Here is a 53,980-nt window from a genome sequence, read left to right as displayed (position 1 = left end):
TACCGCTTCTGGTATCCGTAAGCCGACAGCACACATTTTGGTAGAAGTAGAGGGTAAATAATTATGGGTCATAAAGTTAATCCTATCGGACTTCGTCTCGGTATCAACCGCAACTGGGAATCTCGTTGGTTCCCTAACTTTAAAACAGCTGCGGTTTCTTTGGGCGAAGACCATAAAATCCGTACCTATTTGAAAAAAGAACTCTACTATGCTGGTGTGAGCAACATCGTGATCGAGCGTACTGCGAAACGTCTTCGCGTTACGATCATCGCGGCTCGTCCTGGTATCATCATCGGTAAGAAAGGTTCTGACATTGAAAAAATCAAAGAATCTCTTCAAACCCTTATCGGTAAACCGGTAGCAGTTAACATTAAAGAAGAGAAAAAAGCACAAGCATCTGCACAACTCGTTGCAGAGAACGTTGCTACTCAACTTGAAAAACGTGTTGCTTTCCGCCGCGCGATGAAAAAAGTTATGCAAAATGCACAACGTGCAGGAGCTAAAGGTATTAAAGTTTCAGTTGCAGGTCGTCTTGGCGGTGCTGAGATCGCTCGTACTGAGTGGTACCTTGAAGGTCGCGTACCGTTGCATACGCTTCGTGCAAAAATCGATTACGGTTTTGCTGAAGCACACACCACTTACGGTGTAATCGGTATCAAAGTTTGGATTTTCAAAGGTGAGGTTCTCACTAAAGGAATTCAACCAGAAGCTAAAGAATCTAAAGAAGAGCGTGGGGACGATCAACAACGTCGTCCACGACGAAAGGCTAACTAATCATGTTGATGCCTAAACGTACGAAATATCGTAAAATGATGAAAGGGCGTAACCGCGGTTACGCCACAAATGCTAACAAACTTGATTTCGGTTCTATCGGATTCAAAGCAACGGAAGCGGGACGTATTAACTCTCGTCAAATCGAAGCGGCTCGTATTGCAGCAAACCGTCATATCAAACGTCAAGGTAAAATCTGGATCCGTGTGTTCCCGGCTAAACCATTGACTGCCAAACCACTTGAAGTGCGTATGGGTAAAGGTAAAGGTTCTGTTGACCAATGGGTAATGAACATCAAACCAGGCCGTATCATTTTTGAAATGGGTGGTGTTGAAGAGACTCTTGCACGTGAAGCATTAGCGCTTGCGATGCAAAAACTTCCGTTCAAAACCAAAATTGTAACTGCGGAGATGAGCAATGAAATATACTGATTTGAACGACAAAACAGCTGCTGAACTTCAAGGTATGCTCAAAGAGAAAAAAATTGAGCTTTTCACTTTGAAAATTAAGCAAAAAATGATGCAATTGACTAACACGAGCGAACTTCGCACGGCGAAAAAAGACATTGCACGCATTAACACTGCTATGAACGCAGTGAAGTAAGGGCAGAGCTATGACACATAAACGTGAAATTCAAGGTATCGTAGTTACAAAAGCCGGCGAAAAAACAGCAACTATCGTTGTTGAGCGCCGTGTAATGCACCCACGTTACCACAAAACGGTAAAACGTTTCAAAAAATACATGATTCATGATGAGAACAACCAACTTAACATTGGTGATGAAGTGATCGCGATCGAGTGTCGTCCACTTTCAAAAAGCAAATCGTTCCGTCTTAAAACTCTGGTTAAAGGAGTGAATGCATGATTCAAAGTTTTACTCGTCTAGCAGTAGCCGATAACACAGGGGCTAAAGAGATCATGTGTATCAAGGTTCTTGGCGGTTCAAAACGTCGTTATGCAACAGTAGGTGATGTTATCATCGCTTCTGTTAAAAAAGCGGCTCCAACCGGTAAAGTAAAAAAAGGTCAAGTTGTTACTGCAGTTGTTGTACGTACGAAAAAAGAGGTTCACCGTGAAAACGGTTCACTTATCCGTTTCGACGAAAATGCAGCCGTAATCCTTGATAAAAAACGTGAGCCGATCGGTACACGTATTTTCGGACCTGTAAGCCGTGAAGTTCGTTACGCAGGTTTCATGAAAATCGTATCACTTGCTCCAGAGGTTGTATGATGGCAAAATTTAATTTCAAAAAAGGCGACATTGTTGAAGTGATCGCCGGTGACGATAAAGGGACTAAAGCAGAATTGCTTCAAGTTATGCCTAAGAAAAACAAAGTAATCGTTAAGGGTGTTCGCGTTGCTAAAAAAGCGATCAAACCTAGCGAGCAAAATCCACAAGGCGGATTCTTGAATAAAGAAATGCCTGTTGATGCATCAAATGTCCGTAAAGTTGAGGCGTAATCATGGCACGACTAAAAGATAAATACTTGGCGCTCAAACCTGAGCTCCAAACCGCTCTTGGAATTGCAAATGTAATGCAAGTTCCAGCTCTAGAAAAAGTGATCATCTCTGTCGGTTGTGGTTTTGCCATGAAAGACAACAAATTGATCCAAAGTATCCAAGATACAATCAGCAACATCGCTGGTCAACGTGCTTCAGTTGTTGTTGCTCGTAAATCAGTAGCTGGTTTTAAAGTACGTGAAGGGATGCCGGTCGGTGTTAAAGTTACACTACGCGGTGCTCAAATGTACGATTTCATGGATAAATTGATCTCTGTATCTCTTCCACGTGTTAAAGACTTCCGTGGTATTCCACGTAACGGTTTTGACGGTCGCGGAAACTACAACTTCGGTTTGACCGAGCAGTTGATTTTCCCGGAAGTTGATTACGATTCAATTATGCAAATCCACGGGATGAACATCACCGTGGTAACAAGCGCTACAGCCGATAAAGATGCATTCAAACTTCTTGAAATGATCGGTATGCCGTTTGCTAAAGGGAGAGAATAATGGCTAAAAAGTCAATGATCGCTAAGCAACAACGAACTCCAAAGTTCGCTGTTCGCGCGTATACTCGTTGTCAGATCTGTGGTCGTCCACACTCTGTCATCAGTGATTTTGGAATTTGTCGCGTTTGCTTCCGTAAAATGGCAAACGAAGGGTTAATCCCAGGCGTTAGAAAGTCAAGCTGGTAATTCCGGCTCGATACTACTTACGACTAAGATAAGGAAATATAAATGATTAATGATTTGATCGCGGATTCGTTGACTCGTATCCGTAATGCGGCTATGCGTCGTTTAGATTCTACAACATTGGTTCACTCTAAAGTTGTAGAAGCTGTAGTTGCCATTTTGGTGGACAAAGGCTACATCGAGAGCTTTAACGTTGTTGAAGACGGCGTTAAAAAAACCATCAACGTAGTGTTGAAATACGACGAAAAAGGTCGTACGGTTATCAATGAAGTAAAACGTGTCTCTAAACCGGGACGTCGTGTTTACAAAGGTAAAGATGAACTTAAACGTTTCAAAAACGGTTACGGTACCATCATTGTCAGCAGTTCAAAAGGGGTTCTTCCTAACGATAAAGCATTCGAGCTTGGCGTAGGCGGAGAAGTCCTTTGTACAATTTGGTAAGGAGATAAGATGTCACGTATTGGAAAACTTCCTATTTCTATCCCAGCTGAAATTAAAGCGACACTTGATGGAACGGTATTGACGTTTGCGAAAGGTGCAACAACTCAAACCTTGGATACCCTCGGTAACTGTGGTGTGGTACTTGAAGATAACACTTTAACGTTTAGTACAAACTCTGATCAACGTGCTGATCGCGCATTCTGGGGTACTTACCGTGCACTAGCGGCAAACATCATCACAGGTTTGACAACAGGTTTTGAGAAAAAACTAGAGATCAACGGAGTTGGTTATCGTGCTGCGGTACAAGGTAACGTATTGAATCTTCAACTCGGTTTCAGCCATGATATCAACTTTGATATCCCTGCCGGTGTTGATATTTCTGTAGAGAAAAACGTTATCACCATCAAAGGTGTAGATAAACAACAAATTGGACAAATTGCAGCTGTAATCCGTTCATTCCGTCCACCTGAGCCGTACAAAGGTAAAGGTGTTAAATACTCTGATGAGACTATCCTGCGTAAAGCCGGTAAGACATCTAAGAAATAAGGAGCGATGATATGACAGGTAAAACACTTAAAAATAAATCGGCAAAACGCCTTCAGCGTAAACGCCGTATTCGCTCTAAAATTTCAGGATGCGCGTCATTGCCTCGTGTCTCTATCTTCCGTTCAAACCGTTACATCAGCGCGCAAGCGATTAATGATGAATCGGCAGTAACGTTAGCAGCAGTACACTCAAAAACTTTGGGTCTTAAAGCCAATAAAGCGGACGCTGAAAAAGCGGCTGCAGTATTTGCAAAAACCCTAAAAGATGCCGGTATCAATGAAGTTACGTTTGATCGTAACGGATTTTTGTATCACGGTGTCGTAAAAGCGTTTGCCGAAGCACTTCGTGCAAATGAAATCAAGTTTTAAGGCACGATGATGAATCCAATTAACAGAGAAGAATTTTCAGAAGCGATTGTAAACATCGGTCGTGTAACCAAAGTTGTAAAGGGTGGTAGACGTTTTCGTTTTACCGCTCTCGTAGTTGTAGGAAATAAAAAAGGAACCGTAGGTTACGGAGTCGGTAAAGCCAAAGAGGTTCCCGACGCTATCCGTAAAGCGGTTGACGAAGCGTTTAAAAACTTGACAGAAGTGAAGATCAAAGGTACTACCATCGCTCACGATATCGAAGTTAAATACAACGCGAGTCGTATCTTGCTAAAACCTGCATCTGAAGGTACAGGGGTTATCGCCGGTGGCGCTACTCGTCCGGTACTCGAGCTTGCGGGAATCCAAGACATCTTGACGAAGTCTTTGGGTTCTAACAATCCAAACACCGTGGTACGTGCAACAATCGATGCACTATCACGTATCAAAGGATAAGTTATGGCATTAGAAAACCTTACACCTGCTGAGGGTTCAACCCACAGCACAAAACGTCTTGGCCGTGGCCAAGGAAGTGGCCAAGGTAAAACAGCCGGTAAAGGTCACAAAGGTCAAAAAGCACGTAAAGGTTACAATGAAAAGCGTAACTTTGAGGGTGGACAACAGCCACTTGCGCGCCGTTTGCCAAAAATCGGTTTTACATCACGTGTTGTTAAACCAACAATTATCAATGTTGAAAAAACAAAGGTAATTGCTGAACTTGCAGAGATTACAATGGAGAGTATCCGTAGTGTACACCGTTTGAACAAATCGGTCACTAAGGTAAAACTCGTTGGTGCAAGTGCAAAAGATTTAGCATCTAAAATCAAAGACGAAAACGTTACAACAACTGGTAAATAATGAACCAACAACTTGTAAACAAGATCTTAATTACGATCGGTTTTCTCTTTATCTTCCGTCTACTGGCATACGTGCCGGTACCGGGTGTTGACACAGCTGTCATCGCTTCGTTTTTTGATGATCACGCGGCAGATGCGTTAGGTCTATTCAATATGTTCAGCGGAAATGCCGTAGAACGTTTATCTATCATCTCTCTTGGCATTATGCCCTACATCACAGCCTCAATTATTATGGAACTTTTAGCAGCCACTTTTCCGAACTTAGCGCAAATGAAAAAAGAGCGTGACGGTATGGTTAAATACATGCAGATTATCCGCTATGCAACGATTGCCATTACGATTGTACAAGCAATCGGCGTCAGTGTAGGATTGCAGAGTATGACCGGGAAAGACGGCAGCAGTGCTATCTTAGTTGATCACAGCACCTTTATGTTGTTGGCAGTCGTTTCGATGCTGGCAGGCACGATGTTGTTGATGTGGATCGGTGAGCAGATTACTCAAAGCGGTATCGGTAACGGTGTCTCTTTGATTATCTTCGCCGGTATTGTTTCGGCAATCCCGAGCGCGATTTCACAAGCGGTAACGATGGTGAATACCGGAGCGATGGGATTTCTGTCGCTTGTAGGTATTATTGCCCTCATTATTGCGACGATTTTAGTCATAATCTATGTAGAGCTGGGTGAACGCCGTATTCCGGTTACCTATGCCAAAAAGACTATGATGCAAAATCAAAACAAACGGGTTATGAACTATATTCCGGTTAAAGTGAATCTCTCCGGGGTTATCCCGGTAATTTTTGCTTCGGCAATTTTGATGTTCCCGATGACAGTCATGTCATCAAGTACCAATCCGACGGTTCAAGCAATCGCGGACGTACTTAATCCTAATCACTATTTCTTTAACTTTTTGACCTTTGTATTTGTTGTATTCTTTGCATTTTTCTATGCGTCAATCGTATTTAATGCCAAAGATATTGCGGATAATTTAAAACGTCAAGGCGGGTTTATTCCGGGTGTTCGTCCTGGAGAATCAACCAAAGAGTTTTTGAATGATACGGCAGGACGTTTGACCATTACGGGTGCTATTTATCTCGGTCTAGTGGCAACACTGCCGTGGGTAATTGTTAAAGCGATGGGAGTGCCGTTCTTCTTTGGAGGAACAGCCGTTCTTATCGTGGTTCAAGTAGCCCTAGATACAATGCGTCGAATCGAAGCACAAGTTTATATGTCTAAATACCAGACTCTTAGTGCGGTTGGCCTGTAACAATGGCGATCGCGCTTCGAAAAAATGATGAACTAACCAAACTTCGTGCCGCGAATAAAATCGTTGGTGCGACCTTAGAACTTTTAGCTGCTCATACTAAGCCGGGAGTCACATTAAAAGAGTTGGATGCCTTGGGTGAGGAGTATATCCGCACCCAAGGGGCTGTCCCTTCTTTTAAAGGGCTTTACGGATTTCCCAGTGCGGTATGTACTTCCGTCAATGACGTGATTATTCACGGTATACCGACGGATTACGCTCTTCAAGAGGGTGATATCGTCGGGTTTGACGTAGGAACGCAAAAAAACGGTTACTTTGGCGATGCGGCAATCTCTGTCGGTGTCGGTAAAATCTCAGCAGAAGATGAAGCATTAATCGCATGTTCGAAAGATGCTTTGTATTTCGCGATTGAGACGATTCAAGAGGGGATGCGCTTTAAAGAGCTCTCTTATGAAATTGAAAAGTTTATTATCGGGAGAGGTTTTACCCCTTTGCGCGGTTTTTGCGGGCATGGGATCGGTAAGAAGCCGCATGAAGAACCTGAAATACCAAACTATCTTGATGGAGGCAATGCGAAGCAGGGCCCTAAAATCAAAAATGGGATGGTATTTTGTTTGGAGCCGATGATTTGTCAAAAAGAGGGAACATCCAAAATTTTGGCAAATGGCTGGGATGTGGTGAGCACGGATGGGCTGAGAGGCTCTCATTACGAGCATACGGTTGCAATTATCAACGGTAGAGCTGAAATATTATCAATCGCGTAAAGGAATAATATGGCAAAAGATGATGTCATTGAAGTAGACGGAAAGATTATTGAGGCACTACCGAATGCAACGTTTCGTGTTGAGTTGCCCAATGGTCATGTAATTTTGTGTCACATCGCAGGTAAAATGCGTATGCACTATATTAAAATTCTTCCCGGTGATACGGTGAAACTCGAACTGACTCCATACAGCTTGGACAAAGGGCGAATTACCTATCGCTACAAATAAATCTTTTCCCCCCCACGGGGAATGGACTATAACTATTTTTTGATAAGGGACTTTCATTTATGAAAAAATACTTATACTTACTACTATTTCTTTCTTCTACACTTTTAGCAGCAGAACCGGAACAATCATTTTGGGAAACTTATACGGCAGCTCTTCGTGGAGACAAAGTTGCGCAGTTTCAAGTCGGCGTTATTTATGAACGCGGCATAGGGAGAGATGAGAATCAGACACAAGCGGCACAGTGGTTTGAAAAATCAGCACGTCAAGGACACGTCGATGCGCAATACAATATTGCATTGATGTACGCATCGGGACGCGGTGTGAGTGAAGACGAAGGGGTCGCTATGATGTGGCTTGCGCGTGCGGCGAAACAAGGAGATCATGAAGCTCGTAAATTATTGCTGAGTATTATAGACGGGGCGCTGGAAAAAAATTCCAAAAGTCAAACACAGATGAGTGATAGTACCGATACGATTGAGATAACTCCAATAACGATTGTAACCAAAGCTGGCGCTAGCGTGTGTGAGAAGAGTAGCGCGTGTGTAATCTATAAAGCCAATACGGTATTCACGTCGACAAGTAAGCGGGGCAATGTTTATAAAATTAGCGGTATGGTGACAAAAAAAGGGTGGAAACCCTATGTAAAAGAGGGTTGGATTGATGAGAGCAACGTCGAAATTCGACGCTGAATAGAAATTATTTAACGAAACTGCAGCAGTAATCGCTGATTGTTTTAACTTTCAAATGAAAAGCACTATTGGCAGGTATATCAAAACTTTGCGGTCCTGTAATACTAACCCACGCGTCTGAACCCGGAAGCTGAACCTCCATCTCTCCGCTCATAATTTCCATGATCTCAGCATCTGCGGTGTTAAACGTGTATTCACCCGGCAACATAATTCCGAGAGTTTTAATACTACCGTCTGCGAAATGAAGGGTACGGCTTGTAACTTTACCGTCAAAATAGATATTGGCTTTTTTATCAGCAGTGACATTTGCAAATTGTGACATTTGATTCCTTTTATAAATAATGGCCGCATTATAGCGGATTGAGCTCTTGCTTGATCTTTTTAGGGAGATGGGCAAAGGGGAAATCGGTGACGATCTTCGTCTCTTTTCCGTCATTGATATGAACTTCCAAGAGCATGGTGTCACGATTAAAACTGATGAGTGTATAGGTTTGATCATCTTCACTGTACACAAGATTACGCGCCTTTAAATGACTAAAAGGGCTTTTTCGTGGTCTATATCCCATAAATTCCGTTCTCCTGAACTGTTATTTTTTTGCTATCGACGAGTTGTGTCAAAGCACTTTTAAAATTCTTTTTACTAAGGCCGAAAGTACGTTGGATCAAATCGGGGTCACTTTTATAGTTATATGGGAGCATTCCGCCGTTGCCTTTTATCATCGAGAGGATTTTATCGGCGGCACTGGAGGCTTTTGCTTTTCCCACCATTTGGAGGGATAAATCAAGTTTACCATCGGGTCGGAGTATTTTCACAAAGCCGTTTTTGATTTGACCGACACGGACATCTTCAAAAATCTCATTGGCATAGATCATCCCCTCGTATTTATGGTCTACTATCACTTTATATCCCATAGGGGTTTTAGCGATAATCATAAACTCAACGGGAGTATTCGGATAAAAACTTTTTGGCGGCATCTCTAATGCACCGCTGATTTTTTCCGTTCCGACGAGGCGGTTTGTCTGCTCATCGAGAATAACCCGAACGAGTCGTTTTTCGCCGATCGCGAAGGGACGTTTTTGAAGTGCACGGGGGACAAACAGATCTTTCGGTAATCCCCAGTTGACAAAGGCACCGATGCTGCTGGTATCGACTACCTCGACAAAGGCGATTTCATTTACCATTGCTTTAGGTTTTACGGTTGTCGCGACGGGTCGATCTTCGCTGTCGGTGTAGACAAATACATCGATGGTATCACCGATGTGCATGGTGTCTGTAACGTATTGATTGGGCAATAAAATATCACTCTCATCCAATGCACGTAAAAAAAGTCCGGGTGTAGTATCCCGATCGATAACGAGGATATTGATCTCCCCGATTTTTAGTGTTTCATTCATGGGTATAATTATATCGACTATTTGCTTGCGGGAGAAAAGGATGAGAATTGTAATCACAGGGGCAAGCAGCGGTTTAGGAGAAGCGTTAGCGCTTCATTACGCCACGAAAGAGAATCAGCTGATATTGATTGCCCGCAGAGAAGATCGTTTGAATGACGTAGCATCTCGATGTCGAAACAAGGGTGCTGAGGTTGAAACGATTATCGCCGATGTCAATGATTTTGAGCGGATGAGAGAGATCGCAGAGCACTTGGGTGAACAACCGATAGATCGGATTATCCTCAACGCGGGAGTATCGGTCGGTCACGGCGGAGGAATCACACCGTTTGAGGATTTTGAACGGCTCTTTAAAACAAACTTTTTGAGTGTTCATGCTTTATTGGAGCCGATCATTCCAAAACTGATGGAACAAAAATCGGGTGAGATCGTTTTTATCTCCTCACTTGCCTCGTTGTTTACCATGCCGACCTCTATCGCCTACAGCAGTTCCAAACGGGCACTCAACGCTTATGCGGAGGGGTTGCACCATCAGCTTTGCCCGCATGGGATTACGGTGATGACGATCATGCCGGGATTTATCGAATCGGAGATGACGCAGAAAAATCAGTTTGAAATGCCATTCTTTATGTCTACCGAAGAGGGGATTAAACGGATTACAGAGGCGATTGAACGGAAAAAAATCCGGTATGCGTTCCCTTTTAGATTTTACTTAATGATTCGAATTGTCTTGTTATTTCCGCAGTCCTTAAGAGACAAAATTGTACACTTCACTAATTTTAAAAAGGGTGCATAACCCGTACTATCAAGGAAATATCCTATGGTGATCGACAGCGTTTGTACCTATTGTGGTGTGGGATGTGATATTTCCGCTGAGGTTGAGGATAATAAAATCCAAAAAATCTTTGCCAAAGAAGAGGGGGTCGTCTCTCAAGGGCGCTTGTGTATTAAAGGAAAACAGGGGTGGGACTTTGTAACCCATCCCAAACGTCTTCGTAATGCACGTGTTCGCAAATCCTTTTTGGCCAAAAACGCCGTATTGTTTGCGGATTTGGATATGGACTATCTTGAGCCGGTCGATCATGATTTTTACGAGATCAGTTATGAGAGTGCGTATGAACTCGTTGCCCGTAAACTCAGAGCGATTACGGATCAATACGGTGCGCACAGTTTTGCCGCGATCGGCGGGGCACGTACCAGTTGTGAGGGGTCGTATCTGTTTCAACATTTTACCCGTCACGTTGTAGGCTCTCCTCATGTTGACAACTGCGCCCGTGTCTGTCACTCCCCCTCACTCAAAGGGATGCGTACCACGATCGGCGAGGGGGCTATGACCAACCCGTTCGATGATATTTATGAGACTGAGTATATCGTGGTGATGGGGTCTAATACAACTGAAGGACACCCGATTGTCGCCAATCGCATGCTCGATGTGATTAAACAAAAAGATATCGAACTTGCCGTATTAGATGTTCGTCGCATTCAGCTTTCCAAATCGGCGACTAATCATCTAAGTATTCCGTATGAAGCGAATTTGATGATTCTGAACATGATGGCGTATGTTATTCTCTCGGAAGATTTGGTTAATATCGAATTTGTCAATGGACGGACTAAAGGGTATGAAGAGTATAAAAACGCAATTTTGAATGATCCGTATGCTAATCCTGACTATCTGCTCCAAATTCCGGGGTATGAATCATTGGCAGAGGAAGTTCGAATGGTTGCCCGTAAATATGCGACTCGTAAAAGCCTATTTTTCTGGGGATTGGGGATTACGGAACATTTAGATGGATCTTATGCTGTCATGGCGATTACCCATTTGGCAATGTTGACCGGAAATATCGGCAAACGGGGTGCGGGATTGATGCCGCTTCGAGGTCAGAATAACGTGCAGGGAACCTGTGATGTCGGAATGTTGCCGTATTACGCTCCCGATTATCAACCGCCTAAAGAGGTGGGGATGATGACCCCTGATTTGATTAATGCGATGGTGGATGGTAAGATTAAAGCGCTCTATAACATCAGCGAAGACATTGCCCATATCCATCCGAACCAAAACAAAATTCATGCGGCTTTGGGAAATCTCGATCTTTTGGTTGTCAATGAACTCTTTGATAATGAGATTACTAAATTTGCCGACATTATCTTCGGGGTGAAAAGCGCGTATGAGAAGACGGGTGTTTATGTCAATGCGGAACGCCGACTTCACCTGTCTCAACCCCTTATTAACGTTATGATGCCTGATGATTGGGAAGTAATCGCCGAAATATCCAAACGTTACGGTACCGATTTCGGATTTAAAAACTCGCGGGATGTATGGGAGCGGGTGCGAGTCGATGCTCCGATCCGTTTTGGGGGTGCGAGTTATGAAAAACTCGAATCCAATCGCTTGCGCGGCTTGCAATGGCCTGTACAGGAAGAGGACTTACCGGTATTGCACATTGATACATTTCGAACCAAAGATGGATTTGGATCGTTTCACTACCACTCATACTCACCGCGCGGTCAGGTTGCAGAGCTTTTAAAGGGACAAAGCCATGAGGGATATTACCTCACAACAGGGCGTGTTTTGGTCCATTACAATAACAGTGCTCAAACCAATGCATGTGATAAACTCAGCCGTAGTCATAGTGAAGATACGTTGCTTGTGAGTGTTGAAGATGAGGAATTTTTTGAATACAAAGATTTTGTCGTTCTTAAAAGTGAGTATGGACAGAGTGCACCTTTGCGGGTAAAAGTGAGTTCGACCGTCAAAAAAGGGACTCTCTTTACGACCTTTCATCACGCCAAGAGCAATATTAATTTTCTCTTCGGAGATGAATGTGATGAACTGATTAAAACGGCTCGGTTCAAATCGATAAAGGTCGAGGTGATCAAGCCCGACTATTTGGACTGATTGTGCATACCCGCGCTCGTGGCAATATAGCCGAAGAGCGCGGGTGTGAGTATCTCCGAAAAAACGGTTTTCGGATTATCGATCGGAATGTTTATAACCGTTTCGGAGAAATCGATATCATTGCACTGCGTGATGATGTGATCCATTTTGTGGAAGTTAAAAGTGCTCAAACGTATGAGCAGGCTGTCAATAATATTACCCCTTCAAAACTACAAAAACTGCACCGCACTATTCAAACCTATCTCCAGCAAAAACGGCTAAATCTTGATTATTGCATTGATGCTTTGATTGTTTATGATGAGGTGCTAGAGCTGATAGAAAATATTACCCTTTAACATTCGAATGTTTTTTTTTGACTTTTAAACGTCAAATGCTATAATCTTTTAATAATTTTTTATGTTATAGAAGGTTTTAAAATGCAAAGGCCTACACCGACAGATGTTGAAGTAAAGTTTGAAGGCGGTAATATGATTACGGAGACCGATCTTCATGGCAAAATTACATATGTAAACCGTTTGTTTATCCAAATGTCGGGTTATGAAAAAGAGGAATTGATTGGCAAACCGCATTCGCTTATTCGACATCCCGATATGCCGAAATGCTGTTTTAAATCAATGTGGGAGACTGTTGAGCGGGGATATCCATGGGAAGGATATGTAAAAAACTTACGTAAAGACGGGGCATTTTACTGGGTTGTTGTGACCGTAACGCCTAAGTATGATGAGAAAGGAACCTTGTGCGGATTTATTGCGCTAAGAAAGCCGCCGGGAGCATTGACTCTCCAAGAGATGAAAAGCAAATATGTCGAAATGATGGAGCAAGAGGTCTGTCGAAATGAGGGGAGGGAGTACTTTTCTGAAGCTTTAGAGAGAATGCAATAAGCTACCGTTTAACCCTATAATTGATTGAAGGTTAAGGGAGATCAAAAGAAGTCAACAGACGGTTATACCTGAGGAATTCTGTGAGAATAATGTAATAAGTCATTTTAAAGATTGGAGCGTTATAATAGCTTATAACAAACATTGCGTAATCAAGGAAGTACAATGGGTAAATACGTTGAATTAACAGTATCAAATTTTGATGAAGTAACCAAAGAGGGTGTCTCATTGGTCGATTTTTGGGCTCCTTGGTGTGGACCTTGCCGTATGATCGCTCCGGTTATCGAAGAGTTGGCAGGTGAATTTGAAGGAAAAGCAAACATCTGTAAAGTAAATACGGATGAAGAACAAGATATCGCGGTTAAATACGGTATTCGCTCTATCCCTACTATACTTTTCTTCAAAAACGGTGAAGTGGTTGAACAAATGGTTGGTGCGGCTTCAAAACAAGCATTTGCTGATAAACTAAACGCTCTTCTTTAATCATTACTTTTTTAGGAGAGGGATTAAACTCTCCTAAAATCTTCACTAGTATTCCTTTCATTTATTTTAATTATAAATAAACTCTTAATTATTTAGCCCTTAGTTGCTTAAAAGTACCCCTTTATTTATTACACAGTATCATGCTCAAATAATGTTTTATAAACAGGAGACTATTCATGTTAGATTGTGCAATTATCGGAGGAGGACCTGCTGGTTTGACTGCAGGGTTATATACCACACGGGGTGGATTAGATAATGTCACGATGTTTGAAAAAGGGATGCCGGGCGGTCAGATAACGATGAGTTCAGAGATTGAAAACTATCCGGGGGCAACAGCTCATAACTTAAGCGGGATGGATTTTATGAGTCCATGGCCGGAGCAATGTCAGCGTTTCGGATTGAAACATGAAATGTCGGAAGTAACACGGGTATCACGTCGTGAAGACGGAATTTTTATGATCCAAAAATCTGATGGTACATCCGATGAGGCTAAAAGTGTGATTGTCTGCACCGGTTCAGCTCCGAAACGTGCCGGATTTATCGGAGAAGATACGTTTTTCGGCCGCGGCGTGAGTACGTGTGCCACATGCGACGGGTTCTTTTACAAAAATAAAGAGGTAGCGGTTGTCGGCGGCGGTGATACGGCACTTGAAGAGGCACTCTACTTGGCAAAAATCTGTTCCAAAGTCTATCTTATCCATCGTCGAGACACCTTTCGTTCAGCCCCTAATACTATTGCAAGAGTAAAAGGGACGGCGAATATCGAATTGGTGTTGAATGCTATCCCTGAAGAGGTATTTGGGGGTGCAATGGGAGTTGATGGACTTCGCGTAAAACTCGAAGACGGTTCCGTGCGTCAAATTGATGTTCCGGGGGTATTCGTATTTGTCGGTAATAATGTAAACAATCAGGTTTTAATCCAAGAAGACGGAACATTTTTATGTGATATGACCCAGTGGGGCGAAGTAAAAGTCGATTTGAGTATGAAAACATCGGTTTCGGGTCTTTTCGCAGCAGGGGATATGCGCGAATCGGCTCCGAAACAAGTCGTTTGTGCGGCAGGGGACGGTGCCGTTGCCGCACTTCAAGCGATTGGGTATGTGGATGGACATCAATAGCTTTTAAACACTATGAGTGTAAAATGTCATTAGAATAATGCAGTATAGGGATTGTCCACAATGATAAGAGCAGGTGTATTTGGCGCTGGCGGGCGTGTCGGGAAGCTATTGATTGAAGATTTGCGTCATGAAAGTGAGATTTCACTAGGTGCTGTCTATGTCCGTAATGAGCTTAATTTCTCAATTGATCCTTCGGTCTTGGTAACGAACGATATGACAACGTTACTCAAAGGATCGGATGTTATTATCGATTTTTCGTTACCTGAAGCAACGCAGGTGTTGCTCGAAAAAGCGATTGAACATCCTAAACCTTTGGTTATCGGAACAACGGGTCTTGATACCCATCAGATGAATCTCCTTAAAACAGCGAGTGAATCGATGCCGATTTTGTACGCAACGAATATGTCTTTGGGTGTTGCCCTGCTGAATCAACTTGTTCACTTAGCCGCCAAAACACTTGACGGATTTGATATAGAAATCGTCGAACAACATCACCGTCATAAAAAAGATGCCCCTAGCGGTACGGCTCTCACCCTTGCCCACTCGGCGGCAGCGGGACGGAATCTTGATCTTGATGCGGTGCGTGTCAGCGGACGTAACGGAAATATCGGTGAAAGAACCAAAGATGAGATTGCCGTGATGGCATTGCGCGGCGGTGATATCGTCGGTCGTCATACGGTCGGATTTTACAATGAGGGTGAATTCATCGAGCTTCACCATACCGCAACCAGTCGCAATACCTTTTCAAAAGGTGCCATTCGTGCCGCAAAATGGTTGGCCGGAAAACCAAACGGTCTTTACAGCATTCAAGACTGTTTAGAACTAGCATAAGGAAATAAAAAGTGCGTAGCTTAAATGAAAAATGTGCAGTAGTCGGTATTTTCGACCATCCGGAAGCGTCAAAACTGGCTTACTTTTCCCTCCATGCCCTTCAACATAGAGGTCAGGAAGCAGCCGGAATCAGTACCAGCGATGGGGAAAAGCTCTATACGATTAAAGATCGTGGTTTGGTCACACAAGTGTTTGATCCCCAAAAACTCAATACCCTCAAAGGGCATATGGCAATCGGGCATACCCGTTACTCGACGGCCGGAGATGATTCTATCCTTGATGCTCAACCGGTATTTGCTCGCTATGATTTGGGAGAGATGTCGATTGTTCACAACGGTAATCTCACCAATGCCAAAGAGGTTCGTGATGCCCTCATCAAAAAAGGGGCAATTTTCCAAACGTTTATGGATACGGAAAACCTGATTCATCTGATCGCAAAAAGCGATCAGCACCATTTGACAGACCGTATCATCGATGCGGTGAAAAAGATCGAGGGTGCCTACTCGCTTGTTTTCTTAAGCCGCTCTAAAATGTTCGCGATGCGTGATCCTCATGGTTTTCGTCCGCTAAGCCTCGGACGCGTCGGTGATGGTTATGTTGTTGCTTCAGAGACGTGTGCATTTGATCTGATCGGCGCGGAGTATATTCGTGACGTTGAGCCCGGCGAGTTGTTGATTTTTGAAAAAGGGAAAGCCCCGCAATCGATCAAAGTGTTTGAGCCGACTCCGAAACACTGTATTTTTGAATACGTCTATTTTGCCCGACCCGATTCCAATGTGTATACCCAAAACGTTTATGAGATGCGAAAAGCCATGGGGAAAGCGCTTGCCAAAGAGCAGCCTGTTGTTGCCGATATGGTTGTACCGGTTCCTGATGGGGGTGTTCCTGCAGCGATCGGCTATTCGCAAGCGAGCGGCATCCCTTTTGAGATGGCAATTATGCGTAATCACTACATCGGACGTACGTTCATCGAGCCGACGCAAGAGATGCGTGACTTGAAAGTAAAAATGAAACTTTCTCCGATTGAGCGCCTTATTAAAGGGAAACGTCTTATCGTAGTTGACGACTCTATTGTACGTGGAACGACGAGCCGACAAATCGTAAGGATGCTAAAAGCGGCAGGGGCGGCAGAGGTACATATGCGAATATCGAGTCCACCGACAACCGATCCGTGCTACTATGGGGTTGATACTCCCGATAAAGAGAAACTGATTGCGTCGAATATGACGAATGCAGAGATTTGTGCCTTTATCGAAGCCGATTCACTGGGATATTTGAGTAATGAAGCATTACTCGATAGTGTAAACGGCAAAGAAGAGAATTACTGTACTGCCTGTTTTACCGGCAAATACATTATTTAGAGTCCGTTATGCGGGAGCAGATTTTCACGTTTGGGCAATATCTGCACCGTAAATTCGGGGTAAAAGTCTCTAAAGTTCCCGTCTCTATTTCCGGATTTACCTGCCCTAATATTGACGGAACGGTGGCAAAAGGGGGATGTACCTTTTGTGAGAACGACTCTTTTAGTCCAAGTCTTGACCGTGCCCGTGAGCTAAAGGGGTTTTACCTCAATCTGGACTCAACCGCTAATCCCCATTTAGAAAAGCAGCTTCAGCAGTTAGAATGGCAATTCACCTCCCTTTCAAAACGGTTGCAAAAAGAGAATAACGCTGAGAAGTTTATGGTCTATTTTCAAAGCTTTACCAATACGTATGCCCCCCTCGAAACCCTCAAAGCTCTTTATGAAAAAGCGCTCTCTTTTGAGAATGTCGTAGGGCTTAGTATCGGAACCCGTTCAGACTGTATCAGTGATGAGACGTTTGAATACCTCTCAGAGCTCTCACAAAAAACGGAGATTTGGATTGAGTTCGGGATTCAATCCATCTATGATGAGACGCTGGAGAGGATTAATCGCGGGCATAATAGTGCCAATGTCAAAGAGAGTATTCTAAGAGCTAAATCGTATGGACTGAATGTGTGCGGTCATCTCATTTTCGGTCTTCCGGGAGAGAGTAAAGAGATGATGCTGGAGACGACGAAAGAGGCATACGCACTGGGGATTGATTCAGTCAAATACCATCCGCTGTATGTTGTTAAGCGGACAGCTTTGGCGAATGAATATACTCGAGGTGAGTTTGAACCTATAGACGAAGAACTTTATTGCGAGATTCTGAAAGAGGCGTTAGTCCTTAAGCCGTTACATGTGAGTGTGCAGCGTATCAGTGCCGGGATTGATGATGAAAGTTTGATCGCACCGCTATGGTGTAAAGATAAGAACGGACAAATCCGTTCCATTAACAAAGCATTGGAAGCCGTTGGGCTAAAATATTAAGATTGTTTTAGTTGACTTTGGCGGTAACGTCAAAGGATGCCCTTTTAAAGTGAGGGGGATAATCCATCATGATGGTGAATGTTTTAGATTTTCCGGGATTTAAATATTCCGCTATCAGGTGTTCTTCGACAACATTTTGTTTTTTAAAATCAGGATTGTCCCCTTCGTATATTTCTGCGAATACAGAGGGCTGTGTAAACAGAGACTCGTTATTACTTCCGTCTCCACCACCTCGGGAATTTGCTAACCTTATGATTGCAACGACATTGGCAACCGGAAAGTTACCGATATTACGAACTGTCCCTTTTATCACTATTTGTTCCGATTGGTAATAGCGCTCTTCGTCAAGATTAGATATTTCAACGAGATAAACGTTTTCATTGATTGATTTCCAGACAAAAATTCCTATGAGTAAAAGGATGAGGGATATCGTCGTAAAAACAGAAAATTTAGAGTTCGTGCGCATTGAAATCAGAAATCCAACAATAAGCAGTAATCCTAAAACAATGAGTAAAAGATAATGCCAAAGTGTTAGCGGGCTCATCGACATTCTCCTTTTATTGTAATATTGTAGTCTTTAGTATAGCGAAACGGCTCAACAAAAAGTTTAAAGGATGCCGATCCGCCAGGGGCTATACTCTCTTTAAGTTTTAGAGAACCCTTTTTAAAAGGGAGAAGGGGGTAAAGTCGGTCAAGGTATCGGTTATGACTCACTTTATGGACTCCTGCGTAAAGTGTACACTCTTGAAAAGGGCGTTTTGAAGTATTCGTGATCTCCCCTTTTATCAGAAGTGCTTCGGTAAATTCTAATGCTTTTACTTCATGGAGCGCTATTTTATTTTTAAATAGGTATTGATGCAGTTTGATGTACCCAACGACTGAACCTACGGTTAATACTCCAAACGCCAATAGAACCATAAAAATGGCTAGACCCATTTTATTTTTTAGAGCGATAGCCAACACTAACAATAGAATAAAGAGGACAAAGATACCCCCGAACAGGAGGTAGTCATAAATAAGTAAGTGGTTTATAAAATCGATTATTTTTGTTTTCATTGTTCCCGCGAGTTTTTCTCCGCAATCCCACTTATTCCGAAGCGGCGCGCTAATTCTTGTTTAATGCGATCGGGAGAAATATTTTTGTGTCCCAGTGCGACTAAGACGTGATACACTAAATCGGCACATTCGTAAATAATTTCATCTTCGTTGCCGTCTTTGATCGCGAAACTAAACTCTCCCGCCTCTTCGACCACTTTTTTGAGGATAGCGTTGTCCCCTTTTGAGAGGAGTTTAGCGGTCCATGATGTTTCGGGATCGCTATTTTTACGGCTGAGGATTGTATGATACAGTTCGTCAATAATACCGTAGGCTGCCGCTGTATCGATGGTAGGCTCACTAATACTCTCACCGCTTTCGATGTTGGTAAAGAAACACGATTTGCGTCCTGTATGGCAGGCAACACCGTCTTGGCGGACGATTAGTAAAAGGGTGTCGTTATCGCAGTCGAGGAGAAATTGTTCGATATGCTGTAGATGACCGCTGGATTCCCCTTTCTTCCAAAGACGTTTTTTGGAACGGGAATAATAGTGTGCGATACGGGTGGATAAAGAGAGTTCCAACGCTTCCCGGTTCATGTACGCCATCATAAGTACTTCAAGCGTAGTGGAGTCTTGAATAATAACAGGGAGAAGTTCAGATTTTTGCCAATCAATAAGATCGAGATTCATAGTTATACCTTTTAAGGGTTTCTTTTGTGCTCACGAATGAAGACGAAAGAAACTCTCCGGAAGGAGAGCTTTTAGCGTGTAGATGATATTTTTTGTGAATCGCCTGTTTTGGTGTCGAGCCAAATATTTGGAGTAGAGCCTCCCGGTGTGAGGAAAATTTTAGCATCTTTATTTTCTTTAAGTGCTTCGTTAAATTTTCCTTGTACCTTGATTTGTTCCAATTTTAGCAATCCCGGAGTAATCGACTGCCCTACGAGATGATTGGCTTTAGCTTGAGCGGCTGCTTCAATGGTAAGTGCATTTGCGGTACCTTGCGCTTCAGTCTCTTTTTTGAACGCCTCTTGTTTTGCCCGTTCGACATCCTGTTGAGCTTTTTCAACCTCTTGTTTGGCAACCTGAACCCGCTCAATTTGATCTTTTACTTTTTGGGGAAGACCAATCTCGCGTAATTGAATGGATTCAAGATCGGCAGGGCCATTTTTTTGGCGATCAACGCTGGCTCGAATACCCGCTTCAATTTTGAGTGCGATTGCATTACGCATAATCGGAAGCGTTTCTGCATCGTATTGACCGATGACGTTACGAACAACATCACGAGCAACAGGATCGATGATTTTATCTTCCCAACTAAAGCCCCAGTTAGAGATTGTTTGGGCCGCTAGCTGTGCATTTAAACGGTACTGTACAGTCAGCTCGATTGTAACCGGAAGTCCGCGCTTATCCAAAACCGTAATCGCCGGTTTGAGAACGATTCCATCACCCGCCGTCGATGCACGTTCGATTTTGTCGGCATAGTTAATAATACGTACTTTGGTATCGACGATGTAGACTTTTTGGATCAACGGAATCAGGAAATGAAGGCCCGGCATTAATGCCTGATCTTCATATTTACCGTTGGTAGAGAGGATACCGCGTTCCCCCTCCGTGATAATAATGAACGGTTTTGCCAAAACAAGGAGCAAAATAAATCCGCCGACAATCCAAAACATCCCTGCTTTTTGGCCGTTCATATTAAAATCAAATTTTGGCGGTTTAGGAGCATTAAATCCGCTCCCTCGTTGCTCTTCTTTTTTCTTTTTGTTAAAATAGTCGTTCATATCACTTGCCATGCAGGATCCTTAGTTGATGTACGTTAGGTAGTGATCGTAATCGGGATTACGTCCGCATACGATGTCGAAATAAGCCGCTTGAATTTTTTCCGTCAACGGCCCGCGTCCGCCCGCACCGAGTACCCGTGCGTCTACTTCGCGAATCGGGGTGATTTCTGCCGCCGTTCCGGTGAGGAATGCTTCATCGGCCACGTAAATCTCTTCACGGGTGATTTTTCTGCGGGTTACTTTGATCCCCATATTTTCCGCCATCTCGATAACGGTTTTTTGAGTGATCGATACGAGTGAGTTGTCATTCGGTGGGGTGATAAGTTCACCGTCTTTGATAAGAAAGAACGATGCTCCGCTTGCTTCGGCAACGTATCCCTCATCATCGAGGAGCAACGCTTCATCGTATCCTGCTTCTACCGCTTCAAATTTTGCCATTTGAGAGTTGAGGTAGTTACCGACCGCTTTGGCTTTACCCATGTTAGATTTGTTATTCGGACGGCTGAATGATGAAATTTTCAAACGGATTCCACGCTTCATCCCCTCTTCACCGAGGTATGCACCCCATTCCCATGCCGCAACGGAAACTTCTACCGGTGCTTCTTTGTGGTAGACACCCATAACACCGTAACCGAGGTAAACGATCGGGCGGAGATAGACGTTTTCTCCGGTAAAGTCGTTTGCTTTCAAAAGCTCAATCTGTGCTTTGTTAAGTTCTTCAACGGTGTAAGGAACCGTAATAAGGGTCATTTTAGCCGATTCAATCAAACGTTTAGTGTGATCGTTTAGACGAAAAATCGCGTACCCTTTTGGGGTCTTATACGCTTTAGTCCCCTCGATGGCACCGTTACCGTAGTGCAGTGTATGAGAAAGGACGTGAATTTTTGCTTCACTCCACGGGAGCAGTTTGCCGTTCATCCAAATGTATTTGGCTTCATTCATAGGGAAGATCTCCAAAAGAAAAATTGGGAGATTTTAGCGTGAAAGGGGTTTGATGTTTATTAAGCTAATGACAATTCCCGCAACAGCGGGAAAAATTAATGTGTCGGGGTGTTGATCATCCAGATTGAAAATACATCGAGATAGTTCCAAAACGACTGAATATACTCAGGGTTGATCCCCTCATCTTCAAGTTTAGGGAGCAATACGGCATAAAATTCAAGCCATCTTTGGCGTCCATGCTCGTCAATACGGAAAGGGGCATGACGACCGACCATACGAGGCTCCCCTCGTGTTTGGGCGAAATAATCGGGTCCACCGCAGATTTGAATCAAAAAATCGGAGGCGTGTTTTTTGGCAGCTGAAAAATCCTCTTCATCGTTAACGGGGAACAAAAAAGAGATGTCGCTGTTACGGATCATCTCATAATGATCGTCAACCAATTTGCGAAAACGCTCTTCGCCGACTTGGAAAAAGAATCCAGGATGAGGTTTGGTAACAGGCGGGCGAATCCCTAGTGCACCGTCGGTAATTTTAAGCTCCATAAATAATCCTAATGTGTAATTTGTGGACACATTGTAAAGGTTTCTTAGGAAAAAGATGCTTAAAGTTTTATTTTATACATCGTTTTTGTAATAATAAGTATAATTGAAACATATTTTAATGATCTGTAGGATTTTTATTATACCACAACTTGGTGATAGTAATGGGAGAAGGATAATGAGAATTCCAAAAGACGTTCTTGTGGAATGGATGGATGCGGTTAACAATGGAGACGTTGAAGGTTTACTTGCGTTGTATGACGAGCACGCCGTTTTAATCCCAACGTTTTCAAATAAATTGCCGAATACACCTGATAAGCTTCGTGATTATTTTGAAAAACTTGGAAGTCGTGAGGGACTAAGTATAGCGCTACATGAAAAAACATTGCATGTTCAGCCCATTAAAGATGACATTTACACGTTAAGCGGTATTTACAACTGGCGCTTTGATGTCGAGGGGGAGATGCTAAATTTTGAAGCTCGCTTTAGTTATATTTTGGATCTTTCTAAACCAAGACCTATAATGCAACACCATTCTTCTCAAGTGCCGCGTATGTTGTAATACAAAGTATCAATGTGTAACCAAACAGAAACTAAAAAAAGGGATAAAAATGAAGTTTGTATCTATTGTTATGGGTAGTAAAAGTGATTATGAAGTGATGAAATCGTGCGAAGAAACCTTAGAATCTTTTGGAGTACCATATGAACTCATTATCTCTTCAGCGCATCGTTCACCTGAACGAACTAAAAATTATATTGAAGAGGCAGAAAAAAAAGGGGCGCAGGTTTTTATAGCTGCCGCCGGAATGGCAGCGCATTTAGCAGGGGTATTAGCATCTAAAACGACAAAACCCATTATCGGTGTGCCGATGAGTGCATCGGCTCTTAGTGGAATTGATGCTCTTTTATCGACAGTACAAATGCCGGCCGGAATGCCGGTCGCTACCGTTGCTATCGGGAAAGCGGGTGCCATCAACTCAGCGTATTTGGCAATTCAAATTTTAGCACTTGAAAATGAAGAATTGCACCAAAAACTTCTAGAAGACAGAGTTGCTAAAGCACAACAAGTTGAGACAGATTCTTTAGGGATTGAGACGAAACTGTAAAGCTGTAAAGAAGCTTGTCTTTAAAACGTGACACAAAAAGGAAGAGACTATGTTAAATGATTCTTCAGTGGTTGAAGATAATGCCCTTTCAATTGATCGTTTTTTGAAAGACAATTGTATTAATAGAATAAAGCCTACGATTTTAAGAGATGTTAAAACAGAAGCCTTGCTGGTTTTTGCCAGAACTGCTCTAGAACGATATTTTTATCAAGTAGAGGAAAGTGCCTGCAATTTATCTGTCGGGACGAAAGCAGACACGGAATATGTCTATGATACATTAAGAGATTTGCGAGATAAGCTTCAAGAGTCTGTTGTGAATGTGGATTATCTGATAACATTGGCTAAATATGCTGATAAATATCCACACCTTAAAAAATTAGCCAAATACGAAGAGCCATTGAAAGATTATTATAATGCAATGGCACAAAAAGTGGTCAATCATTTTTCCGATAAGCCTTCGTTTATACCTGAATTTTTAGTTATTTGCGTCCTGAGTCATTGGATACTTGAAGAGGAGAAGTCCGTACATCTTTATCCATTTTTAAATGAGATTGATTTTGCCCTTTTGATCGATAAATTTGAAACCAATAGAGAATATTTTGAGCAGAATAACGATGGGATTATTGAAGATATGCATAATGTGGCTGTCGGTATTGTAGAAAAGCTTAAAGATAAAAAATACAAAGCAAATATTAAAAGAGTTTCTAAGGTTAGAAGTAAGAAAAAATAACACCAAGATTTTTTATGTCATGATTTGTATAATTTTGAACATTTACGAAAATAGGGGAGTCAAATATGGACGCACACGTTTGGATGGGATCACGTCAAATTGTAGATTCCAGTTATACCGAGCGTCTCAGCCCGTATGATGGGCGTGTTGTCTCACGCTCGGCGATTTGTGGAGCGGAAGATGCACGCCAAACACTTATTATTGCGCAAAATGCGGCTAAGATTGCTAAAAAAGTTCCTTTGCATCAGCGATGTGCTTGGTTATTAGATGTTGCTTTTAAGCTCCATCAACAGCGTGAATCGTTCGCAAAAGTGTTGTGCGATGAGGTGGGCAAACCGATCACCTACGCACGGATCGAAGTGGACCGTTGTATCGAGACGATCACCCTCTCCGCCGAGACGATGCGTACCATGCACGGTGAGACGATTAATACCGATGCTATGCCAAGCGGAAGAGCTGCTCATGCCTATTGGCGACGAGAGGCGGTTGGAGTTGTCGTAGCGATTACTCCATTTAACTTTCCGCTCAACCTTGTTGCCCACAAACTCGCCCCCGCATTGGTGGCGGGGAATGCGGTTGTCCTCAAACCAACCCCCGAAGCACCGCTTTGTGCCTACAAACTCGCACAGCTGTTTATCGAAAGCCCTTTCGCCACCCCCGATGCTCTGAGTGTCGTCTACGGCGATGCGGAAGTGGGAAGCACGTTAGTCAGCAGTGATATTCCCCGTGTTATCAGTTTTACCGGATCGGTCAGTGTCGGAAATATCATTACGAAAAGTGCGGGGATCAAAAAAGTCTCATTGGAACTCGGCGGCAATGCAGCGACTTATATCGATACGAGTGCCGATCTGGAGTATGCGGCATCACGCTGTGCTATCGGGGCATTTGTCAACTCGGGGCAGGTATGTATCTCGTTGCAACGTATTTATGTTGATAGTACTATTTATGACACCTTCGCCCAAAAGATGGCGGAAGCGACATCGAAACTTGTAGTCGGTTCACCGTATGAAGAATCAACGTTTTTAGGACCATTGATTAATGACGAGGCAGCGGAGCGTGCTATGAGCTGGGTCGAGAGTGCAATAGAAGAGGGGGCACGTCCTCTCACTCCGCCTCGACGCGAAGGGCGAATTTTTTATCCGTGCGTCATGGCGGATGTGCATGAGTCGATGAAAATCGTCTGTGAAGAGGTATTTGCTCCGATTGTGAGTTTGGTGCGGGTACATGGAATAGACGATGCCATTGAGAAAATGAATAATTCACCGTACGGACTGCAGTTTTCGGTCTTCACGAATAACCTTTCCCATGCGACGAAAGCGATTGATGAGCTGGATGCGGGTGGTGTTGTGATCAACGATATGCCGACGCTTCGTTTTGACATTCAGCCCTATGGCGGTGTCAAACTGAGCGGTGTCGGGCGTGAAGGGCCTCGGTTTGCCATCGAAGAGTTTACGGAAATTAAATCAATCGTAATTTTATAAAAAGGTATTAAAAATGTTAGAAGTAGGAAGTGTTTCCCCCGATTTTTGTTTGAGTAACCAAGACGATGTAGAGATTTGTTCACGTGACTTGCGGGGTAAATGGATTGTTTTGTATTTTTACCCGAAAGATTCAACACCGGGATGTACTACCGAAGCATGCGAATTTACGGCAGCAATGGATGAGTATGATGATTTGGGCGCGATTATCCTTGGGGTAAGTGCCGATAGCACTACATCACACCGTCGTTTTATCGAAAAACAAAATCTGGATATTACCCTCCTCAGTGATCCGACCACGCAAATGATGCAAGATTACGGTGTATGGGCGATGAAAAAGAATTACGGAAAAGAGTATATGGGGATCGTCCGATCCACCTATATCATCGATCCAAAAGGGATTGTAAAAGCCGCTTGGACGAATGTCAAAGTCAAAGATCATGTGGTTAAAGTGAAAGAGGAATTGGCAAAACTAGTAGGATGAGAGTTGTCATTGCGGACTAGATCCGCAATCTTAGATCCTGAATCAAGTTTAGGATGACGAGAGAATTAGAATTTATAGCGAATATAAGCTCGGATATCTTGGGCTTTATCGACATAGTTAGCGGCACCTGGCATACTGCTGGAGATAGCGCTAGGTGTACCTGTAGTACTTCCAAAAAATCCGTTACTTCCGGCATAATCGTAATCAATATAGGTATAGCGTAGTTGAAAAGTTAGGATATCCTCAACCAACGGTTCAGTGAAATAAAGTTCATACGCATCACCGCGAGCGGCGATTTTCGATCCGATAAGGGTGTCTTCACCGTAGGTGATCGGACGCCAGTAGTTGGAACCATGGTTAAACTCTGCTCCCCATCGACCCTCCTCGCTGATAAAGGATGGAAATTGGGTTCCAATCCAGTAGCTGTAACCGGTTTGACTTTCAGTTGAGCCTAGCATTCCCTGTTTATCTGCATACGGATCGGTTTTAGACATTGCACCGCTGACAAAAATCATCGAATCATCTAAGAAATCGCTGATACCATCACCGATACCGTGTACCATCGCAAATGCGGTTGCCGTGTGCAATCCGCCGACGGTTTCCATAGCTCCGCCCGGAGTTATTTGATCAATTAAATTATTGGCATAGGTATATTGAAGTCCGCTGCTGTATTGCTTATCATCATAAGGGACGACAATGATTCCTACCATATCAATATTATTAGTTGTAGTAGAGCCATCTCCTGAATATGGGGTTCCTGCAAATCGTGGCTCGGCTTCACTCATTCCACGTCCAGCACAGAGTTTGAAATACGAGCCATCCAAGCCAATCAACTCTTCCATACCAAATTTAGCACTGGCACCATCGAATTCGACGTTAATTGTATGGGCAAGGGGGGAGGAAGCTTCAACATCGTCACGAAAATTGACAAGATGTCCTTCCGTCGAAGGGCGGCGACCGATACTGATTGTCCATGGAGTATCGGTGCCGAAAAACTCATCGTCATTATAGAAAAAATAGGCAGATCGGACTCGAAGGGTATCATCGTATGCCGATTCACCGCTGACCCAGTCAAATCCATCCATGGCAGAGCTTGCAGTGGGTACAGCACGTTCGCCAAAAAATTTATTGTAAGCCAATTGCCCCACAAAACTGAGCTCTTTGGTTGCCGCATAGCTCATATTGAGCCATAAACGGTTACTGAAGAGGGCATCGTTTTTCTGCTTGCTTCCATCCGCCATTTCATAATGAATGTTGTCCAAACTGGTGCGGAAATCAACACCGAATTTTAAATTGTTGCCATTGGATTTTTTATTCAATTTATCAATCTGATCTTGCATATCTTCAAGGGTCTCATTGACTTTTCCGGTAGTTGCAACTTCCGTTTTTGAACCGGTAGCCGCAGGGGTTGAGAGTTGAGTGCTTAGTTTGGAGTTTTCGGCTTTGAGTGCGTTCAACTCAGCTTTGAGTGCCGCCATCTCTTTTTCCATTTTTTCAAATCGTTCTAACAGCGCATCATTTGCGAATGTGTTGGTGGTCAGTAATGCGGCAGTGATGACTGAACCTAAAATCCGTTGTCTCATCAATTTCTCCTTGTTTAATGCCCTTGCATTATGTCGTGTGATGATATTAACAAAAATTATATAAAAGTAATTTGAATAAGTGAAAAAAAGTGTGATAAAAACGTGACAAAACTCTAATATTAAACACAGCTAAATTTAAGAGCCAATTCAGTATAATCCGCCCGATTTTCTCTCCTCATTTTATGACGTAAGAAAAAAATCGCAAGCGAATCGTGCTGTTCTCGTGCATCCGATGTCTCATCGGCTCTGTTTGCGCTCGCCCAAGTAAACGAATGAACAAAAAAATACATTAACACAGGAGCCACTTATGGTAACTATGAAAGACCTTTTGGAATGTGGTGTACACTTTGGTCACCAAACACGTCGTTGGAATCCGAAAATGAAAAAATACATTTTCGGTGTTCGTAAAAACATTTACATCATCGATCTTCAAAAAACATTGCGTTATTTCCGCAATGCGTATCAACAAGTTGTTGATGCTGCGGCTGAAGGTAAAACAGTTCTTTTCGTAGGAACAAAAAAACAAGCTCGTGTTGCAATCCGTGATGCGGCTGAAAAATGTGGAATGCCATACGTTGACAACCGCTGGTTGGGTGGAATGTTGACAAACTTCCCGACTATCCAAAAATCAATCCGTAAACTTGATATCATCGAAGAGATGCAAGCAAACGGACAAATCAACCTTTTGACTAAAAAAGAAGCGTTGATGATGAATCGTCAAAAAGAAAAATTGATTGCATACCTCGGCGGTATCCGTCATATGAAAACTTTGCCTGATTTGATGTTCGTTATCGATGCGGTAAAAGAACACATCGCGGTTCAAGAAGCACGTAACCTTGGAATCCAAGTTGTTGCTCCACTTGATACTAACTGTGATCCGGACGTTATCGACATTCCAATCCCTGGAAATGACGATGCAATCCGTTCTATTCAACTTTTCTGTAAAGAAATGGCTGAAGCGATCAACGAAGGTAAAGCACTTCGCAACGGCGGAAACGACGAAGCGGTAGCGGAAGAAGAAGTTGCATCTGAAGTAGCAGTTGAAGCGGCTGTTGAAGAAGTAGCAGTAGTAGCAGAGGAAGCGTAATCATGGCAGAAGTTACAGCAGCGATGGTAAAAGACCTCCGCGCGGCGACTGATGCGCCGATGATGGATTGTAAAAAAGCCCTCACTGAGTGTGATGGCGACATGGAAAAAGCAAAAGAATTTTTGCGTGACCGTGGTATGGCGCAAACCGCTAAAAAAGCGGATCGCGTAGCAGCTGAGGGACTTTTGGGTCTTAAAGTTTCCGATACATTTACATCAGCGTCTTTGGTTGAAGTTAACTCTGAAACCGATTTCGTTGCTAAAAACGACGGTTTCATCAATCTTGTCGGCAACACAGCGGCACACGTATTTACTACAGGTGTCAGCAGTGTTGAAGAGTTGAACGAAACTGCATACGAAACGGCTACTTTTACAGAGTACTTTACCTCTCAAGTAGCACGTATCGGTGAAAAAATCGTAGTACGCCGTTTTGCAACTCTCAATGCAGGTGCAAACGGATGTGTTAACGGTTACGTTCATTCAAACGGTCGTGTCGGTGTTCTTGTTGCGGCAGCATGTTCGGATGCGAAAGTAGCCGAAGCACTTGCTCCAATGTTGAAAAACGTTGCGATGCACGCTGCGGCAATGAAACCGACAACATTGACCTCTAAAGATTTCGATCCTGCATTCGTAGAAGCGGAAACTATCGGTCGTATCGAAGCGATCAAAACTGAGAACGAAGAGTTAGCACGTTTGAAAAAACCGTTGAAAAACGTTCCTCAGTACATCTCAGCATCACAATTGACTCCTGAAGTTATGGCTGCGGCTGAAGAAGCGATCAAAGCGAAATTGCTGGCAGACGGCAAACCGGAAAAAATCTGGGCAAACATCATCCCTGGTCAATTGGCTCGTTTCGTAGCGGACAATACGACTTTGGATAAAGAGCTTGCACTTTTGGATCAAAACTACGTTATGGATGATTCTATGACGGTTGCTGAAGCGATTACTAAAGAGGCTGCTAAACACGGCGGTACTGCTGAAATCGTCGAATTCGTTAAATACGAAGTCGGAGAAGGTTTAGAGAAAAAAGTTGACAACTTCGCAGAAGAAGTTGCTGCTCAAATGGCGTAAGCCAAACCGCTCTCACATTTATTTCCCCTTCGGGGGAATCTTCACATTTTTACTCCCCTTAAACATTTTTCCCCTATAATCTCTTTATGATATTACTAAACGCAACCTCTTTATCCCATGCTTTTGAGTATCCCCTTTTTGAGGATATTTCTCTCACACTAAACGCAGGAGAATCGATCGCTATTGTCGGTGTGAGCGGCAGCGGAAAATCGACCTTGCTCCATATTCTCTCCTCATTGCTTCGTCCCGATTCGGGGAGAGTGGAACTTTTCGGAAATGATATTTATACGTTGAGTGATTCGGCATTGGTACAGCTTAGACGCTCTGATCTCGGACTAATTTATCAGAGCCATTACCTTTTTAAAGGGTTTAGTGCGCACGAAAATCTTGAAGTTGCCGCTATTCTGGCACACCAGAAGATAGATGAACATTTATTAGAACGTCTTGGTATTGATAAAGTTATTTCTCAAAAAGTGACGGAACTCTCCGGTGGCCAGCAGCAGCGTGTCTCAATCGCCCGTATCTTATCCAAAAAACCGCGTTTGATTTTTGCGGATGAACCTACCGGAAATCTTGACCGTGCAACGGCATCAGAAGTGATGGATATTTTTGAAGAGTACCTGAGCCAAAACGGTGCAGGGATGGTGTTGGTAACTCACGATGAGTCGTTGGCCGCACGGTGTAACCACATTTATCGTATGCAAGATCGTACGCTAAAAGAAGCATAAAAGATGGAATGGGCAGAAATATTCAGCGAAGGGAGAACTGTCGCGTTTATTCTCCTTTTTACTCGATTTACCGCTCTTTTTATGGCTGTTCCCATATTTTCCCATATGAATATTCCGATGTCGGTAAAAGGGGCGATGGCCTTTTTTTTCACGATCTTTTTTTTCGGTGCCGTTCCTCCCCTTAATATTCCGACAGATGCCCTCAGTTTGACCGTTGCTATTTTGGGTGAAATGCTTTTCGGATTGGCTGTAGGGGTTGTATTGCAGCTGGCATACCATGTCATTACTTTTGCGGGTGGGCAAATATCGTTTATGATGGGATTTTCACTCGCTTCGGCAATTGATCCGCAATCTGGGGTATCGATGCCGATTATAAGCCAGTTTTTGGCGCTGTTGGCGTTGATGGTACTGCTGGTATTTGATTTACACCACTGGATCCTTTTATATGCCTCTGCTTCTATTTCTGCGGTTCCTCTGGGTGGATTTATGATGACACCGTCACTGTTTCAATACATTATGCATGCCATGACGAATATGTTTGTGGTCGGATTTATGATTGCCTTTCCGATTACGGCACTCTCAATGTTGGCAGATCTTATTTTTGGAATGCTGATGAAAACAATGCCTCAATTTAACCTTCTGGTCATTGGGATGCCGATTAAAATAGCGGTGGCGTTTGTCGTTCTAATGGTAACGCTAGGGGCAACTCTTTTGATCGTAACGGCCCAAACTCAGGATGCCTACAATTATCTTGAAAAATTATTCTAAATAGCTTTTTGAACGGGTTAGAAGGGGAGTGAGTGCGTGACGTATTGCTGTTATTTCACTCGCTTCGTCACTGCATCTGATTGAGGAGTGGGTAGAATTTAAAATTTCATCATCAAGTGTTTCATTGCTCATACAAACCAATGTTTTATCGATAAGAAGAATACTTTGTACGAGGGATATGGGTGATGTATAAAGGTTAATTCCCTTATATTGCACCATTGAGAGAGGATCACCTTGAGGGTCTTGAACGATGAGTTTAACATCAGCTCCTCTTTTAATCGATGCTAAAAGCCCTTTTGTTAATTCGGCGTGATGATATGTCGGTGTGACAATAAGGATGTGAGAGCTGTTTTTTAGAGTGCGGTTGATTTGGTGGATAAATCGGGTGTGATTATCCGGAAAATTAAAAATAGTTTCCTGCGGATAAACGGTGCTAAAAGTAAGAAGAAGGAGAAGAAGTTTTATCATTTAATTTTTTTTTAGTTACAATGATACCATTTAGCTTTTGATAGAACAAGAACATACTATAAGAGGGGTAGCAAAGATTATGAAAATTTTGCTTTTTAACGATAATCCGGTAGTTCGAAAACTGGTAGCTCTCAGTGCACAAAAAACGAAAGATGATTTGAGTGTCATTTGGTCAGTTGATGAGATTGAAGAGTCTGAATATGATTTACTCATCGTTGATGATGCACTCTACAGTGATGAGATGTTTGAATCTCTTAATGAAAAAATTATTGTTAAAAGTACATTATTTATGGCAACACGAGGTCAAGCAGTACCTTCGGGCTTTGACAACGTTATCAATAAACCGTTTTTACCTACTGATTTGGTAGATATGTTTGTTCAAATTGAAAAGAAAGTAAATGTTGCTTCCGAAGCCAAGGGTGATCTAAAAAAAGAGAGTATCCCTACTGAACCGATGTATGCCATTAATTTGGAAGATACCCTTCCGGATTTAGAAGGGCATGAAGATGAGTTGATGGATGTGGAGCACTTAAACGATTCAGACGAGGAGTTTGATTTTAGCAGTTTAGAAGATTTTGACGAAAAACTTCCGGAAACGGCAATTTTGGATCAAGAAGAGGTGCAGGAAGTTCAAGGGCTTTTGGAAGAGACAGAAGAGGAGCATTTAGGGGTGGAAGAGGATGCTTTTGCTCAAGATATCAACGAAATGACTCTTCCTCAGGAAGAGAATGGACTTAACTTAGAGATTGACGATGAATTTTCATTTGATGATGACCTTGTTCCTAACGAAATTGAAGGGGAAATCCTCAATTTTGACAGTGTATTAGAAGATGACCGATTAGCGCAAGAGGATACCTTAGCGCACAAAGAAATGTTGGATGAAGATGACTTTGATGACATTGACTTTTCTAGCGCTCTAGAGGAAAATGTCGGAGTGGACGAGGAGGATGAACTTCTATCATTGAGTGAAGAGGCTCCTGCGGATGATATAGATATATCTTCCCTTATGGATGATGATGAATTGGGTGATTTAGAGTCTAAAATCGAAGATGCCGTCAGCGGGTTGGAGAGCGAAGAGTTGGAGCGAGAATTGGAATCGGATGATTTTGGAGTTGATTTTGACGAGACCGCACTGGAAGAGTTGAGTCTAAATCAAGAAGAGAGTGCAGCTGCACCGATGGATGATTCGGAAGATTTCGATGAATTAGACATGCTCGATGAGCGGGAATTGAAACGAGCTATCGGTGAAGAGCTAGAGGATGATGAACCTGCTGTTTACAGCGATGAGGGTGATATATCACTTGCAGCTGAAACGTTAGATGAAGTAATGAGCGAAGCAGGGTTCTTAGAAGAGAGTAGTGAAGCGTTTGAGGAAGAGGATAACGTCTCACATGCCGAAGGGGTAGAAGCACTTCAAGCACTTCTCAAAGCACTATCCAACGAGAATGTTACTAAATCTCTCAAAGGGATGAATATCAGCATCAATATAAATTTTGGGAATGACAAGTGAATCGAGCGAGTGGAGCAATATTAGTATTATCAGGGCCAAGCGGAGCCGGCAAAAGTTCATTGATCAATAAAATTAAAGATCACATAGGTCCTACCTATTTTTCGATTTCAACGACGACAAGAGCAATGCGAGAGGGGGAAGAGGACGGAGTCCATTACCATTTTGTCAGTGTTGATGAGTTTAAACGTGAAATCGAGCAAGAGATGTTTTTGGAATATGCGGTGGTTCACGGCAATTATTACGGAACCTCTTTAGGACCGGTAAAAAAAGCGCTCAAAGACGGAAAACTCGTTATTTTTGATATTGATGTACAAGGGCATGATGCCGTACAAAATCGGCTTAGCGATATTACAACGTCCGTTTTTATCACAACTCCCTCTTTGGAAGAGTTAAAACGGCGTTTGCATAACCGTTCTACTGATAGCGAAGAGGTGATTACAGGTCGAATTGAAATGGCAAAGAGGGAAGTTCAACGGATAAGTGAATATGATTTTTTAGTGGTAAACGACGACCTGGAAGAAGCGGCTAAAATTTTAATCTCAATCGCTAAAGCGGCAAGGATGAAAATCCCCACATTACAAATCAATGAATTTGTCCAATCATGGGAAGCTTCCTGATAAAACGCGTTGCTGAATTAATCGAAATACGTTATACTTCTCCACCTAATTTTACATAAGGAACTCTACCATGAGTATGCCAAGCGGAACTGAATTATTATTGATTTTCGGAATTGTTATTTTGTTATTCGGTGCGAAAAAAATTCCTGATCTTGCCAAAGGTATTGGTCAAGGGATCCGTAATTTCAAAAAAGAGATGAAAGAAGAAGATGCGGCACCAACTGCATCTGCAACGCCTGACGCTCCAAAACAAGTTGATACTACTGCATCTACAACGGTAGAAGCTCCTAAAACTACCACACAAGCGTAAGCCTTGAAACAGCGAGTCAATGCGCTGTTGCGCGATAAATTCAATTGTGATGTTATTCTCGAAAAACCGAAAGATCGTTCTTTCGGTCACTTCGCTACCCCTATCGCTTTTTCCCTTGCTAAAGAACTTCGAAAATCTCCTATGGCGATTGCTGAAGAGATTGCAGGATCATTTAGCGACGAGTCGACGTTCAGCGCTGTTGAATCGGTTCAAGGGTACATCAATTTCCGTCTCTCAGAACAGTTTTTGGATGAGTACGCTACTTGGGCTTTGGGCCATGGGGAAGCTTTCGGAAGTAACGATAAAAAAGGTTCTATCCTCCTTGAATTCGTAAGTGCAAACCCGACAGGACCGCTTCACATCGGACATGCGCGCGGTGCAGTATACGGTGATACCATCTTACGATTGGGTCGCCATTTGGGCTATGACATCACGGCAGAATATTATGTCAACGATGCGGGAAATCAGATCGATTTGCTCGGCGTTTCATTACAGCTTGAAGGGCGCAGCTCTCTGCTGGGTGAGAGTGTCGAGTGGCCGGAAAAATACTATCGCGGTGAGTACCTTAGTGACTTGGCGCGTGAAGCCGTTTCTCTTTTCGGTGAAGCTTCACTTCGCGATGAGAGCCGTCAAAAAGAGTTGGCATTGTGGGCAAAAGATAAAATCTTAGCCCTTATAGTCGATGATTTGAGCGCAATCAACGTCCACTTTGATACCTTTGTCGGTGAAGCTTCATTGTATGATGAATGGGATCGTGTTATGGCAAAAATGGGTGAGGGTGTTTACCAAAATGAAGGTAAAACCTTTATTCGATCGTCAGAGTTTGGGGATGATCATGACCGTGTAGTCGTTCGTGAAGATGGCCGTCCAACGTACCTTGCGGGTGATATTATTTATCACAATCAAAAGTTTGAACGCGGATTTGAGGATTATATCAATATCTGGGGCGCAGATCATCACGGTTATATTGCGCGTGTCAAAGCGGCAATTAACTTTTTAGGATACGACTCCGATAAGCTCGAAGTACTCCTCTCTCAAATGGTAAGCCTTCTCAAAGATGGTGAACCGTTTAAAATGTCCAAACGTGCGGGAACTGTGATTCTCATGAGCGATGTTGTTGAGGAGATCGGTGCGGAAGCATTACGTTTTATGTTTGCCTCTAAAAAGTGCGATACCGCACTTGAATTCGATATCGAAGAGCTTAAACGTCAAGACAGCTCCAATCCGATTTATTATATTCAATACGCTCATGCCCGTATTCAGACGCTCATCGCGAAAAGTGAAAAAACGATGGATGACATTATGCTCTCCCGTTTGCATGGTTTGAGCGCGGATGCGGACGGATTGTTGTTTGAAGCGTTGTTGTTGCCGGAAATCATCGAGGATGCTTTCGAATCGCGCCAAGCGCAAAAACTTCCCGACTATCTCAAAGTGTTAGCGGGGCGTTTGCATAAATTTTATTATGATACTCGTATCATTGGCACAGAAGATGAAGCGAAACTTCTTAAGCTCCTGCTCGTTGTTGCCCTCTCGATTAAAACCGGACTCTCACTCCTGGGAATCCAAGCTAAAGATCGAATGTAAAAATTCGATCTTCAACCTCTTTCTATCCCAATAATCGCGTTACATTTTGTCGAAGTATATCGTTCTGATGGGCAATAGCGATCTGAGACATATCAAGTTTCAGATCGCTTTGCTGAAAATCTTTGACAGCATTTGCTACATCGGTATCGGCGATTTGACTTTTTGCCGCCGAAATTTCAGTAATTTGATTTAAAAGTCTATCGGTTGCACTGACCAGTGCGTTAGTCGTAGAACCAATATCTGAAGAGGCTTGGGTCAAGGATTCTCTGTACATTTCGATAGTATAGAGGCTCTCAATAGATAAAGAAGAAGTAGCGAGTTCAGGGGTAGACGTTGAAATACTCTCTTCGCCCAAAGAGAAAGTAAAATTGCTTCCAAAGAGAGATTTGCCGTTAAAACTGCTGCTCTCGATACTGTCTTGCATTGATTCCAACGTACGGTTAAATTCATCTTGCAACACTTCTTTTTGAGATTCATTCAAGGCGTCGTTATTGTGGCGGACACTGAGATCATTGAGCTTTTGGGTTTGCTCACTTAACGAAGTTAAAGTTCCCCCTGCAATTTGCATCATTGAGATCCCCTCATTTGCATTCATCAACCCTTGTGAAGCAGTAGAAATGTTGCTTTGCATCATATTCGAGATAGTACGTGAAGAACTCTCTTCTAGTTTTAACTCAGTAGCAGCTACTATTTTTTCTAATGTTTTATCTCTTTTGGATGTTTCGCTGTTGATTTGCGGAAGCGGATTGAATTGTGTATCTAATTTCATGCTAGCCCCTTCTAAACTTATCATATTAAATTATAATATCACTGAACAGATTAAAATGAAATAATGTTTTTAGGGTAAGTAGTAGGTGCGAGAGAGAGTAGCAATGCTATAATTCTGTCATTGTGAAGCGTAAGGAGTAAAAATGGTCAAAGTTGCGGCAATACAGATGCAAATGTGTGAGGATAAAGCTTCAAACAGAGCAAAAGCCGAAGCCATGGTGCGTGATGCGGCACGTAACGGAGCCAATATCATTTTAATCCCGGAATTATTTGAAGGGTACTATTTTTGTAAAGATATGGATAAAAAGTATTTCGAGTGGGCGCGTGAGCTTGAAAATAATCCGCTGATTGCTCAGTTTAGTACTTTAGCCAAAGAACTCGGTGTTGTACTCCCTATCAGCTATTTCGAGCGTGATGGGAGTCGTTTTTTTAATTCTCTCGTGATGATCGACGCGGATGGAACCGTGATGGAGAATTATCGTAAAACTCATATTCCCGACGGTCCCGGATATGAAGAGAAGTTTTATTTCGAACCCGGAGACAGCGGATTTAAAGTGTGGCAAACGGCATTCGGTAATGTCGGTGTCGGTATCTGTTGGGATCAGTGGTTCCCAGAGACGGCACGTTGTCTTACTCTCATGGGAGCTGATATGATCTTTTATCCCACGGCAATCGGGTCTGAACCCGAAATAGGCGTCGATTCCGCGTCGCATTGGCAGAGGGTACAGATGGGGCACTCTGCGGCAAACATTATCCCCGTTATTGCCGCCAACCGCATCGGCGTCGAAGTGGGGGAGAGTTGTACCCTGACCTTTTACGGCTCCTCGTTCATCACCGATCATACGGGCTCAAAAGTCGCTGAGGCATCACGTGATAAAGAAGAGATTTTGTATAGCGAGTTCGATCCTGTGTCCATTCGCGAACACCGCCACTATTGGGGACTTATCCGTGATCGCCGTCCGGAGTGTTATGGGGAGATTGTTAAAAAATAACTTTCTGGAACTTCTTTTGCTTTAGTAAGGTAATGAGTTACTAACGGGGGTTGCCGTGAAAGTTGTTTTACGCAATAACGCTATCTTTGTTCAAGGGAGTACCAATACTCTCGAAGAGTCGTGGATGGAGGAGTTTTTCGATCATCACATCCATAACACGCTGTTTTTGGATAACGGGGTATTGGTTCTCAATAACGAAAACTCTTCCGACCAAAAAGAGGAGTTTCTAGAAACTCTGAGTGAGCGTTTTACGAAAGCGAATGAACTTACCGGCTCGTTTTACAGCCGATCGTTAAAGCGTTGTAGAACGGCGGCCGTTCGGATTGAAGTACCGTATCGTGAGAGTGAAAAAGTGGATATCGAAGTATATGCCTACAATTCCGGCTGTGTACAATTTACTCTTTTGACTCCGAACCGCTGGGTGATGCGCTATCTTAAACAGCAGCTTTCCAATCTCGTAACCAGCTCCAGCGAAGAGGATATTTTTATCGATGTGAGTACCGCTGCGGCAAAATCACGTCTCGAAAAAACGCTCAATCGTCGCGAAGTGCTCCATTTTGCCATCAACTACCAATATGATGATGAATTTATGAGTCGACTGTATGGAAATTATAAAGGGTGGGGGTTCGGAAATGATACCATCGATAAAATGATCCGTTATCATGCAATTTTCGAAATACCGATGGGCTCATCTCCCGAAGATTTGAAAAAACGGTACCGTACGTTGGCAAAACGGTATCATCCCGACCGAGTACAGAGCAAAAATCCTAAAATTATCAATAAATATACCGAGAAGTTTCAGCTTCTCCAAGAGGCATACGGCGCATTAAGAGCGGTTAGTTAAGAGGCTTAAATCTTCGGCGTAAAAACGGTAAAGCCGTTTCTCTTTCATATCATTCAGTTCGTTTGAAAATCCCCGTTTGCTAAAGAGAAAGATTTTATCCGGTATCAGGGAAAGCTTGGTACATTTCTCTTCGAGTTTATGAAACTCTTTTTTATTCACTTTGTGGTTTGTCCACTTGCACTCTCCGACCCACGTCTCCCCCTCCATCGTCTCGGTAAGGAGATCGATCTCTACTTCACGGTTCCAATAGCTCCCTGAGTCGAGAATATCACTCCCAAATTTGGGTGCTAAGATCTCACGAATATAGAGATCGCACAGTTCTTCGAATGTGAAGCCGACAAAGGCATTGAAATGGGTATGAAAATGCTCATAAAAAAAGTGGGTATTTTCCTCTCGGATTGATTTTGAAAAGGGTTCCACAAAGGCAAACCAGAATCGTAAAAAGGGGGAGGCAAAACGAAATTTATGAGAGATTCGGTGGTGTTCGATCTCTTTTTTAAATCGTTGTTTGGGATGTACCCGCATCAGCGGCATTTCGCGAGAGCGTTCCAATGTCAGATAACCGCTGGAGCGTAAAAACTCAAAAGCCTCATTTCCCCGCTCTTTGCCGATGCGGGCACGACGGAACGCTGATCCTTCTCGCCGATCTCCTACCGCAATGGCATGAAGAAGATTGAGATATAAAGGATCATCGTGAAGAGCTGAGAGAAGGTATTTTCGGTGAGATTCGAAAGGTTCAAGAATGTGACGACGGATAAGTGATTCGAGAGGCTCATCCGTGTCAATCGGCTCAGTGTACCCGCCGAAAATGGCAAACAGCTCGACGCATTGTTCCATATCTGCGGGAAGATTGAGGTGAAAAAAATCGCATAAGAGGTTTCTATTCATTGAATAGATTATAGCTTAATGCGTCTAGGTTAGAAAGAGGAGAGAACCGCCGATATTTTTTTGAGAATTTCTGTAACTTTTGCTGAAAAAGTCTTTAGCTTCGTCTCATAATCTGTGGAGAGAGGATTTCCTGCTTCGAGCTCTTCAAGTACACTAAGCATTGAATGTAAAAAATCACGATGCTCGGCACACTGATGACAGACGGTGGTATTGGCACACATCCCCTCGTTCATCGTAATATACGCCTCTTGCGTCGCCATATTTAAGTGTGCATAATAGGCGCTGTTTCGGAGTGCATTGCTTCGCAGCAGTTTATGAATTTTTTGAAATTGCTCTTGTGCTTCACGGAGAATATTGAGCATTGTTGTCTCCCGTTTAAATTTCACGAACTTAATTGTAGCTCAAAAAAAGGTAGAATAGCATTAGAAATTTATTACACTTAAAAGAGAATGTATGGAGTATCGCTATATCGGGCGGAGCGGGTTACGGGTATCACCTATATGTATGGGGACAATGACGTTCGGAAGCCAATGTGATGAGAAAAATGCCTTTGCGATTATGGATAAAGCCTATGATGCAGGGGTGAATTTTTTCGATACGGCGGAGCTCTATCCCGTTCCCCCGCAAGAGAGTCTTGTCGGATTGACCGAGGAGATGGTGGGGCGCTGGCTCAAAACAAGACCTCGTGATTCGGTTATTTTGGCGACAAAAGTGGCGGGTGCCGCGTCGGGGTGGTTTGTCCCTCCGATCCGTCACGGCTACACGGCGATTGATCGGTTTCATATCGAGAGGGCGATTGAGGGATCACTCAAACGGCTCGGAACGGACTATATCGATCTCTATCAAATGCACTGGCCCGATACGATTGTCCCTATCGAGGAGTCAATGAGGGCATTCGATGCATTGGTGCAAAGCGGCAAGGTTCGCTATATCGGAACCTCTAACGACACTGCGCGGGGGACGATGAAATCGTTGATGGTTTCCAAATACGAAAAATTGGCCCGTTTCGAGTCAATCCAGAATAATTTTTCACTTCTTAACCGACGTGATTTGACCGAGATCGGCGCATTGTGCCGAGAAGAGAAAATTTCACTCCTCCCATACTCACCGTTGGGTGGCGGGGTGTTGAGCGGGAAATACAATCAGGATATCAATGCCCACGGACGATTTAGCGATTACGTCAAATCTTCAAACAAACGTCAACGTCTGATGGCGGCACGGTTTATGAACGATAAAACACTTCTCTCGACACAAGAGTATCTCCGTATTGCAGCCGAAGCAGGATTACATCCGGTGACAATGGCGATTGCATGGAGCAAACAGTTTGATTTTGTCGCTTCGACGATTATCGGGGCAACAACGCCTGAACAGCTCGATGCGAGTTTGGCGGCAATGAACGTCACTTTGAATAGTGAAATACTCCAAAAACTGGATGAGGTACATGCAAAAATTCTTTATCCTATGGGTTAGTATCCTTCTCATTCTAATTACAGGGTGTTCAACCAAGCATTATCAGTTTAGTGAACCCAAAATTATCACCCTCAAAACCCCGAAACTCAAATTTGCCGATACGGGGTATATTCGCCATGATGAAACATCGGTAGAGGTGGAACTCTTTACTGCCGGAGTTGCGGTAGAGAAAATTTCGATCGATTCACTAGTGTGTGTGAGCAACGGATGTATGAGTGAAGAGGCATTTGTCAAAGAGTATTTATACCCTGATTATCCCGCTGACACGATGCGTAATATTGTGTTGGGCAAAGATATTTTTGCGGGTCGAGGGAAAGAGGAGATGTGTGACGGACGGTTGTTTCAGTTTATTCGTAACGATGAGATGGACATCATCTATCGTAGAGGAAAAGGGGAGATCTATTTTAAAGATCGACTCAATAGCCTCATTATTCGAATAAACGATCTTGATACGAATCAATCTCTTCCGTAATCGTCTGAGTTACAATCGCACTTAAAAAGAGTCTGCATGAACGTCTCTCCCGATTTTTCGCTCCCCCTTCGTCTGATTGCCCCTTATTTTGTAGTGGCAGTCGTTTTCTATATTCTCGCAATGAGTTTCCTATTGTTTTTACAACCCGATATAACTCTGCGCGATGTCAGAGTAATCGGGTGGGTACATGCCTATATGATCGGATTTGTGATGATGGTCATTATCGGGGCAATGGGACAGCTTTCTGTTGTGGTAGGGGAGGCTCATCATCGTTATCCAAAAGTATTCGGATGGATCTGGCCTCTTTTAGCTCTTGGAACGGCGGTACTTCTGGCGGGGTTTTACATCGATGCAAAGATACTTCCGTTCGGAGGAGGCATTATCTTGGGTGGTTTGGGTCTTTTTGCGTTTAATCTGTTTATCACTCTGCGCACCAGTCGTCGTCGAACCAGTGTTACTCTCTCGATGCAGTGGAGTACCCTCTTTTTAAGTGTCGGTTTAGGGATCGGAGTAATGATGGCATTCGGGTATGCGGGGATAATTCCCATCGATCCTATTCAGTGGCGAATGGGGCATATTTTTGCCGTATTCGGCGGATACGTGATGCTCAACATTATGGGAGTGAGTACGGTATTGCTTCCGATGTTCGGCGCGTGCAATCGCCCAAGTGATAGAGATCATACGATCAGCTTTACGACGATGATAGTCTCGGTGAGTGTAATGATCTTTGCGTCGGCATTACAAATAGAGTCGTTAGAGAGGATTGCACTGTTCTTTGGGATAGGATCGGTTGTCTATTATATGGTGCAGGTATATCGGATCTTTAGCTCGAAAAAACGGCGTTATAGCGATATTTGGGAACGCTCCGTCGCGGTAGCGTTTGTCGCACTGAGTGTCTCGATGGGGTTAGGCATTTACGGGATTATAGTAGGAAGCGAAAAAGCGATATTGCTCTCTTTTTGGTTTTTAACGGCCGGATTTTTAGGATTTTTGATTACCGCCCATTTATATAAAATTGTCCCTTTTTTGGTGTGGTTTGAGCGCTACGCTCCCTATCTCGATGAGAGGGAAGTGCCGATGCTTCATCAGCTTCTCCCTGCACGATGGGCTAATGTCCAATGGGGATTGGGTGTGAGCGGACTGATTGCTATAGCGATTGCAATAGGATTAGCGAATACAGTGCTTTGGAAAATAGGAGCGCTCTTTTTGGTAGGCTCAGGAGTCGTTTTACTGGCAATACTCGTCAAGATTTTGCGCGATAAGTTATAATCTCATTTTTAATAATGGAGATATTTTTATGAAACTGAGTCAACGAAGCGGCACAATCGAACAATCCCATATCCGTTCTATGACGAGAGCGTGTAATGCACTGAACGGGATCAATATGGCGCAGGGAGTCTGCGATCTCGAAGTGCCCCGCGAGGTGATCGAGGGGGCATATGCGGCGATGAATGAGGGGATTAATATTTATACTCCGACCGAGGGATTGCCCCGATTACGTTCTGCAATAGCCGCTAAAATGAAACGGTTTTATGAGGTCGAAATCGCGCCTGAGCAGGTGCTTGTCTCTGATGGAGCGACAGGGGCATTTTACACGGCGTGTATGGCGCTCTTGAACCCTCTCGATGAGGTGATTTTATTTGAGCCGTATTATGGATATCACCGCTCCACTCTTACCTCACTAGGAGCTGTCCCGACCTATGTCCGTCTTGAAACTCCTGAGTGGAAACTGGATATGGATGTACTCGAAGCGGTTGTTACCTCTAAAACGAGAGCGATGGTGATCTGTAACCCCGCTAACCCGAGCGGTAAAGTTTATACCCGTGACGAACTCGAAGCAATCGGGCATTTTGCCGAAAAACACGATCTGATCGTGTTTGCCGATGAGATGTATGAGCACTTTTTGTACGGCGATGCAGTTCATATCACGGCACTCAGTGTTCCGAGTTTAAAAGAGAGATGCGTTGTCCTCTCAGGCTTTTCCAAAGTATTCAGTATTACGGGTTGGCGGTTGGGATACGCCATAGCTCCCGTGAGCGTTATCGAAGCGATGGCACAACTCAACGATCTCATCTACGTCTGCGCCCCCGCACCGTTACAGATCGGTGCGGCGGTCGGGTTAGAGACTCTGGGAGATGGGTATTACACCGAGCTTGCCCGAATCCACGAGCATAAACGTGATCTTTTCTGCGATGCGCTTCGTGATGCGGGGCTCATTCCGAGTGTTCCATCAGGTGCGTATTACGTTATGACCGATGTGAGCAGTGTTATGGGAAATGATGATTTTGAAAAAGCGATGGCGATACTGGAAAGAACAGGAGTTGCATCGGTTCCGGGACGGGCATTTTATCATGACGATGCGGGGAAAAATATGGTGCGCTTTTGCTACTCTAAACCTCTGGATGTACTCGAAGAGGCGGCGGAGAGAATACGACGTTTATGATATAATATTGAGAATTATGACAGAAGGAGGGATCAATGTTAAGTGTGCAAATTAACAATCCTGCGGTCGAAAATTTCTTTCACCATTCATCAGAGTCCATCGTGCAGTTCCTCGAAAAAGCAGTTGCTCATTTAGAAAAAAAACCTTCGTTTATCGTATCATCGATGGATGAAGCGCGTGCACGAGTAGAAAGCGCGCGAAAGTCTGATGATACTCTTTCCGAAGAAGAATACAAAAGCGATATGGAAGCCTTTTGGAAAACCGTGTAATTCGGATTATTCGTAACCGGAAATTCACTATTCAACTTCAAAATATTCTCCGTTTTATTGCACATGACAAACGTTCTGCCGCAATCGATTTTCAACATGAAATTGATACTAAATTTGAGCTTTTAAAAACTCAGTCTATGATGGGACGCGTATCATCGTATGCTGATGATGAGAATGTGCGTGATCTCATCCATAACGGATACACCATTGTTTATGAAATCAAAGATGAACAAACAATTCGGATTTTGGAAATCTTCAAATGGCAAGATAAATGAAGATACAAATCTAACTATTCGGAATTTCTGAATAGTTGTCTGTGTTAGTTCCATTTTGGAAATAGTTCAAATAATTAAAAATACACAAGGAAATTAATATGTCTAAATTTGTTGGAGCACACGTCTCCGCTTCGGGCGGCGTTTTTAACGCTCCACTCAACGCGATGAAAATCGGTGCCAAAGCATTTGCCCTTTTTACCAAAAACCAAAAACAGTGGGCGGCAAAGCCTCTCGATGATGAGACGATAGCTCTGTTTAAAGCAAACCTCGCCAAAAGCGGGATTCTCCCTAAACACATTCTCCCCCACGATTCGTATCTGATCAATCTCGGTCATCCCGAAGAGGATAAACGACAAAAATCGCTCGAAGCGTTTATCGATGAGGTGAATCGCTGTAGCCAGTTAGGATTGGATCGTTTGAACTTTCATCCGGGGAGCCATTTGAAACAAATCAGCGAAGAGGAGTGTATCGATCGTATCGCTTCGAGTATGAATGAAGCGCTGAGTGTTACCAACGGTGTCACATTGGTAATCGAAAATACGGCGGGGCAGGGGAGCAATCTGGGATGGCGTTTTGAGCATTTAAGTGCCATTATAGAGCGGATTGAGGATAAATCACGGGTCGGCGTCTGTATCGATACGTGCCATATGTTCACGGCGGGGTATGACATCCGAACCCGCGAGGCGTATGACGCAACCTGGGCGGAGTTTGATACAATTGTGGGATTTAAGTACCTCAAAGGGATGCACATCAACGATTCAAAACCCGATCTTGGGAGTCATGTCGATCGACATGATTCACTCGGTAAAGGGAAAATCGGTTTGGATGCATTCGGATTTATCATGAATGATCCTAGAATGGATGATATTCCTTTGGTTCTTGAGACGATTGATGAGACGATTTGGGCTCAAGAGATCGAACTTCTGTATGGAATGGAGAAATAATGAGAATTTTGGCTCTATCGGTTATTGCATCTGTAACGGTGATGGCGGGGGGATATAAAATTCCTGAAGTTTCCCTCAACGGCACCGCACTCAGTGCGGCGTATGTTGCTAATGCCCATGGAGCCGATGCGGCGTATTATAACCCTGCGGCTATGATCTATAACGAGGATGCCAATCTTCTCGAAGTGGATGCGACGTATATCGGACTAAGCTCAATCGATTTCGACGGCACGAGCGATTACAGTTCAAAAGAAGAGAATTTTTTGGTTCCGTCTCTCCATTTTGCATCCAAAAAATTGGGTGACAGCGGCGTACGTGTCGGGTTGAGTGTTGTCGTTCCGGCAGGTCTTTCGAAACGATGGGAGAATCCGATTCCAAAAGCGACAGCCGAAGAGTTTACGTTGGAGACGGTTGAGTTTAATCCCTCACTTGCTGTTGCACTCAGTGATACGGTGAGTATGGGTGTCGGATTTCGTATGGTTAAAACGGATGGGGTTGTTAAGAGCAGTTCAGCTACACCGACTTTACGAGATATGAGTGGTGACTCCATTGATTATGGCTATAATTTAGCATTAAACTACCGTCCGATATCTCATCTATCATTAGCTGCTACGTATCGCTCAAAAATTGATTTAACAGTGGAAGGATCTGCTGCTTTACGTTATTTAGCAGCAACATATAGTGGACCTGCTAGTGTCACGGTGCCAATCCCTGCAACTCTTAACCTTTCTGCTGCGTATACCTTTGAAACGGGAACAACCGTTGAAGCGGTATATGATCGAACATTTTGGTCAGCTTATAAGAAATTGGATTTTGAATACAGTGGAACTCCGAATGCGGCAACAGTGGCTTTCGGTGCACCGATCCCTAAGAATTGGAAAAATACGAGTAGCTACCGTTTAGGGCTGACCCAACACTACGATAAATGGACTGCCATGGCAGGATTTGCGTATGATGAATCTCCGGTGCCGGAATCGACACTCGGATATGAGTTGCCCGATTCGGATGCTTGGATGGTTTCTTTAGGGGGACGTTATCAATTGGATGAGCATTGGAACATTGGTTTAGCCGGATTGATTGATGTTAAAAAATCACGAGAAGTTCATAACAGTTCTATCAACGGTGAATTTTCTAACGCACGTGCTTATTTGGTCACTGCCGGAATCGAGTACCGCTTTTGACCCAATATAAAGAACATTTGTCAATGTTTAAAATCCCTAAAACCATTACCGTGGTAGAATCATTACCGAAGACTACCACAGACAAAGTACTCAAACGCGTTTTAATAGAAGGAATCCTTTGAAATATCTGATCGATTTTTTAGACAATAAAGTAATAGAAGAAACCCATATATTTTCACAACTCAAATGTACCGTAGAAGAAGCAAAAATATTGCAGCTCCTCACCCGTAAATTTTTACAGTCTCAAGAAGATGTGATTGTCGCCGAACTCCTACAAGAGCTTTACGGGGCGGACGATTACTCTTATCTGAGCCATTTCGGTGAAGTGAAAACATTATTAGAACTGGGGTGGATTACCCATCACTCATTTACTCCGATTAAAATCAGTGAGCTGTCACATTTGGAATTGTATAACACTCCCGTTGCTGTCACATCCGTCTTTATGAAGCTCCTTGAAGAGGGTTCGTTGGAGATGACGCTTCCCGATATTAAACCCTATGCCGATCATTTAGAGTATCTCCAAGATCAGTTTTTTCGCATCGAGCTGTATCAGAAAATGTCGATTATCCGCCATAACGGAAACGAGCACTCGCTGGGGATCAACCGTATCCAAAACAAGCTTGATCTCCTCGAAAAACGGATCGATGAGCGGATTGCCCAAACCTCACTCGATGTCGTATTGGATCGTTTTTTCAAACAAAAGAAACTGGAACCTAAAGAGCAGGTTATTTTCTTAGCCCTCCTCAAAGAGGAGTACAGCGCAACGGAGGGAAATTTACGAGAGATGAATACTCTCATCGATCTTATTAGTTTCGATGATTACGAGCGGATTAAAAACCGTGCCCTCTTAGAAGACGGTGCTCGCCTTATAAACGAAGAGGTGATCGATTATGAGGAGATGCTCAATCCGTTCGGCGGAATCAGCCGTGCTTTTTATATCGTCGATGAGGTACTGCAGTCGATTATGCACCCGCAGAAAAAGAAAAAAGTACGCAAACTTAAACTCGATATGCTGATCAAAGAGCAGGAGATTTTTGAGTTGATTGAACCGACGACCTCATTGGAAAATGTTGTCCTCAACCCTTCCACCGAACAGACACTTTCTAATCTTATGCGTCAGTTGGATCGCGAAGTGATCGCACGACTGCATGAATGGGGAGTAAAGGATAAAAAAGCGGGAATCGATGCACGGATCATTTTCTACGGCCCTCCGGGGACGGGGAAAACGCTTACCGCACACTCCCTTTCACGCTCATTGAAGCGTCAGGTTTTAAGCTTTGATTGTTCCAAAATTCTTTCAATGTATGTCGGGGAATCGGAAAAAAACGTCCGCAAGATTTTTGATACCTATGCCGATTTGACCCGCCAGACAAAAACGGAACCGATTTTACTCCTGAATGAAGCGGATCAGTTTCTCTCTTCGCGCTCATCCGGAGTCGGTTCCTCTGCTGATCAGATGCACAATCAGATGCAAAATATCTTTTTGGAACAGATTGAGAAATTTCAGGGGATTTTGATTGCAACCACCAATCTTCTCGAAAATATCGATCAGGCATTTTCACGTCGATTTAACTACAAGATAGAGTTTAAAAAACCGGATCAGAAACAGCGGCTCACACTCTGGAAAATGATGCTACCGCGTAATGCACCTTATGCGGAAGGGTTTGATGTTGAAAAACTTTCAACCTATCCTTTAACAGGGGGACAAATTAATTTGATTGTCAAAAACACGGCCTACCAAGTTGCCGCACGCGCTGAAGGTTCCTTCAGACTTGAAGATTTTATCAGTGAAATCCAAAAAGAGCGTTCAGGAAGTTTTGAGGGTGAAAAGTCGGTGGGATTTTTAAGCCATTGATTATCAAAAACCTATCACAATGTGACCTAAATTTAACCAAAGTATTGTTTTTGCAATCAAGCAGGGGTATAATCCAGCCATTACGAGCTATAGAGCGGAGAAAAGTATGGGTTGGTTTAGTGATGATACACGGCTGAGAGAAGACCTCGCAGAGCTACAAAAAGAGAATAGTGCACTTCGGGAGCAAAATCAAGAACTCTCCCTTAAACTTCATGAGTGTGAAACGAAGATCGTAGAAGAGGATGAGCGGCATCGATGCGGAAATGCGTCGGCCATTATGACCTATCAAAATGAGCAGCTGAAAAAAAATCTTATCGATGTTCAAGGCAATATGGCTTCATCGGTCTCTTCTTCTAAAGAACATATTGCTCAATCCACGGAGTTACTGGGAAATATTGTTGAGCTTGGTCATAAAGCATCGGGTATTTCACATACGTTGGAAGGGTTGAATGCTCTGGCATTGGAATCTATGGAGACGGTTAAAGCTCTATCGGAACGTGCGCAAGACGTAGCGAGTATTTTGGTGCTGATCAAAGATATCTCTGATCAAACAAACCTATTAGCCCTCAATGCCGCAATCGAAGCGGCGCGTGCGGGAGAACATGGGCGAGGGTTCGCGGTCGTCGCGGATGAAGTACGTAAGCTGGCGGATAGAACGGATAAAGCGATCAGTGAGATCAACATCTCATTGCAGTCGATGAAACAAGATGTTACGACTATCGGCGATAAATTTGAGCAAGTCCAAGAGAGTATCGAAGAATCAAACGAATCAATCGGAAGCTTTAATGCTAATATGGATCATAATGCACAGATGATGCGTGAAACATTTGCCAGCACCGAACATACGGCAGAGCGGGTCTTTATGAGTTTGGCAAAATTGGATCATATTGTCTGGAAAGTAAATACCTATCTTTCTGCGGTCACTAAAAAAGAGCAGTTTAATTTTGTCGATCACCATAATTGTCGTTTGGGCAAATGGTATTATGAAGGTGAAGGCTCCGATTTCTTCAAACATACACCAAGCTATTCATCCCTTGAATCTCCCCACTCCGTTGTCCATAACTCTACCCATAAAATCTTTGATCTGATGAAGAGTGAAGATCTCGGATCTGAGCGATTTGTAAAAGTGTTTGAAGAGATGGAACATGCAAGTGACGGTGTGTTCGCTACACTTGATCGGATGCTTCAAGAAAAAAACTGATATTGCTTCGATTAGTAGCATAGTGTATTCTTTGGAATACGCAAAAGCTCCTCGAACTACACGCTAAATTGTTCCGTTTTGATACGATACGAGAACATTCTTCCCAAAGTGTTACGAAATTTAACATTTATCTCCAAAACCCAATTGTACGGTGTTTCTTATAGTGACAGACCCATTTAAATATCGTATGGATAAGGGTTTGTTTAATTCTCTTTTTGTTATAGTGCAATAACTGTTTTTATAAAAACCGTAGAGCGTGGCGGAGAATCTCTCTGCGACGGGATATGCCATCAACCACAAAAGGTCGGAACTATGGAGCATTACAACGTAGCAAATCCCTATTTTGGGGTATTTGTACTGTTTGTGTTAACGTTTGGTGCATTTTATGCCACAACCGTCATTGCGCGGATCGCGAGCCGAGCATTAGCGGCTAAAGATACTGAAAAAATTAAACTTACGGTTTACGAATGTGGACCGGAGGTAACGAAGCAACCGAACCGTATCTCAACGCAGTTTTATCTGTTCGCATTGTTGTTTTTATTGTTTGATGTGGAGATTGTTTTTATGTTTCCATGGGCAATCGATTTTAAACTATTAGGCTGGTTTGGATTCGTTGAGATGATGATGTTCATCTTATTGCTGGCAATCGGTTTCGTTTATGCGTGGAAGAAAGGGGCTCTCGAATGGCACAACATCAAGTAAATTATCTGAAAGACGGCGGGCTTCCCGTTGCGTTGACGACGATTGACAAAGTAGTTAACTGGGGTCGGTCAAACTCCATCTGGGCATTGACGTACGGTTTGGCATGCTGCGGTATTGAAATGATGGCTTCGGGTGCATCCCGTTACGACTTCGACCGTTTCGGTACGATTTTCCGTGCTTCTCCGCGTCAAGCAGAACTTATGGTTGTTGCGGGAACATTGACGAAAAAACATGCGGAGTTTATCCGTCGTCTGTACGATCAAATGACCGAACCTAAATGGGTTATCTCTATGGGTTCATGTGCCAACACGGGCGGGATGTTTAATACCTACGCAACCGTTCAAGGGGTTGATCGTGTTATCCCTGTCGATTTGTATCTCCCGGGGTGTGCTCCACGCCCTGAGACACTTCAGTACGCAGTATTATTGCTACAACAAAAAATTCGACGTGAGAGTGCATCTCGCGCTCAAAAACCAAAAAGGTTGATGTAATGAGAGCTTACACCCCTAAAGACGACGTACAGAAAAAACCCTATTACACCGACCGTTACTGGGTTGCCCCTCAGGTAGCGAAAAGCGATGTCTCTGCAGATGCGGTATTCGCTGCGGATCTCGAAGCGATCAAAGCAAAATTTGAAGTTTTGGATGCCTATATCCAAGTGAAACAAATGGTTGTTGTGATCAATGCAGCGAATAACTTCGGAGTTATTGAACTCATGAAAAATGAGCTTGAGTACAATCAGCTCTCTGAATTATCAGCGATCGACTGGTTGGCGCAAGAGGGAAAATTTGAGATTTTCTACCAAATGCTCAGTATGTCCAAGCGTAAACGTATTCGTGTGAAATGCAAAATTGATGAAAAAGAGTCGATTCAAAGTCTCTCTTCTCTTTTCCGTTCTGCCGACTGGTCTGAGCGTGAGATGTACGATATGTTTGGTGTAGTGGTGAACAACCATCCGTTTATGAAACGTATCTTGATGCCGGATGACTGGGAAGGGTTCCCACTTCGTAAAACCTATCCTCTTCAAGGGGATGAGTTTGCCCAATGGTATGAAGTGGACAAAATTTTCGGAAAAGAAGCACGCGAGATTATCGGGCCTGAAAACCGTGATTCGGCGCGAGTGGATCGCTACGATACCGAGCGGTTTTCGCGTTTGGGTCACGAAGTACCGCGCGGTGCCGACATCTCTCAAGGTGAACCGGATACTCCATTGTGTTACCAAGAGAATGAGGGTGTATTCCTCATCCAAAAATTTGACGCAGAAAAAAGCGTCGTGATCTCTGATCGCGATCGTTAAGGAATTACAGTATGCAACAAGCCAATAGATTACGACCTTTTTTTGAAAATATTACGTTTGACCGCGACGATAATGAACTGATCCTTAACTTCGGGCCTCAACACCCCTCGGCACACGGTCAATTACGTTTAATGCTCCATTTGCAGCAAGAGCAAATCACGAAAGCCCATCCGGATATCGGATATCTTCACCGTGGTATGGAAAAAATGGCGGAGAACATGATCTATAATGAGTTCATGCCGACAACCGACCGTATGGACTATATCGCTTCAAGCTCAAACAACTACGGCTTTGCATTGGCGGTAGAAGAGCTCATCGGGCTTGACGTTCCTCGTCGTGCCAAAGTGATCCGTATGATGCTTTTGGAAACGAATCGCCTTATGTCCCACCTTTTCTGGTTGGCGACGACGGCTCTGGATATCGGGGCTATGACGGTGTTCTTGTTCGCATTCCGTGAACGTGAATACTTGATGGATTTGATCGAAGATTATTGCGGAGCGCGACTAACCCATGCGGCAATCCGTATCGGCGGGGTACCGCTTGATCTCCCTGATAATTTCATTGCGGATTTACGTAAATTCCTCGATAAATTGCCGGAAAACATCAAAGACTACGAAGACCTTCTCGATACCAACCGTATTTGGTTGATGCGTATGGAGAACGTTGGGGTTATCTCTAAAGAGATGGCGCTTAGCTGGGGATGTTCAGGGGTAATGCTCCGTGCTTCAGGCGTTGAGTGGGATATCCGTAAAGAGGAGCCGTATGAACTCTACGACGAAGTGGAGTTCAACGTTCCGGTCTCCGACAAAGGGGACAACTATGCCCGTTATAAACTCTACATGGCAGAGATGCGCGAGTCTGCGAAAATTTTGTATCAAGTGATCGATATGTATGAGGGGACTGGACCTGAGCTCATGGCGCATGCACCGCAATACATCTCGGCACCGAAAATCGACATCATGACCCAAAACTACTCGTTGATGCAGCACTTTGTCCTCGTGACTCAGGGGATGCGTCCTCCGGTAGGAGAGGTTTATGTGGCGACCGAATCACCTAAAGGGGAACTTGGCTATTACATTAACAGCCAAGGGGGAGCTTATCCGTACCGTCTAAAACTCCGTGCGCCGTCATTTTGGCACACCGGAATTTTGACCGACTTACTGCCGGGTCACTACATTCCGGACGTTGTATCTATCATCGGGACGACTAACATCGTCTTCGGTGAAGTAGACCGCTAAAAGGAGCATGCAGTGAAACGTTATGATTTACGTCATTTAAAAGAGAATTTTGCAGGCCGCATGTCCACTATTATCAAAGAAGAAGCGGTGAGCGGTGAAGTATTGATTTTCTTGTTTGAAATCGGTGATTTTACCCCCGTACAGCAATCCGCTGATTTGGTTAAAGAGCTTGGATGTGAGCTCATGAACTCGTTGAAATTCAACGAAGCTGACTGGACCATTGTGGTCAAGAAATAAGGAAACGTAGTGAGTAAAGTCTATTTCTCCACGTGGCGGGGTGAGCAGATCAACAACATCGGCAAAGCTGACGATGCTTGGGAAAATTCTGCTTATAACCTTCCGTTGGAATACAATGAACACGCCCATTCCAAAGCGTTTATCGGTTGGGACGGAGTGGCGCTTTTTAATCCTGATGTGGATGTGGTTCGTCTTGCAACAGAATATGCGGCGCAGTATCAGGTCTATTCCGAAGCGTGCGGACGCTGTGCACCGGGACGATGGGGCGGACGCATTTTGTACGATTTGCTCGATAAAATCGCTCGCGGTGAAGGTGCCGTTTCTGATATGGAACACCTGCGCGAGGTCTCTAAAACGATGCAGGAGACCTCTAAATGTGAGATTGGTAAAACCGTTCCTACTCCATTGCTTGATCTTATGACTCACTTTGAATCAGAATTCATGGCATGTATCGAGAACCAAAAACCGTCCAAGCATTACCATTTGGAAGATACCAGCTATATCGCGAAAATTACCGCTCCGTGTATGGATGCGTGTCCGGCACATGTCGATATTCCGGCGTATATCGAGGGTGTACGCGATTTACGTTTTGATGATTCATTGATGGCGACCCGTCAAACGATGCCGCTTGCCCATACCTGCGGACGTGTCTGTCCTCACCCGTGTGAGAGCGAGTGTCGCCGTACAAACCTTGACGAGCCGATTTCGATCATGGAACTCAAACGTCTGGGTGCCGATTATGAGACCGATCACGGATTTGGATTCTTTCATCCGAGCGAGAAAAAACCTTCCCTCGGTAAAAAAGTAGCCGTTATCGGTGCGGGTCCTGCGGGACTTGCGGGAGCGTATTATTTAGCGCTGGATGGTATCGACGTCGATGTCTATGAAGAGCTTCCGGTTCTCGGCGGTGAAGTAGCGGTCGGAGTTCCGGAATACCGTATGCCGATCGACAAATACAATCAGGATATCGAAGCCGTTCGAAGCCTTGGGGTGAATTTTATCACGAACTCCAAAGTCACCGCTGATATGATGCGC

72 protein-coding genes and 1 pseudogene (2 of these 73 cut by a window edge) are annotated in these 53,980 nt (G+C 43.6%); 59 read left to right on the top strand and 14 right to left on the bottom strand.

Translation table 11 applies throughout. The features are described from left to right. The 18 genes in view from rplV to Q8O20_RS02360 are tightly spaced (at most 59 nt apart) and all read left to right on the top strand, a layout consistent with a single transcriptional unit that may run on beyond the window. Positions 1-61 carry the final stretch of a 50S ribosomal protein L22 gene (gene rplV, locus Q8O20_RS02445; protein WP_013459059.1) on the top strand. The gene continues 257 nt to the left of window position 1, outside the view, so the window shows 61 of its 318 coding nt (coding positions 258-318); its start codon lies off the left edge, out of view; the stop codon is at positions 59-61. A 2-nt stretch (positions 62-63) separates the two neighbouring features. Further along, positions 64-774, top strand: a complete 711-nt coding sequence (gene rpsC / locus Q8O20_RS02440) for a 30S ribosomal protein S3 (RefSeq protein ID WP_294896900.1) — start codon at positions 64-66, stop codon at positions 772-774. A gap of 2 nt (positions 775-776) precedes the next feature. Next, positions 777-1,202 (top strand): 50S ribosomal protein L16, encoded by a 426-nt coding sequence (rplP, locus tag Q8O20_RS02435; RefSeq protein ID WP_015652600.1) that lies wholly within the window; start codon positions 777-779, stop codon positions 1,200-1,202. Beyond that, the gene (gene rpmC, locus Q8O20_RS02430) at positions 1,189-1,374 is read left to right on the top strand and encodes a 50S ribosomal protein L29 (protein WP_015652601.1); all 186 of its coding nucleotides are present in this window, start codon (positions 1,189-1,191) and stop codon (positions 1,372-1,374) included. Before rplP ends, rpmC begins: the two co-directional genes overlap by 14 nt. 10 nt (positions 1,375-1,384) lie before the next feature. Continuing rightward, positions 1,385-1,636: a 30S ribosomal protein S17 gene (gene rpsQ, locus Q8O20_RS02425; protein ID WP_013459063.1), complete on the top strand. Its 252-nt coding sequence runs from the start codon at positions 1,385-1,387 to the stop codon at positions 1,634-1,636. Further along, entirely contained in the window at positions 1,633-2,001 is a 369-nt protein-coding gene (rplN, locus tag Q8O20_RS02420; protein WP_015652602.1) for a 50S ribosomal protein L14, read from the top strand. Before rpsQ ends, rplN begins: the two co-directional genes overlap by 4 nt. After that, the gene (gene rplX, locus Q8O20_RS02415; protein ID WP_294870753.1) at positions 2,001-2,231 is read left to right on the top strand and encodes a 50S ribosomal protein L24; all 231 of its coding nucleotides are present in this window, start codon (positions 2,001-2,003) and stop codon (positions 2,229-2,231) included. Before rplN ends, rplX begins: the two co-directional genes overlap by 1 nt. A 2-nt stretch (positions 2,232-2,233) precedes the next feature. Further along, positions 2,234-2,779 (top strand): 50S ribosomal protein L5, encoded by a 546-nt coding sequence (gene rplE / locus Q8O20_RS02410; RefSeq protein WP_294897314.1) that lies wholly within the window; start codon positions 2,234-2,236, stop codon positions 2,777-2,779. Next, on the top strand, positions 2,779-2,964 hold the full coding sequence (locus tag Q8O20_RS02405; protein ID WP_294897312.1) for a type Z 30S ribosomal protein S14: 186 nt from the start codon (positions 2,779-2,781) through the stop codon (positions 2,962-2,964). Before rplE ends, Q8O20_RS02405 begins: the two co-directional genes overlap by 1 nt. 42 nt (positions 2,965-3,006) lie before the next feature. Beyond that, a complete protein-coding gene (gene rpsH, locus Q8O20_RS02400) occupies positions 3,007-3,402 on the top strand; it encodes a 30S ribosomal protein S8 (protein WP_294897310.1) in 396 nt (131 codons plus the stop codon). A 9-nt stretch (positions 3,403-3,411) separates the two neighbouring features. Next, entirely contained in the window at positions 3,412-3,948 is a 537-nt protein-coding gene (rplF, locus tag Q8O20_RS02395; RefSeq protein WP_304740790.1) for a 50S ribosomal protein L6, read from the top strand. Positions 3,949-3,959: 11 nt separating this feature from the next. Further along, entirely contained in the window at positions 3,960-4,316 is a 357-nt protein-coding gene (rplR, locus tag Q8O20_RS02390) for a 50S ribosomal protein L18 (RefSeq protein ID WP_294897306.1), read from the top strand. A 9-nt stretch (positions 4,317-4,325) separates the two neighbouring features. Beyond that, entirely contained in the window at positions 4,326-4,769 is a 444-nt protein-coding gene (gene rpsE, locus Q8O20_RS02385) for a 30S ribosomal protein S5 (protein WP_295051673.1), read from the top strand. A gap of 3 nt (positions 4,770-4,772) precedes the next feature. Continuing rightward, positions 4,773-5,171 carry a 50S ribosomal protein L15 gene (gene rplO, locus Q8O20_RS02380; protein WP_304740783.1) on the top strand — a complete coding sequence of 133 codons (399 nt, stop codon included), beginning with the start codon at positions 4,773-4,775 and terminating at the stop codon, positions 5,169-5,171. Continuing rightward, positions 5,171-6,433, top strand: coding sequence for a preprotein translocase subunit SecY (gene secY / locus Q8O20_RS02375; RefSeq protein WP_304740781.1), 1,263 nt, complete (start codon positions 5,171-5,173; stop codon positions 6,431-6,433). The genes rplO and secY overlap by 1 nt, the downstream gene beginning before the upstream one ends. 2 nt (positions 6,434-6,435) lie before the next feature. Continuing rightward, positions 6,436-7,194, top strand: a complete 759-nt coding sequence (gene map / locus Q8O20_RS02370) for a type I methionyl aminopeptidase (protein ID WP_305529839.1) — start codon at positions 6,436-6,438, stop codon at positions 7,192-7,194. A gap of 9 nt (positions 7,195-7,203) precedes the next feature. Next, positions 7,204-7,422 (top strand): translation initiation factor IF-1, encoded by a 219-nt coding sequence (gene infA / locus Q8O20_RS02365; protein ID WP_294894879.1) that lies wholly within the window; start codon positions 7,204-7,206, stop codon positions 7,420-7,422. A gap of 59 nt (positions 7,423-7,481) precedes the next feature. Next, a complete protein-coding gene (locus tag Q8O20_RS02360) occupies positions 7,482-8,111 on the top strand; it encodes a tetratricopeptide repeat protein (protein WP_305529838.1) in 630 nt (209 codons plus the stop codon). A gap of 7 nt (positions 8,112-8,118) precedes the next feature. Here the strand turns inward: Q8O20_RS02360 and Q8O20_RS02355 are convergent, their stop codons facing one another. From Q8O20_RS02355 to Q8O20_RS02345, 3 genes are read right to left on the bottom strand one after another with little or no spacing between them, the layout of a single operon-like run. Further along, entirely contained in the window at positions 8,119-8,433 is a 315-nt protein-coding gene (locus Q8O20_RS02355; RefSeq protein WP_305529837.1) for a pyrimidine/purine nucleoside phosphorylase, read from the bottom strand. 28 nt (positions 8,434-8,461) lie between these two features. After that, positions 8,462-8,623 (bottom strand): hypothetical protein, encoded by a 162-nt coding sequence (locus Q8O20_RS02350; protein ID WP_305529836.1) that lies wholly within the window; start codon positions 8,621-8,623, stop codon positions 8,462-8,464. A 43-nt stretch (positions 8,624-8,666) separates the two neighbouring features. Further along, entirely contained in the window at positions 8,667-9,506 is an 840-nt protein-coding gene (locus Q8O20_RS02345) for a S1 RNA-binding domain-containing protein (protein ID WP_305529835.1), read from the bottom strand. A gap of 40 nt (positions 9,507-9,546) precedes the next feature. On the opposite strand from Q8O20_RS02345, the gene Q8O20_RS02340 reads away from it, so the two are divergent. The 9 genes from Q8O20_RS02340 (at position 9,547) to Q8O20_RS02300 (ending at position 18,041) form a co-directional block, all read left to right on the top strand. Then, positions 9,547-10,299, top strand: a complete 753-nt coding sequence (locus tag Q8O20_RS02340; RefSeq protein ID WP_305529834.1) for an SDR family NAD(P)-dependent oxidoreductase — start codon at positions 9,547-9,549, stop codon at positions 10,297-10,299. Positions 10,300-10,323: 24 nt separating this feature from the next. Continuing rightward, positions 10,324-12,399 (top strand): molybdopterin oxidoreductase family protein, encoded by a 2,076-nt coding sequence (locus Q8O20_RS02335; RefSeq protein ID WP_305529833.1) that lies wholly within the window; start codon positions 10,324-10,326, stop codon positions 12,397-12,399. 2 nt (positions 12,400-12,401) lie between these two features. After that, positions 12,402-12,734 (top strand): YraN family protein, encoded by a 333-nt coding sequence (locus Q8O20_RS02330; protein WP_305529832.1) that lies wholly within the window; start codon positions 12,402-12,404, stop codon positions 12,732-12,734. Between the two features lie 81 nt (positions 12,735-12,815). Beyond that, positions 12,816-13,280 (top strand): PAS domain-containing protein, encoded by a 465-nt coding sequence (locus Q8O20_RS02325; RefSeq protein ID WP_304740760.1) that lies wholly within the window; start codon positions 12,816-12,818, stop codon positions 13,278-13,280. Between the two features lie 162 nt (positions 13,281-13,442). Next, entirely contained in the window at positions 13,443-13,760 is a 318-nt protein-coding gene (trxA, locus tag Q8O20_RS02320; RefSeq protein ID WP_299805388.1) for a thioredoxin, read from the top strand. 176 nt (positions 13,761-13,936) lie between these two features. Continuing rightward, complete coding sequence (locus Q8O20_RS02315; RefSeq protein WP_305529831.1) at positions 13,937-14,878, top strand: NAD(P)/FAD-dependent oxidoreductase; 942 nt, start codon at positions 13,937-13,939, stop codon at positions 14,876-14,878. A gap of 60 nt (positions 14,879-14,938) precedes the next feature. Continuing rightward, entirely contained in the window at positions 14,939-15,709 is a 771-nt protein-coding gene (dapB, locus tag Q8O20_RS02310) for a 4-hydroxy-tetrahydrodipicolinate reductase (protein ID WP_304740755.1), read from the top strand. A gap of 11 nt (positions 15,710-15,720) precedes the next feature. Next, on the top strand, positions 15,721-17,070 hold the full coding sequence (gene purF, locus Q8O20_RS02305; protein ID WP_305529830.1) for an amidophosphoribosyltransferase: 1,350 nt from the start codon (positions 15,721-15,723) through the stop codon (positions 17,068-17,070). Positions 17,071-17,078: 8 nt separating this feature from the next. Further along, positions 17,079-18,041, top strand: coding sequence for a TIGR01212 family radical SAM protein (locus tag Q8O20_RS02300; RefSeq protein ID WP_305529829.1), 963 nt, complete (start codon positions 17,079-17,081; stop codon positions 18,039-18,041). A gap of 7 nt (positions 18,042-18,048) precedes the next feature. On the opposite strand, the gene Q8O20_RS02295 is transcribed toward Q8O20_RS02300, so the two are convergent. The 6 genes from Q8O20_RS02295 to Q8O20_RS02270 form a co-directional block, all read right to left on the bottom strand. Next, on the bottom strand, positions 18,049-18,585 hold the full coding sequence (locus Q8O20_RS02295; protein ID WP_305529828.1) for a DUF2393 family protein: 537 nt from the start codon (positions 18,583-18,585) through the stop codon (positions 18,049-18,051). Beyond that, complete coding sequence (locus Q8O20_RS02290; RefSeq protein ID WP_305529827.1) at positions 18,582-19,097, bottom strand: DUF2393 family protein; 516 nt, start codon at positions 19,095-19,097, stop codon at positions 18,582-18,584. Before Q8O20_RS02290 ends, Q8O20_RS02295 begins: the two co-directional genes overlap by 4 nt. Next, positions 19,094-19,768, bottom strand: a complete 675-nt coding sequence (gene hisIE / locus Q8O20_RS02285) for a bifunctional phosphoribosyl-AMP cyclohydrolase/phosphoribosyl-ATP diphosphatase HisIE (RefSeq protein ID WP_305529826.1) — start codon at positions 19,766-19,768, stop codon at positions 19,094-19,096. Before hisIE ends, Q8O20_RS02290 begins: the two co-directional genes overlap by 4 nt. 71 nt (positions 19,769-19,839) lie before the next feature. Next, complete coding sequence (locus tag Q8O20_RS02280) at positions 19,840-20,877, bottom strand: prohibitin family protein (protein ID WP_305529825.1); 1,038 nt, start codon at positions 20,875-20,877, stop codon at positions 19,840-19,842. A gap of 9 nt (positions 20,878-20,886) precedes the next feature. Then, the gene (locus tag Q8O20_RS02275; RefSeq protein WP_305529824.1) at positions 20,887-21,807 is read right to left on the bottom strand and encodes a branched-chain amino acid transaminase; all 921 of its coding nucleotides are present in this window, start codon (positions 21,805-21,807) and stop codon (positions 20,887-20,889) included. A 95-nt stretch (positions 21,808-21,902) separates the two neighbouring features. Next, positions 21,903-22,349 (bottom strand): globin, encoded by a 447-nt coding sequence (locus tag Q8O20_RS02270; protein ID WP_305529823.1) that lies wholly within the window; start codon positions 22,347-22,349, stop codon positions 21,903-21,905. A 175-nt stretch (positions 22,350-22,524) separates the two neighbouring features. Here Q8O20_RS02270 and Q8O20_RS02265 point away from each other — a divergent pair, with 175 nt between their 5' ends. The 5 genes from Q8O20_RS02265 (at position 22,525) to Q8O20_RS02245 (ending at position 26,144) form a co-directional block, all read left to right on the top strand. Beyond that, positions 22,525-22,908, top strand: coding sequence for a nuclear transport factor 2 family protein (locus Q8O20_RS02265; protein WP_305529822.1), 384 nt, complete (start codon positions 22,525-22,527; stop codon positions 22,906-22,908). Between the two features lie 49 nt (positions 22,909-22,957). After that, entirely contained in the window at positions 22,958-23,452 is a 495-nt protein-coding gene (purE, locus tag Q8O20_RS02260) for a 5-(carboxyamino)imidazole ribonucleotide mutase (RefSeq protein WP_305529821.1), read from the top strand. Between the two features lie 49 nt (positions 23,453-23,501). Next, positions 23,502-24,182 carry a hypothetical protein gene (locus Q8O20_RS02255; protein ID WP_305529820.1) on the top strand — a complete coding sequence of 227 codons (681 nt, stop codon included), beginning with the start codon at positions 23,502-23,504 and terminating at the stop codon, positions 24,180-24,182. A gap of 65 nt (positions 24,183-24,247) precedes the next feature. Beyond that, positions 24,248-25,663, top strand: coding sequence for an aldehyde dehydrogenase family protein (locus tag Q8O20_RS02250; protein WP_305529819.1), 1,416 nt, complete (start codon positions 24,248-24,250; stop codon positions 25,661-25,663). Positions 25,664-25,676: 13 nt separating this feature from the next. Beyond that, complete coding sequence (locus Q8O20_RS02245) at positions 25,677-26,144, top strand: peroxiredoxin (RefSeq protein ID WP_305529818.1); 468 nt, start codon at positions 25,677-25,679, stop codon at positions 26,142-26,144. Positions 26,145-26,209: 65 nt separating this feature from the next. Here Q8O20_RS02245 and Q8O20_RS02240 read toward each other — a convergent pair whose 3' ends face one another. Beyond that, complete coding sequence (locus Q8O20_RS02240; RefSeq protein ID WP_305529817.1) at positions 26,210-27,727, bottom strand: DUF3373 family protein; 1,518 nt, start codon at positions 27,725-27,727, stop codon at positions 26,210-26,212. 307 nt (positions 27,728-28,034) lie between these two features. Here Q8O20_RS02240 and rpsB point away from each other — a divergent pair, with 307 nt between their 5' ends. The 4 genes from rpsB to fliR all read left to right on the top strand — a co-directional run bounded on the left by rpsB (position 28,035) and on the right by fliR (position 31,380). Beyond that, the gene (rpsB, locus tag Q8O20_RS02235) at positions 28,035-28,814 is read left to right on the top strand and encodes a 30S ribosomal protein S2 (RefSeq protein ID WP_304740735.1); all 780 of its coding nucleotides are present in this window, start codon (positions 28,035-28,037) and stop codon (positions 28,812-28,814) included. A 2-nt stretch (positions 28,815-28,816) separates the two neighbouring features. Continuing rightward, positions 28,817-29,884: a translation elongation factor Ts gene (gene tsf, locus Q8O20_RS02230; RefSeq protein ID WP_305529816.1), complete on the top strand. Its 1,068-nt coding sequence runs from the start codon at positions 28,817-28,819 to the stop codon at positions 29,882-29,884. A gap of 86 nt (positions 29,885-29,970) precedes the next feature. Then, the gene (locus Q8O20_RS02225) at positions 29,971-30,612 is read left to right on the top strand and encodes an ABC transporter ATP-binding protein (protein WP_305529815.1); all 642 of its coding nucleotides are present in this window, start codon (positions 29,971-29,973) and stop codon (positions 30,610-30,612) included. Positions 30,613-30,615: 3 nt separating this feature from the next. Next, positions 30,616-31,380 (top strand): flagellar biosynthetic protein FliR, encoded by a 765-nt coding sequence (gene fliR, locus Q8O20_RS02220; protein WP_305529814.1) that lies wholly within the window; start codon positions 30,616-30,618, stop codon positions 31,378-31,380. Here fliR and Q8O20_RS02215 read toward each other — a convergent pair. Continuing rightward, on the bottom strand, positions 31,372-31,848 hold the full coding sequence (locus Q8O20_RS02215; RefSeq protein ID WP_305529813.1) for a hypothetical protein: 477 nt from the start codon (positions 31,846-31,848) through the stop codon (positions 31,372-31,374). The genes fliR and Q8O20_RS02215 overlap by 9 nt on opposite strands. A gap of 79 nt (positions 31,849-31,927) precedes the next feature. Between Q8O20_RS02215 and Q8O20_RS02210 the strand changes: the two genes are divergently transcribed. The 4 genes from Q8O20_RS02210 to argS all read left to right on the top strand — a co-directional run bounded on the left by Q8O20_RS02210 (position 31,928) and on the right by argS (position 35,869). Next, a complete protein-coding gene (locus Q8O20_RS02210; RefSeq protein WP_305529812.1) occupies positions 31,928-33,358 on the top strand; it encodes a hypothetical protein in 1,431 nt (476 codons plus the stop codon). Further along, positions 33,355-33,975 carry a guanylate kinase gene (gene gmk / locus Q8O20_RS02205; RefSeq protein ID WP_305529811.1) on the top strand — a complete coding sequence of 207 codons (621 nt, stop codon included), beginning with the start codon at positions 33,355-33,357 and terminating at the stop codon, positions 33,973-33,975. The genes Q8O20_RS02210 and gmk overlap by 4 nt, the downstream gene beginning before the upstream one ends. Positions 33,976-34,045: 70 nt before the next feature. Next, complete coding sequence (locus Q8O20_RS02200) at positions 34,046-34,285, top strand: twin-arginine translocase TatA/TatE family subunit (protein ID WP_304740720.1); 240 nt, start codon at positions 34,046-34,048, stop codon at positions 34,283-34,285. Positions 34,286-34,288: 3 nt separating this feature from the next. Continuing rightward, positions 34,289-35,869 (top strand): arginine--tRNA ligase, encoded by a 1,581-nt coding sequence (argS, locus tag Q8O20_RS02195; protein WP_305529809.1) that lies wholly within the window; start codon positions 34,289-34,291, stop codon positions 35,867-35,869. A 22-nt stretch (positions 35,870-35,891) separates the two neighbouring features. Here argS and Q8O20_RS02190 read toward each other — a convergent pair whose 3' ends face one another. Further along, complete coding sequence (locus tag Q8O20_RS02190; protein ID WP_305529808.1) at positions 35,892-36,638, bottom strand: flagellin; 747 nt, start codon at positions 36,636-36,638, stop codon at positions 35,892-35,894. Between the two features lie 142 nt (positions 36,639-36,780). Between Q8O20_RS02190 and aguB the strand changes: the two genes are divergently transcribed. Together aguB and Q8O20_RS02180 are read left to right on the top strand one after the other, a co-directional pair. Next, positions 36,781-37,629: an N-carbamoylputrescine amidase gene (aguB, locus tag Q8O20_RS02185; RefSeq protein ID WP_305529807.1), complete on the top strand. Its 849-nt coding sequence runs from the start codon at positions 36,781-36,783 to the stop codon at positions 37,627-37,629. Positions 37,630-37,684: 55 nt separating this feature from the next. Further along, on the top strand, positions 37,685-38,473 hold the full coding sequence (locus tag Q8O20_RS02180) for a J domain-containing protein (RefSeq protein WP_305529806.1): 789 nt from the start codon (positions 37,685-37,687) through the stop codon (positions 38,471-38,473). Here the strand turns inward: Q8O20_RS02180 and Q8O20_RS02175 are convergent. Together Q8O20_RS02175 and Q8O20_RS02170 are read right to left on the bottom strand one after the other, a co-directional pair. Further along, entirely contained in the window at positions 38,456-39,361 is a 906-nt protein-coding gene (locus Q8O20_RS02175; protein ID WP_305529805.1) for a DUF234 domain-containing protein, read from the bottom strand. The two genes, Q8O20_RS02180 and Q8O20_RS02175, sit on opposite strands and share 18 nt — an antisense overlap. 29 nt (positions 39,362-39,390) lie before the next feature. Continuing rightward, complete coding sequence (locus Q8O20_RS02170) at positions 39,391-39,747, bottom strand: hypothetical protein (RefSeq protein WP_305529804.1); 357 nt, start codon at positions 39,745-39,747, stop codon at positions 39,391-39,393. A gap of 67 nt (positions 39,748-39,814) precedes the next feature. Between Q8O20_RS02170 and Q8O20_RS02165 the strand changes: the two genes are divergently transcribed. The 17 genes and pseudogenes from Q8O20_RS02165 to Q8O20_RS02090 form a co-directional block, all read left to right on the top strand. After that, positions 39,815-40,831: an aldo/keto reductase gene (locus Q8O20_RS02165; RefSeq protein ID WP_305529803.1), complete on the top strand. Its 1,017-nt coding sequence runs from the start codon at positions 39,815-39,817 to the stop codon at positions 40,829-40,831. Further along, entirely contained in the window at positions 40,803-41,303 is a 501-nt protein-coding gene (locus Q8O20_RS02160) for a hypothetical protein (RefSeq protein ID WP_305529802.1), read from the top strand. The genes Q8O20_RS02165 and Q8O20_RS02160 overlap by 29 nt, the downstream gene beginning before the upstream one ends. A 36-nt stretch (positions 41,304-41,339) precedes the next feature. After that, on the top strand, positions 41,340-42,572 hold the full coding sequence (locus Q8O20_RS02155) for a hypothetical protein (RefSeq protein WP_305529801.1): 1,233 nt from the start codon (positions 41,340-41,342) through the stop codon (positions 42,570-42,572). Positions 42,573-42,600: 28 nt separating this feature from the next. Continuing rightward, positions 42,601-43,746, top strand: coding sequence for a pyridoxal phosphate-dependent aminotransferase (locus Q8O20_RS02150; RefSeq protein ID WP_305529799.1), 1,146 nt, complete (start codon positions 42,601-42,603; stop codon positions 43,744-43,746). 35 nt (positions 43,747-43,781) lie between these two features. Further along, positions 43,782-44,015 (top strand): hypothetical protein, encoded by a 234-nt coding sequence (locus Q8O20_RS02145; RefSeq protein WP_304741723.1) that lies wholly within the window; start codon positions 43,782-43,784, stop codon positions 44,013-44,015. Beyond that, on the top strand, positions 44,000-44,290 hold the full coding sequence (locus Q8O20_RS02140; protein WP_305529798.1) for a type II toxin-antitoxin system RelE/ParE family toxin: 291 nt from the start codon (positions 44,000-44,002) through the stop codon (positions 44,288-44,290). Before Q8O20_RS02145 ends, Q8O20_RS02140 begins: the two co-directional genes overlap by 16 nt. A 98-nt stretch (positions 44,291-44,388) precedes the next feature. Continuing rightward, positions 44,389-45,234 (top strand): deoxyribonuclease IV, encoded by an 846-nt coding sequence (gene nfo / locus Q8O20_RS02135; RefSeq protein ID WP_305529797.1) that lies wholly within the window; start codon positions 44,389-44,391, stop codon positions 45,232-45,234. Further along, positions 45,234-46,415, top strand: a complete 1,182-nt coding sequence (locus tag Q8O20_RS02130) for an OmpP1/FadL family transporter (RefSeq protein WP_305529796.1) — start codon at positions 45,234-45,236, stop codon at positions 46,413-46,415. The genes nfo and Q8O20_RS02130 overlap by 1 nt, the downstream gene beginning before the upstream one ends. 118 nt (positions 46,416-46,533) lie before the next feature. Then, positions 46,534-48,270, top strand: a complete 1,737-nt coding sequence (locus Q8O20_RS02125) for an ATP-binding protein (protein WP_304738134.1) — start codon at positions 46,534-46,536, stop codon at positions 48,268-48,270. 106 nt (positions 48,271-48,376) lie between these two features. Next, positions 48,377-49,033, top strand: a pseudogene (locus Q8O20_RS11945) (methyl-accepting chemotaxis protein); the annotation flags it as partial. A 30-nt stretch (positions 49,034-49,063) separates the two neighbouring features. Next, entirely contained in the window at positions 49,064-49,471 is a 408-nt protein-coding gene (locus Q8O20_RS11940) for a CZB domain-containing protein (RefSeq protein ID WP_371131544.1), read from the top strand. 312 nt (positions 49,472-49,783) lie between these two features. Beyond that, positions 49,784-50,173, top strand: coding sequence for an NAD(P)H-quinone oxidoreductase subunit 3 (locus Q8O20_RS02115; protein WP_304738128.1), 390 nt, complete (start codon positions 49,784-49,786; stop codon positions 50,171-50,173). Beyond that, a complete protein-coding gene (locus tag Q8O20_RS02110; RefSeq protein WP_015652669.1) occupies positions 50,155-50,664 on the top strand; it encodes an NADH-quinone oxidoreductase subunit B family protein in 510 nt (169 codons plus the stop codon). The genes Q8O20_RS02115 and Q8O20_RS02110 overlap by 19 nt, the downstream gene beginning before the upstream one ends. Then, entirely contained in the window at positions 50,664-51,470 is an 807-nt protein-coding gene (locus tag Q8O20_RS02105; RefSeq protein ID WP_305529794.1) for an NADH-quinone oxidoreductase subunit C, read from the top strand. The genes Q8O20_RS02110 and Q8O20_RS02105 overlap by 1 nt, the downstream gene beginning before the upstream one ends. Positions 51,471-51,481: 11 nt before the next feature. Beyond that, the gene (nuoD, locus tag Q8O20_RS02100; protein ID WP_305529793.1) at positions 51,482-52,708 is read left to right on the top strand and encodes an NADH dehydrogenase (quinone) subunit D; all 1,227 of its coding nucleotides are present in this window, start codon (positions 51,482-51,484) and stop codon (positions 52,706-52,708) included. Between the two features lie 12 nt (positions 52,709-52,720). Then, on the top strand, positions 52,721-52,945 hold the full coding sequence (locus tag Q8O20_RS02095; protein ID WP_304738111.1) for an NADH-ubiquinone oxidoreductase subunit E family protein: 225 nt from the start codon (positions 52,721-52,723) through the stop codon (positions 52,943-52,945). Positions 52,946-52,954: 9 nt separating this feature from the next. Beyond that, positions 52,955-53,980, top strand: the 5' portion of a protein-coding gene (locus Q8O20_RS02090; protein ID WP_305529792.1) for an FAD-dependent oxidoreductase. Its footprint extends 1,011 nt past the window's final position; the window shows 1,026 of its 2,037 coding nt (coding positions 1-1,026); the start codon lies at positions 52,955-52,957; its stop codon lies beyond the right edge, outside the window.

The organism is Sulfuricurvum sp. (assembly GCF_030691015.1).
Lineage (GTDB): Bacteria > Campylobacterota > Campylobacteria > Campylobacterales > Sulfurimonadaceae > Sulfuricurvum.
Note: the sequence above shows the minus strand (reverse complement) of the source record. Positions and strands in the feature narration are given on the sequence as shown.

Excerpts from the sequence above, each read along its gene's own strand:
- trxA (WP_299805388.1), top strand. The coding sequence starts at position 13,443 with ATGGGTAAATACGTTGAATTAACAGTATCAAATTTTGATGAAGTAACC.
- Q8O20_RS02115 (WP_304738128.1), top strand. The coding sequence starts at position 49,784 with ATGGAGCATTACAACGTAGCAAATCCCTATTTTGGGGTATTTGTACTG.
- Q8O20_RS02245 (WP_305529818.1), top strand. The coding sequence starts at position 25,677 with ATGTTAGAAGTAGGAAGTGTTTCCCCCGATTTTTGTTTGAGTAACCAA.
- Q8O20_RS02290 (WP_305529827.1), bottom strand. The coding sequence starts at position 19,097 with ATGAAAACAAAAATAATCGATTTTATAAACCACTTACTTATTTATGAC.
- Q8O20_RS02130 (WP_305529796.1), top strand. The coding sequence starts at position 45,234 with ATGAGAATTTTGGCTCTATCGGTTATTGCATCTGTAACGGTGATGGCG.
- Q8O20_RS02110 (WP_015652669.1), top strand. The coding sequence starts at position 50,155 with ATGGCACAACATCAAGTAAATTATCTGAAAGACGGCGGGCTTCCCGTT.
- Q8O20_RS02250 (WP_305529819.1), top strand. The coding sequence starts at position 24,248 with ATGGACGCACACGTTTGGATGGGATCACGTCAAATTGTAGATTCCAGT.
- Q8O20_RS02190 (WP_305529808.1), bottom strand. The coding sequence starts at position 36,638 with ATGAAATTAGATACACAATTCAATCCGCTTCCGCAAATCAACAGCGAA.
- nuoD (WP_305529793.1), top strand. The coding sequence starts at position 51,482 with ATGCAACAAGCCAATAGATTACGACCTTTTTTTGAAAATATTACGTTT.
- hisIE (WP_305529826.1), bottom strand. The coding sequence starts at position 19,768 with ATGAATCTCGATCTTATTGATTGGCAAAAATCTGAACTTCTCCCTGTT.
- Q8O20_RS02255 (WP_305529820.1), top strand. The coding sequence starts at position 23,502 with ATGTTAAATGATTCTTCAGTGGTTGAAGATAATGCCCTTTCAATTGAT.
- rplF (WP_304740790.1), top strand. The coding sequence starts at position 3,412 with ATGTCACGTATTGGAAAACTTCCTATTTCTATCCCAGCTGAAATTAAA.
- Q8O20_RS02340 (WP_305529834.1), top strand. The coding sequence starts at position 9,547 with ATGAGAATTGTAATCACAGGGGCAAGCAGCGGTTTAGGAGAAGCGTTA.
- Q8O20_RS02210 (WP_305529812.1), top strand. The coding sequence starts at position 31,928 with ATGAAAATTTTGCTTTTTAACGATAATCCGGTAGTTCGAAAACTGGTA.
- Q8O20_RS02405 (WP_294897312.1), top strand. The coding sequence starts at position 2,779 with ATGGCTAAAAAGTCAATGATCGCTAAGCAACAACGAACTCCAAAGTTC.
- dapB (WP_304740755.1), top strand. The coding sequence starts at position 14,939 with ATGATAAGAGCAGGTGTATTTGGCGCTGGCGGGCGTGTCGGGAAGCTA.
- Q8O20_RS02165 (WP_305529803.1), top strand. The coding sequence starts at position 39,815 with ATGGAGTATCGCTATATCGGGCGGAGCGGGTTACGGGTATCACCTATA.
- Q8O20_RS02160 (WP_305529802.1), top strand. The coding sequence starts at position 40,803 with ATGCAAAAATTCTTTATCCTATGGGTTAGTATCCTTCTCATTCTAATT.
- Q8O20_RS02145 (WP_304741723.1), top strand. The coding sequence starts at position 43,782 with ATGTTAAGTGTGCAAATTAACAATCCTGCGGTCGAAAATTTCTTTCAC.
- Q8O20_RS02270 (WP_305529823.1), bottom strand. The coding sequence starts at position 22,349 with ATGGAGCTTAAAATTACCGACGGTGCACTAGGGATTCGCCCGCCTGTT.
- rpsH (WP_294897310.1), top strand. The coding sequence starts at position 3,007 with ATGATTAATGATTTGATCGCGGATTCGTTGACTCGTATCCGTAATGCG.
- Q8O20_RS02200 (WP_304740720.1), top strand. The coding sequence starts at position 34,046 with ATGAGTATGCCAAGCGGAACTGAATTATTATTGATTTTCGGAATTGTT.
- Q8O20_RS02215 (WP_305529813.1), bottom strand. The coding sequence starts at position 31,848 with ATGATAAAACTTCTTCTCCTTCTTCTTACTTTTAGCACCGTTTATCCG.
- rplX (WP_294870753.1), top strand. The coding sequence starts at position 2,001 with ATGGCAAAATTTAATTTCAAAAAAGGCGACATTGTTGAAGTGATCGCC.
- Q8O20_RS02265 (WP_305529822.1), top strand. The coding sequence starts at position 22,525 with ATGAGAATTCCAAAAGACGTTCTTGTGGAATGGATGGATGCGGTTAAC.
- rplN (WP_015652602.1), top strand. The coding sequence starts at position 1,633 with ATGATTCAAAGTTTTACTCGTCTAGCAGTAGCCGATAACACAGGGGCT.
- Q8O20_RS02345 (WP_305529835.1), bottom strand. The coding sequence starts at position 9,506 with ATGAATGAAACACTAAAAATCGGGGAGATCAATATCCTCGTTATCGAT.
- rpsB (WP_304740735.1), top strand. The coding sequence starts at position 28,035 with ATGGTAACTATGAAAGACCTTTTGGAATGTGGTGTACACTTTGGTCAC.
- rpmC (WP_015652601.1), top strand. The coding sequence starts at position 1,189 with ATGAAATATACTGATTTGAACGACAAAACAGCTGCTGAACTTCAAGGT.
- Q8O20_RS11940 (WP_371131544.1), top strand. The coding sequence starts at position 49,064 with ATGGATCATAATGCACAGATGATGCGTGAAACATTTGCCAGCACCGAA.
- tsf (WP_305529816.1), top strand. The coding sequence starts at position 28,817 with ATGGCAGAAGTTACAGCAGCGATGGTAAAAGACCTCCGCGCGGCGACT.
- Q8O20_RS02295 (WP_305529828.1), bottom strand. The coding sequence starts at position 18,585 with ATGAGCCCGCTAACACTTTGGCATTATCTTTTACTCATTGTTTTAGGA.
- rplR (WP_294897306.1), top strand. The coding sequence starts at position 3,960 with ATGACAGGTAAAACACTTAAAAATAAATCGGCAAAACGCCTTCAGCGT.
- Q8O20_RS02225 (WP_305529815.1), top strand. The coding sequence starts at position 29,971 with ATGATATTACTAAACGCAACCTCTTTATCCCATGCTTTTGAGTATCCC.
- rpsQ (WP_013459063.1), top strand. The coding sequence starts at position 1,385 with ATGACACATAAACGTGAAATTCAAGGTATCGTAGTTACAAAAGCCGGC.
- rpsC (WP_294896900.1), top strand. The coding sequence starts at position 64 with ATGGGTCATAAAGTTAATCCTATCGGACTTCGTCTCGGTATCAACCGC.
- Q8O20_RS02155 (WP_305529801.1), top strand. The coding sequence starts at position 41,340 with ATGAACGTCTCTCCCGATTTTTCGCTCCCCCTTCGTCTGATTGCCCCT.
- Q8O20_RS02240 (WP_305529817.1), bottom strand. The coding sequence starts at position 27,727 with ATGAGACAACGGATTTTAGGTTCAGTCATCACTGCCGCATTACTGACC.
- fliR (WP_305529814.1), top strand. The coding sequence starts at position 30,616 with ATGGAATGGGCAGAAATATTCAGCGAAGGGAGAACTGTCGCGTTTATT.
- Q8O20_RS02150 (WP_305529799.1), top strand. The coding sequence starts at position 42,601 with ATGAAACTGAGTCAACGAAGCGGCACAATCGAACAATCCCATATCCGT.
- Q8O20_RS02325 (WP_304740760.1), top strand. The coding sequence starts at position 12,816 with ATGCAAAGGCCTACACCGACAGATGTTGAAGTAAAGTTTGAAGGCGGT.
- infA (WP_294894879.1), top strand. The coding sequence starts at position 7,204 with ATGGCAAAAGATGATGTCATTGAAGTAGACGGAAAGATTATTGAGGCA.
- map (WP_305529839.1), top strand. The coding sequence starts at position 6,436 with ATGGCGATCGCGCTTCGAAAAAATGATGAACTAACCAAACTTCGTGCC.
- nfo (WP_305529797.1), top strand. The coding sequence starts at position 44,389 with ATGTCTAAATTTGTTGGAGCACACGTCTCCGCTTCGGGCGGCGTTTTT.
- Q8O20_RS02280 (WP_305529825.1), bottom strand. The coding sequence starts at position 20,877 with ATGGCAAGTGATATGAACGACTATTTTAACAAAAAGAAAAAAGAAGAG.
- aguB (WP_305529807.1), top strand. The coding sequence starts at position 36,781 with ATGGTCAAAGTTGCGGCAATACAGATGCAAATGTGTGAGGATAAAGCT.
- Q8O20_RS02105 (WP_305529794.1), top strand. The coding sequence starts at position 50,664 with ATGAGAGCTTACACCCCTAAAGACGACGTACAGAAAAAACCCTATTAC.
- rplO (WP_304740783.1), top strand. The coding sequence starts at position 4,773 with ATGGCATTAGAAAACCTTACACCTGCTGAGGGTTCAACCCACAGCACA.
- Q8O20_RS02355 (WP_305529837.1), bottom strand. The coding sequence starts at position 8,433 with ATGTCACAATTTGCAAATGTCACTGCTGATAAAAAAGCCAATATCTAT.
- rplP (WP_015652600.1), top strand. The coding sequence starts at position 777 with ATGTTGATGCCTAAACGTACGAAATATCGTAAAATGATGAAAGGGCGT.
- rpsE (WP_295051673.1), top strand. The coding sequence starts at position 4,326 with ATGAATCCAATTAACAGAGAAGAATTTTCAGAAGCGATTGTAAACATC.
- rplE (WP_294897314.1), top strand. The coding sequence starts at position 2,234 with ATGGCACGACTAAAAGATAAATACTTGGCGCTCAAACCTGAGCTCCAA.
- Q8O20_RS02300 (WP_305529829.1), top strand. The coding sequence starts at position 17,079 with ATGCGGGAGCAGATTTTCACGTTTGGGCAATATCTGCACCGTAAATTC.
- purE (WP_305529821.1), top strand. The coding sequence starts at position 22,958 with ATGAAGTTTGTATCTATTGTTATGGGTAGTAAAAGTGATTATGAAGTG.
- Q8O20_RS02335 (WP_305529833.1), top strand. The coding sequence starts at position 10,324 with ATGGTGATCGACAGCGTTTGTACCTATTGTGGTGTGGGATGTGATATT.
- Q8O20_RS02360 (WP_305529838.1), top strand. The coding sequence starts at position 7,482 with ATGAAAAAATACTTATACTTACTACTATTTCTTTCTTCTACACTTTTA.
- Q8O20_RS02275 (WP_305529824.1), bottom strand. The coding sequence starts at position 21,807 with ATGAATGAAGCCAAATACATTTGGATGAACGGCAAACTGCTCCCGTGG.
- secY (WP_304740781.1), top strand. The coding sequence starts at position 5,171 with ATGAACCAACAACTTGTAAACAAGATCTTAATTACGATCGGTTTTCTC.
- Q8O20_RS02315 (WP_305529831.1), top strand. The coding sequence starts at position 13,937 with ATGTTAGATTGTGCAATTATCGGAGGAGGACCTGCTGGTTTGACTGCA.
- Q8O20_RS02175 (WP_305529805.1), bottom strand. The coding sequence starts at position 39,361 with ATGAATAGAAACCTCTTATGCGATTTTTTTCACCTCAATCTTCCCGCA.